This is a genomic window from Streptococcus sp. 1621, assembly GCF_013276615.1.
GTDB lineage: Bacteria > Bacillota > Bacilli > Lactobacillales > Streptococcaceae > Streptococcus.
The window spans coordinates 27,339-85,009 of the sequence record NZ_VMLJ01000011.1; the positions used below are offsets into that span (position 1 = coordinate 27,339).

Annotated in this window: 60 protein-coding genes and 1 tRNA gene (1 of these 61 only partly in view); 16 read left to right on the forward strand and 45 right to left on the reverse strand. The window is 41.4% G+C overall.

Going from position 1 to position 57,671, the window contains the following annotated elements; translation table 11 throughout:
- Positions 1-90: 90 nt before the first annotated feature.
- From HT697_RS02305 to HT697_RS02450, 30 genes are all read right to left on the reverse strand, one after another.
- Complete coding sequence (locus HT697_RS02305) at positions 91-1,365, reverse strand: hydroxymethylglutaryl-CoA reductase, degradative (RefSeq protein WP_173219894.1); 1,275 nt, start codon at positions 1,363-1,365, stop codon at positions 91-93.
- The gene (locus HT697_RS02310; RefSeq protein ID WP_166732301.1) at positions 1,365-2,537 is read right to left on the reverse strand and encodes a hydroxymethylglutaryl-CoA synthase; all 1,173 of its coding nucleotides are present in this window, start codon (positions 2,535-2,537) and stop codon (positions 1,365-1,367) included. The genes HT697_RS02305 and HT697_RS02310 overlap by 1 nt, the downstream gene beginning before the upstream one ends.
- Before the next feature lie 130 nt (positions 2,538-2,667).
- The gene (locus tag HT697_RS02315; protein WP_166732304.1) at positions 2,668-2,916 is read right to left on the reverse strand and encodes a hypothetical protein; all 249 of its coding nucleotides are present in this window, start codon (positions 2,914-2,916) and stop codon (positions 2,668-2,670) included.
- A 160-nt stretch (positions 2,917-3,076) separates the two neighbouring features.
- The gene (locus tag HT697_RS02320; RefSeq protein ID WP_057487161.1) at positions 3,077-3,526 is read right to left on the reverse strand and encodes a threonine/serine exporter family protein; all 450 of its coding nucleotides are present in this window, start codon (positions 3,524-3,526) and stop codon (positions 3,077-3,079) included.
- A 1-nt stretch (position 3,527) separates the two neighbouring features.
- Positions 3,528-4,286 (reverse strand): threonine/serine exporter family protein, encoded by a 759-nt coding sequence (locus HT697_RS02325; RefSeq protein WP_023943605.1) that lies wholly within the window; start codon positions 4,284-4,286, stop codon positions 3,528-3,530.
- Between the two features lie 114 nt (positions 4,287-4,400).
- Entirely contained in the window at positions 4,401-6,380 is a 1,980-nt protein-coding gene (stkP, locus tag HT697_RS02330) for a serine/threonine-protein kinase StkP (RefSeq protein WP_173219897.1), read from the reverse strand.
- Positions 6,377-7,117, reverse strand: coding sequence for a Stp1/IreP family PP2C-type Ser/Thr phosphatase (locus tag HT697_RS02335; protein WP_000406237.1), 741 nt, complete (start codon positions 7,115-7,117; stop codon positions 6,377-6,379). Before HT697_RS02335 ends, stkP begins: the two co-directional genes overlap by 4 nt.
- A gap of 14 nt (positions 7,118-7,131) precedes the next feature.
- Entirely contained in the window at positions 7,132-8,445 is a 1,314-nt protein-coding gene (gene rsmB / locus HT697_RS02340) for a 16S rRNA (cytosine(967)-C(5))-methyltransferase RsmB (protein ID WP_173219900.1), read from the reverse strand.
- Complete coding sequence (gene fmt / locus HT697_RS02345; protein ID WP_173219903.1) at positions 8,438-9,373, reverse strand: methionyl-tRNA formyltransferase; 936 nt, start codon at positions 9,371-9,373, stop codon at positions 8,438-8,440. The genes rsmB and fmt overlap by 8 nt, the downstream gene beginning before the upstream one ends.
- A 12-nt stretch (positions 9,374-9,385) precedes the next feature.
- Positions 9,386-11,782: a primosomal protein N' gene (locus HT697_RS02350; protein WP_173219906.1), complete on the reverse strand. Its 2,397-nt coding sequence runs from the start codon at positions 11,780-11,782 to the stop codon at positions 9,386-9,388.
- A 65-nt stretch (positions 11,783-11,847) separates the two neighbouring features.
- Positions 11,848-12,162: a DNA-directed RNA polymerase subunit omega gene (gene rpoZ, locus HT697_RS02355; protein WP_000979235.1), complete on the reverse strand. Its 315-nt coding sequence runs from the start codon at positions 12,160-12,162 to the stop codon at positions 11,848-11,850.
- A 24-nt stretch (positions 12,163-12,186) separates the two neighbouring features.
- Entirely contained in the window at positions 12,187-12,813 is a 627-nt protein-coding gene (gene gmk / locus HT697_RS02360; RefSeq protein ID WP_000775041.1) for a guanylate kinase, read from the reverse strand.
- A gap of 138 nt (positions 12,814-12,951) precedes the next feature.
- The gene (locus tag HT697_RS02365) at positions 12,952-14,565 is read right to left on the reverse strand and encodes a ribonuclease Y (RefSeq protein WP_173249593.1); all 1,614 of its coding nucleotides are present in this window, start codon (positions 14,563-14,565) and stop codon (positions 12,952-12,954) included.
- Between the two features lie 123 nt (positions 14,566-14,688).
- Positions 14,689-17,661, reverse strand: a complete 2,973-nt coding sequence (locus HT697_RS02370) for a DEAD/DEAH box helicase family protein (RefSeq protein WP_173219912.1) — start codon at positions 17,659-17,661, stop codon at positions 14,689-14,691.
- A gap of 60 nt (positions 17,662-17,721) precedes the next feature.
- Positions 17,722-18,627: a hypothetical protein gene (locus tag HT697_RS02375; RefSeq protein WP_173219914.1), complete on the reverse strand. Its 906-nt coding sequence runs from the start codon at positions 18,625-18,627 to the stop codon at positions 17,722-17,724.
- Positions 18,627-19,877: a restriction endonuclease subunit S gene (locus tag HT697_RS02380; RefSeq protein WP_173219917.1), complete on the reverse strand. Its 1,251-nt coding sequence runs from the start codon at positions 19,875-19,877 to the stop codon at positions 18,627-18,629. Before HT697_RS02380 ends, HT697_RS02375 begins: the two co-directional genes overlap by 1 nt.
- Positions 19,870-21,978: a class I SAM-dependent DNA methyltransferase gene (locus tag HT697_RS02385; RefSeq protein ID WP_173219920.1), complete on the reverse strand. Its 2,109-nt coding sequence runs from the start codon at positions 21,976-21,978 to the stop codon at positions 19,870-19,872. Before HT697_RS02385 ends, HT697_RS02380 begins: the two co-directional genes overlap by 8 nt.
- A gap of 215 nt (positions 21,979-22,193) precedes the next feature.
- Positions 22,194-22,448, reverse strand: a complete 255-nt coding sequence (locus HT697_RS02390; RefSeq protein ID WP_173219923.1) for a Txe/YoeB family addiction module toxin — start codon at positions 22,446-22,448, stop codon at positions 22,194-22,196.
- 3 nt (positions 22,449-22,451) lie between these two features.
- Positions 22,452-22,706, reverse strand: a complete 255-nt coding sequence (locus HT697_RS02395) for a type II toxin-antitoxin system Phd/YefM family antitoxin (protein ID WP_000388572.1) — start codon at positions 22,704-22,706, stop codon at positions 22,452-22,454.
- Between the two features lie 131 nt (positions 22,707-22,837).
- Positions 22,838-23,935: a nucleotidyltransferase gene (locus HT697_RS02400; protein ID WP_173219926.1), complete on the reverse strand. Its 1,098-nt coding sequence runs from the start codon at positions 23,933-23,935 to the stop codon at positions 22,838-22,840.
- 9 nt (positions 23,936-23,944) lie between these two features.
- On the reverse strand, positions 23,945-24,685 hold the full coding sequence (locus HT697_RS02405) for a class I SAM-dependent methyltransferase (protein WP_319946281.1): 741 nt from the start codon (positions 24,683-24,685) through the stop codon (positions 23,945-23,947).
- A 109-nt stretch (positions 24,686-24,794) separates the two neighbouring features.
- The gene (gene rsfS / locus HT697_RS02410; RefSeq protein WP_050230861.1) at positions 24,795-25,148 is read right to left on the reverse strand and encodes a ribosome silencing factor; all 354 of its coding nucleotides are present in this window, start codon (positions 25,146-25,148) and stop codon (positions 24,795-24,797) included.
- A gap of 12 nt (positions 25,149-25,160) precedes the next feature.
- Positions 25,161-25,661 carry a cysteine hydrolase family protein gene (locus HT697_RS02415; RefSeq protein WP_173219932.1) on the reverse strand — a complete coding sequence of 167 codons (501 nt, stop codon included), beginning with the start codon at positions 25,659-25,661 and terminating at the stop codon, positions 25,161-25,163.
- Positions 25,662-26,255 (reverse strand): bis(5'-nucleosyl)-tetraphosphatase (symmetrical) YqeK, encoded by a 594-nt coding sequence (gene yqeK, locus HT697_RS02420; protein ID WP_173219935.1) that lies wholly within the window; start codon positions 26,253-26,255, stop codon positions 25,662-25,664.
- Positions 26,255-26,884: a nicotinate-nucleotide adenylyltransferase gene (locus HT697_RS02425; RefSeq protein WP_173219938.1), complete on the reverse strand. Its 630-nt coding sequence runs from the start codon at positions 26,882-26,884 to the stop codon at positions 26,255-26,257. The genes yqeK and HT697_RS02425 overlap by 1 nt, the downstream gene beginning before the upstream one ends.
- A 50-nt stretch (positions 26,885-26,934) precedes the next feature.
- A complete protein-coding gene (gene yhbY, locus HT697_RS02430; RefSeq protein WP_000060169.1) occupies positions 26,935-27,246 on the reverse strand; it encodes a ribosome assembly RNA-binding protein YhbY in 312 nt (103 codons plus the stop codon).
- Positions 27,247-27,459: 213 nt separating this feature from the next.
- The gene (yqeH, locus tag HT697_RS02435) at positions 27,460-28,566 is read right to left on the reverse strand and encodes a ribosome biogenesis GTPase YqeH (protein WP_173219941.1); all 1,107 of its coding nucleotides are present in this window, start codon (positions 28,564-28,566) and stop codon (positions 27,460-27,462) included.
- Between the two features lie 2 nt (positions 28,567-28,568).
- Entirely contained in the window at positions 28,569-29,096 is a 528-nt protein-coding gene (locus HT697_RS02440; RefSeq protein ID WP_173262013.1) for a YqeG family HAD IIIA-type phosphatase, read from the reverse strand.
- Between the two features lie 17 nt (positions 29,097-29,113).
- Entirely contained in the window at positions 29,114-30,019 is a 906-nt protein-coding gene (locus HT697_RS02445; protein ID WP_173226867.1) for a magnesium transporter CorA family protein, read from the reverse strand.
- Between the two features lie 60 nt (positions 30,020-30,079).
- A complete protein-coding gene (locus tag HT697_RS02450) occupies positions 30,080-30,640 on the reverse strand; it encodes a mechanosensitive ion channel domain-containing protein (protein WP_172922536.1) in 561 nt (186 codons plus the stop codon).
- 138 nt (positions 30,641-30,778) lie between these two features.
- On the opposite strand from HT697_RS02450, the gene sstT reads away from it, so the two are divergent.
- From sstT to queF, 9 genes are all read left to right on the forward strand, one after another.
- The gene (gene sstT / locus HT697_RS02455) at positions 30,779-31,984 is read left to right on the forward strand and encodes a serine/threonine transporter SstT (RefSeq protein ID WP_173262016.1); all 1,206 of its coding nucleotides are present in this window, start codon (positions 30,779-30,781) and stop codon (positions 31,982-31,984) included.
- A gap of 173 nt (positions 31,985-32,157) precedes the next feature.
- Positions 32,158-33,111, forward strand: a complete 954-nt coding sequence (locus HT697_RS02460; protein ID WP_173262019.1) for an aromatic acid exporter family protein — start codon at positions 32,158-32,160, stop codon at positions 33,109-33,111.
- A gap of 142 nt (positions 33,112-33,253) precedes the next feature.
- A complete protein-coding gene (locus HT697_RS02465; RefSeq protein WP_173262022.1) occupies positions 33,254-33,634 on the forward strand; it encodes a MarR family transcriptional regulator in 381 nt (126 codons plus the stop codon).
- A 98-nt stretch (positions 33,635-33,732) separates the two neighbouring features.
- Positions 33,733-33,954: a DUF4649 family protein gene (locus HT697_RS02470; RefSeq protein WP_000570255.1), complete on the forward strand. Its 222-nt coding sequence runs from the start codon at positions 33,733-33,735 to the stop codon at positions 33,952-33,954.
- Positions 33,955-33,970: 16 nt separating this feature from the next.
- Positions 33,971-34,285: a thioredoxin gene (gene trxA / locus HT697_RS02475; RefSeq protein ID WP_001029579.1), complete on the forward strand. Its 315-nt coding sequence runs from the start codon at positions 33,971-33,973 to the stop codon at positions 34,283-34,285.
- Between the two features lie 201 nt (positions 34,286-34,486).
- Complete coding sequence (gene queC / locus HT697_RS02480) at positions 34,487-35,140, forward strand: 7-cyano-7-deazaguanine synthase QueC (RefSeq protein ID WP_173219548.1); 654 nt, start codon at positions 34,487-34,489, stop codon at positions 35,138-35,140.
- Positions 35,140-35,583, forward strand: coding sequence for a 6-carboxytetrahydropterin synthase QueD (gene queD / locus HT697_RS02485; RefSeq protein ID WP_000464575.1), 444 nt, complete (start codon positions 35,140-35,142; stop codon positions 35,581-35,583). The genes queC and queD overlap by 1 nt, the downstream gene beginning before the upstream one ends.
- Positions 35,576-36,292, forward strand: coding sequence for a 7-carboxy-7-deazaguanine synthase QueE (gene queE / locus HT697_RS02490; protein WP_173219551.1), 717 nt, complete (start codon positions 35,576-35,578; stop codon positions 36,290-36,292). Before queD ends, queE begins: the two co-directional genes overlap by 8 nt.
- 18 nt (positions 36,293-36,310) lie before the next feature.
- On the forward strand, positions 36,311-36,802 hold the full coding sequence (gene queF / locus HT697_RS02495; protein ID WP_173219554.1) for a preQ(1) synthase: 492 nt from the start codon (positions 36,311-36,313) through the stop codon (positions 36,800-36,802).
- A gap of 193 nt (positions 36,803-36,995) precedes the next feature.
- On the opposite strand, the gene HT697_RS02500 is transcribed toward queF, so the two are convergent.
- Positions 36,996-37,664: an MIP/aquaporin family protein gene (locus tag HT697_RS02500; protein ID WP_173219557.1), complete on the reverse strand. Its 669-nt coding sequence runs from the start codon at positions 37,662-37,664 to the stop codon at positions 36,996-36,998.
- A gap of 255 nt (positions 37,665-37,919) precedes the next feature.
- Between HT697_RS02500 and HT697_RS02505 the strand changes: the two genes are divergently transcribed.
- Complete coding sequence (locus HT697_RS02505; RefSeq protein ID WP_000048147.1) at positions 37,920-38,684, forward strand: (S)-acetoin forming diacetyl reductase; 765 nt, start codon at positions 37,920-37,922, stop codon at positions 38,682-38,684.
- Positions 38,685-38,791: 107 nt separating this feature from the next.
- On the opposite strand, the gene HT697_RS02510 is transcribed toward HT697_RS02505, so the two are convergent.
- The 9 genes from HT697_RS02510 to HT697_RS02550 all read right to left on the reverse strand — a co-directional run bounded on the left by HT697_RS02510 (position 38,792) and on the right by HT697_RS02550 (position 46,846).
- Positions 38,792-39,583 carry a DUF2785 domain-containing protein gene (locus tag HT697_RS02510; protein ID WP_173219705.1) on the reverse strand — a complete coding sequence of 264 codons (792 nt, stop codon included), beginning with the start codon at positions 39,581-39,583 and terminating at the stop codon, positions 38,792-38,794.
- Between the two features lie 61 nt (positions 39,584-39,644).
- Positions 39,645-40,427, reverse strand: coding sequence for a deoxyribonuclease (locus HT697_RS02515; protein WP_173219559.1), 783 nt, complete (start codon positions 40,425-40,427; stop codon positions 39,645-39,647).
- A gap of 19 nt (positions 40,428-40,446) precedes the next feature.
- Positions 40,447-42,243 (reverse strand): oligoendopeptidase F, encoded by a 1,797-nt coding sequence (pepF, locus tag HT697_RS02520; RefSeq protein WP_173219562.1) that lies wholly within the window; start codon positions 42,241-42,243, stop codon positions 40,447-40,449.
- Positions 42,244-42,253: 10 nt separating this feature from the next.
- On the reverse strand, positions 42,254-42,997 hold the full coding sequence (locus tag HT697_RS02525) for a 16S rRNA (uracil(1498)-N(3))-methyltransferase (protein WP_173219565.1): 744 nt from the start codon (positions 42,995-42,997) through the stop codon (positions 42,254-42,256).
- Position 42,998: 1 nt separating this feature from the next.
- The gene (gene prmA, locus HT697_RS02530; RefSeq protein ID WP_173219568.1) at positions 42,999-43,949 is read right to left on the reverse strand and encodes a 50S ribosomal protein L11 methyltransferase; all 951 of its coding nucleotides are present in this window, start codon (positions 43,947-43,949) and stop codon (positions 42,999-43,001) included.
- Between the two features lie 13 nt (positions 43,950-43,962).
- Complete coding sequence (locus HT697_RS02535) at positions 43,963-44,859, reverse strand: GIY-YIG nuclease family protein (protein WP_173219571.1); 897 nt, start codon at positions 44,857-44,859, stop codon at positions 43,963-43,965.
- Entirely contained in the window at positions 44,860-45,288 is a 429-nt protein-coding gene (locus HT697_RS02540) for an NUDIX hydrolase (protein ID WP_173219574.1), read from the reverse strand.
- Position 45,289: 1 nt separating this feature from the next.
- The gene (locus HT697_RS02545) at positions 45,290-46,357 is read right to left on the reverse strand and encodes a M50 family metallopeptidase (RefSeq protein ID WP_173219577.1); all 1,068 of its coding nucleotides are present in this window, start codon (positions 46,355-46,357) and stop codon (positions 45,290-45,292) included.
- Between the two features lie 18 nt (positions 46,358-46,375).
- On the reverse strand, positions 46,376-46,846 hold the full coding sequence (locus tag HT697_RS02550) for a DUF3013 family protein (RefSeq protein WP_173253176.1): 471 nt from the start codon (positions 46,844-46,846) through the stop codon (positions 46,376-46,378).
- Between the two features lie 114 nt (positions 46,847-46,960).
- Between HT697_RS02550 and HT697_RS02555 the strand changes: the two genes are divergently transcribed.
- The 6 genes from HT697_RS02555 (at position 46,961) to HT697_RS02580 (ending at position 52,045) form a co-directional block, all read left to right on the forward strand.
- Complete coding sequence (locus tag HT697_RS02555; RefSeq protein WP_173253177.1) at positions 46,961-48,232, forward strand: replication-associated recombination protein A; 1,272 nt, start codon at positions 46,961-46,963, stop codon at positions 48,230-48,232.
- 264 nt (positions 48,233-48,496) lie between these two features.
- Positions 48,497-48,569: transfer RNA gene (locus tag HT697_RS02560), tRNA-Lys, on the forward strand.
- A gap of 224 nt (positions 48,570-48,793) precedes the next feature.
- Positions 48,794-49,225 carry an Rrf2 family transcriptional regulator gene (locus tag HT697_RS02565; protein WP_173219586.1) on the forward strand — a complete coding sequence of 144 codons (432 nt, stop codon included), beginning with the start codon at positions 48,794-48,796 and terminating at the stop codon, positions 49,223-49,225.
- A gap of 85 nt (positions 49,226-49,310) precedes the next feature.
- Positions 49,311-50,315: an NADP-dependent oxidoreductase gene (locus HT697_RS02570; RefSeq protein WP_173219589.1), complete on the forward strand. Its 1,005-nt coding sequence runs from the start codon at positions 49,311-49,313 to the stop codon at positions 50,313-50,315.
- A 13-nt stretch (positions 50,316-50,328) separates the two neighbouring features.
- Positions 50,329-51,165 (forward strand): alpha/beta hydrolase, encoded by an 837-nt coding sequence (locus HT697_RS02575; RefSeq protein ID WP_173219592.1) that lies wholly within the window; start codon positions 50,329-50,331, stop codon positions 51,163-51,165.
- A gap of 1 nt (position 51,166) precedes the next feature.
- Entirely contained in the window at positions 51,167-52,045 is an 879-nt protein-coding gene (locus HT697_RS02580; RefSeq protein ID WP_173262025.1) for an SDR family NAD(P)-dependent oxidoreductase, read from the forward strand.
- 62 nt (positions 52,046-52,107) lie between these two features.
- On the opposite strand, the gene HT697_RS02585 is transcribed toward HT697_RS02580, so the two are convergent.
- From HT697_RS02585 to HT697_RS02605, 5 genes are all read right to left on the reverse strand, one after another.
- Positions 52,108-53,427: a glycoside hydrolase family 32 protein gene (locus HT697_RS02585; protein WP_173219595.1), complete on the reverse strand. Its 1,320-nt coding sequence runs from the start codon at positions 53,425-53,427 to the stop codon at positions 52,108-52,110.
- Between the two features lie 9 nt (positions 53,428-53,436).
- Positions 53,437-55,053, reverse strand: coding sequence for an ABC transporter substrate-binding protein (locus HT697_RS02590; RefSeq protein WP_173253178.1), 1,617 nt, complete (start codon positions 55,051-55,053; stop codon positions 53,437-53,439).
- 28 nt (positions 55,054-55,081) lie between these two features.
- Positions 55,082-55,972: a carbohydrate ABC transporter permease gene (locus tag HT697_RS02595; protein WP_000797956.1), complete on the reverse strand. Its 891-nt coding sequence runs from the start codon at positions 55,970-55,972 to the stop codon at positions 55,082-55,084.
- A gap of 10 nt (positions 55,973-55,982) precedes the next feature.
- Positions 55,983-56,900 carry a sugar ABC transporter permease gene (locus HT697_RS02600; protein WP_001084979.1) on the reverse strand — a complete coding sequence of 306 codons (918 nt, stop codon included), beginning with the start codon at positions 56,898-56,900 and terminating at the stop codon, positions 55,983-55,985.
- Positions 56,901-57,054: 154 nt separating this feature from the next.
- Positions 57,055-57,671, reverse strand: the 3' portion of a protein-coding gene (locus HT697_RS02605; RefSeq protein ID WP_173253179.1) for a LacI family DNA-binding transcriptional regulator. The gene runs 385 nt beyond the window's last position; the window shows 617 of its 1,002 coding nt (coding positions 386-1,002); its start codon lies off the right edge, out of view; it ends in the stop codon at positions 57,055-57,057.

A 57,671-nucleotide genomic window follows, 5' to 3' on the forward strand; every position in this document is an offset into this window, starting at 1 on the left:
ATATCTACGGCAAGGCGAAGCTGACGTGGTTTGAAGAGATTTTCGAAGAGTATAAGCACAAGAAAACTCAGACCGATCTGTCTGAGTTTTTTATGATCTTAAATTTTCTAAATAACGCTGGGCTGTCTCTAAGTTAAAGGTTTTCTCTGCTATAAGGCGCTCGACTAGGGGAGCTACCTCAGATTCACTAGCACCTGCGAGAAGTGCCAAGGATTTAGCCTGCAATTTCATGTGGCCTTGCTGAATCCCTGTACTCACCAAGGCTTTCAGGGCCGCAAAATTTTGGGCAAGCCCAATAGACACGATAAGCTGGGCTAATTCTTTGGCAGAAGAATTTCCCAGTAGTTCATGACTGAGGGCTACACGAGGGTTGAGACCGATAGAGCCACCCTTGGTCGCCACAGGCATGGGCAGGGTCATCTCACCGACCAATTCTTCTCTTTCAAGGTCCAGCGTCCATTGACTAAGACCTTGGTAATGTCCATCTCGACTGGCAAAGGCATGAGCCCCGGCTTCGATGGCACGCCAGTCATTACCAGTAGCAATTAAAATGGCATCAATACCGTTAAAAATTCCTTTATTGTGGGTAGCAGCTCGGTAAGGATCAGCTTGCGCAAACTGACTAGCCAAAGCAATTTTCTCCGCAATGTCTCGTCCTTGATCTTTTTGGCGGCTCAAGTAACGAAAGGCGATGCGACAGCTTGCTGTCACCAGAGAATCGGTCGCGTAATTAGACAGGATTCCCATAAGACTCTGTCCCTGGCTGAGTTCTTCTAAGACTGGTTTCAAGGCTTCCAGCATGGTGTTGAGCATATTGGCTCCCATGGCTTCTTGGGTATCAACATGGAGATAAACAACAAGGAAGTCTGTTTCGCCTTTTATCTGTTCTACATGTAAATCACGCGCCCCACCCCCACGTTTGACGATAGAAGGATAGGCTTGATTGGCAAGCTCCAAGAGTTCAGCCTTCTTTCTGGCAATTTTCTCTTGGGCTTGTTCAGGATCAGCAACTTGATAAAGGGCTACCTGCCCAATCATCTGGCGCTGATGGACTTGTGCAGTAAAACCACCTGCTCGCTTGATGATTTTACTGGCATAGCTGGCCGCAGCAACCACGGACGGTTCTTCTGTCACATAGGGAACTGTGTATTCCTGACCATTGACGAGGATCTCTGGAACCATCGAATAAGGTAAAGAAAAAGTTCCCACCACATTCTCACTCAGCTGGTCTGCCACAGTCACACTCATCTGTTCATCCTGCTCCAAACTCGCTTGTCTCTCAGGACTAAGGAGCGCCTGAGCTTTTAACAGCTCGAGGCGCTCTTGGTATGATTTTTTAGAAAATCCATTCCAACTTATCTTCATTATTTTTCAACCTTGCTATAACGGCGTTGGTGGTCAACAATTTCAATCAAGGCAAAATCTTGATTTTCATAGCCAGCAAACTGGGCAGAATTTGTCTCATCTAAGTCTACTTCCTCAAAGAAGACTTTTTCATAGTCAACAACAGACAGGGCAGTTCGTTGGTTGAGCTTATTCAAACGGTCTTTATCCAGATAAGCTTCGTATCCTTCAACCAATTCACCACTAAAGAACTCAGCTACAGCCCCGCTTCCATAACTATAAAGGGCGATTTTATCCCCAGCCTTCAAGCTATCTGTATTTTCCAAGAGAGACAAAAGTCCAAGGAAAAGTGAACCTGTGTAGATATTCCCCACTTTTTGACTGTAGAGAATAGACTGGTCAAAGTGCTTTTGCAAGAGGTCCTTTTTCTCTTGAGGCAGGCTCTTATCCATGATTTTTTTTAAGCCTTTGAGTGCTAATTTAGGGTAAGGCAAGTGGAAGCAAACAGCTGCAAAATCATCCAAAGTAAGCTGGTAGCGTTTTTGGTATTCAAGCCAAGTCGTTTTCAAACTATCCAAATATTGTTGGGTAGAATAAACACCATTTACATAAGGAGTTGTCGAGTAATTTGGACGCCAGAAATCCATGATGTCACGAGTCTGAGCCACATTGTCATTATTAAAAGCCATCATGCGTGGATTTTGTGTAATCAACATGGCCACACTGCCAGCACCCTGAGTGGGTTCTCCTGGAGTTTCAATACCATACTTGGCAATATCACTGGCAATGACCAAGACCTTGGACTGTGGAGAATTTTCCACATGCAATTTGGCATAATGAAGGGCAGCTGTCGCTCCATAGCAGGCTTCTTTAATCTCGAAACTACGAGCAAAGGGCTGAATGCCCAGCAAGCCATGTACAAAGACGGCCGCAGCCTTACTCTGGTCAATTCCTGACTCGGTAGCCACAATGACCATATCAATTTCTTGTCTTTCTTGCTCAGTTAAAATAGAGTCACTTGCACTGGCCGCCAAGGTCACGATATCCTCAGTTAAGGGCGCAATACTCAATTCCTCGAGTAAGAGTCCTTTACTTAATTTTTCAGGGTCAATGCCCCTCGCTTCTGCTAAGTCTTGTAATTTCAAGACATATTGACTGGTCGCAAAACCAATCTTATCAATACCGATTGTCATATTTACCTCTGTTTTATCATTCATGTAAAAAATCGTTCAGTACTATTTTATCACAAATGGCAATAAAAGAGAGAAAAAAGACTTGATTCACCAAATCAAGCCTCTTATTGGTCATAATTTTAAAGAATGATTAGTTGCTATAGAGTTCACCAACATAAGTAGCTTTATAAGCCCCATTCTCAGTTATCAGTTCCTGGAGGATTAAATTTCCTGAGTAAGTTCTTCCCATCTCATCTACAAATTCTTGATAAAACTGACTGGTCGGAATTTCTCTGACATCCTTATCAAATGCCTTATCAAGTGTTTTACTAACCTTCTCAGCAATCAACTGATTCTCTTGCCATCCACTTTGAAACTCTGAACCCGAACTAGAAGCCATGACTGGGATAACCAGCAAGGTCAGTAGACTTACAGATAATAAGGAAAATAGTGATTTTTTCATGATTTTTCCTCCTTTCTATATAGAGAATAGCACATATAGAAAGCCTTGTCACTATATTTATCTTATTTTTCAGAAAATTCTTTTATTTCTGTAAAATCTACGATACTCGATGTGTTTTTATATAATGATACAGTCTGAGAATCACTGTTCCGCTAGCCATTCCAATGGAAATGACCAGAGCCAGCATAACAACTAATGTTGCACTTGCCAGCGCTTTATTATAGTCCCCTGTCACAAAAAAGGCAGTTGTCCGATAGGAGAGATAACCCGGAACCAGAGGAGCCAAGATGGCCAAGATAAAGACCACTGCAGGTGTCTTATAAAGAATACTCAAAATCTGGCTGACACATGAACCGATAATGGCCGCAATGAAGGTAGCCACAATAACATTGGTCGGTTCCTTGAGCAAGAGATAGATTAGCCAGACAGCCATGCCCAAAATCCCTCCAGGTAAGAGCATAGAGCGTTGCACATTGAGTACGATTAAAAAAGTGATAATAGCAAGAAGACTTGCCACTGCTTGTAATAAAAAGGTTGTTAGTGTCATATTAGTTCATCAATACCAAGGCGACAGAAGTTCCCGCCCCTAAAGCAAGGGTAATGAGCAGGGATTCAAACATCTTGCTCATACCAGAGTTTATGTGGTTGGTCATAATATCACGGACCGCATTGGTCAAGGCAATTCCTGGAACAAACGGCATGACCGCACCAGCTATAATCAAGTCTGCCGTTGAAGGAAAGCCTGTGTAGCGAGCCCAAAACTGGGCAATCATTCCAAAGACGAAGGCCCCAGCAAAGGCTGTTACAAAAGGAATTCGGATAAACTTCTCCACATAGAGGGAAAAGGCAAAACCAAATAAGGTCGCCACTCCTGCCCCAAGTGCGTCGTAGATATTTCCACTAAACATAACCGAAAAGAAAGGAGCACTTAAGGTCGCAGCTAAAGTTACCTGCAACTTGGTATAGGGAAGGGGTTGGGCTTGCAAGGCCGTCAATTGCTTAAAGGCTGTTTCTAAATCAATCTGCCCCCCAACCAGCTGACGAGAAATCTGGTTGACATCGCAGACTTTTTCGATGTTATAAGAAGAGGAGGTCACGCGCTTCATGCGCGAAATATTGGTATTTTCAATAGAGAAAAAGATAGCAGCAGGCATGGCAAGGACATTGCAATCCACAATCCCCTGCGAATGCGCAATCCGAATCATGGTGTCTTCTACGCGATGAATCTCTGAACCACTTTTAAGGAGAATAGTCCCCGCTAGCATAATCACATCAATAACGGCATTTAATTCTTTTGATTCTTCCATGCTTGCCTCCTTTTATCAACTCCCTCTATTCTATCACAAATCCGGACTCAAAAAAAATCTTTGCCACGAAATCATGACAAAGATTGATTACTTATTTTGATTATCCATCTGATTTTAAGGAGTAGCTGAACTTGTTTTAGGTTTGTAGATTGAAATCTTGACCCTTGTCTTATTGAGGTCTACCTTTTCACCTGCTCTAGGACTTTGTTCAACAACCATGCCTTCTGCACTACCTGCAGGCGCTGTCGTCACTTCTACCACTTCTATATTGGCTTCCTTAATCCCAACAATTTGAATCAAATTATTCTTAGTAAACTCCAAGCTGGAACCAATGTAACTCGGCATGGCAACACTTGTAACTTTTTTAGCTACTGTCAAGACGATTTGAGTAGGTTTACTCAAATCATAAGGAACACCTGCACCTGGACTTTGTTTCATAATCGTTCCTGGTTCGCTTTCGCTGGACTCTTCTTCCTCTATCTTAATCAAATTCTCAGGAACCTTCTTCTGCTTGAGTTCTGAGATTACTTCTGTAGAGTTCCGTCCAATATAGTTCCCTAATTGAATCGTCGTAGCTTTTTTAGCTACTGTCAAGACGATTTGAGTTGCCTTGCTCAAGTCATAGGTCGTACCTTCTGGTAGACTTTGCTTCATGACCGTTCCAGCCTCACTCTCCTTGGACTCTTCTTCCTCAATTTTAATCAAATTATCTGGAACTTTTTTCTCTTTTAATTCCGCGATAACATCAGAAGATTTCCGACCGACATAATTACTAATTTGGAAGGATTGTTTGCCTGATGAGACAACCAAATTGATTTTCGTTCCTTCTTTTCGACCAGTTCCAGCGCCAGGATCTGTACGGATAATCCGCCCTTCTTCCACCTTTTCACTAGCCTCTGACTTCTCCTCGCCGATCTCAAAATTGGCTTTCTTGAGCGTTTCCTTGGCTTCCGCAACTGTCTGACCTGCCACATTTGGAATGGCAATGGTTGCAGGAGTTCTGGATAGTATCCAAATAAGAGAAGCTGCCACCAATACAAGGCTGGTCAAAAAAATCAGGTAACGCATCTTAAATCTACGTTTTTTCGGTGCTTGTGGTTGGTAAGCTTCCTCTGTCACAGCCTGACTTGTTTTTTTGATTGGTTTGTGTTCTGTCTGCGCTTGAACCTTAGGAATAGATGTCAAGGTACTCTGGGATACTTTTGGTAGAGTCTTGGTGTCCGCCTTAGTCGCATCGTCAAAGACCAGCTTTGGTTCATTACGACGATTATAAGACAAACTACTAGACAAGTCCACATACATTTCAGCTACTGATTTGTAGCGATCTGTCAATTTCTTAGCAGTTGCCTTGATAACAACATTCTCCAAAGCCTGAGGCACAGATGGATTTTCAGCTATAACCGATGGCAGTGGTTTCTGGAAATGCTGGAGGGCGATGGTCACTGCACTATCCCCATCGTAAGGAATATGACCTGTCAGCATCTCATAGAAAATAATCCCCATGGCATAGATATCACTTTGTACAGTCGCCTTTGAACCACGCGCCTGCTCTGGGGACAAGTAATGCACCGAACCCAGCATCGAGTTAGTCTGAGTCAGACTCGTCTCAGCAAAGGCTACTGCAATCCCAAAGTCTGTAACCTTGACAGTCCCATCTGGTGTCAAGAGGATGTTTTGAGGTTTCAAGTCCCTGTGAACAATTCCTCTGGTATGGGCCAAGCGCATGGCGAGAAGAATTTGTCCCATGATACGGACGGCTTCTTCATTAGAAAGAGGATAGTGTTCCTTGATATAGCGTTTAAGGTCAAGTCCAGCAACATACTCCATTGCAAGATACTGTTGACCGTCTTCCTCACCAATATCTGTTATCCGAACGATATGAGGATGGTCTAAATCTGCCATAGCTCTCGCTTCACGCTGAAAACGAGCTACAGCTATCGGGTCTGTCTGGTAGTTGGTTCTCAGAACCTTCACTGCCACTTCTTCCCCATCTAAGATTAAGTCTTTGGCTAGGTAGACATCCGCCATACCTCCTCGACCAATCTGTTTGACAATCCGATAGCGTCCGGCAAAAATCTTGCCGATTTGGATCATTCTGCATCCTCCTCGTTCATAGAAACAAGGGCAACCGTAATGTTGTCTAAACCTCCTGCATTGTTAGCAAAACGAACAAGTGTCTCCGTTTTATCTGCTAAAGGAATATCACTGGTTACAATATCACGAATCTCACTGCCTGAAATCATGTTGGTCAAGCCGTCACTATTGAGCAAGAGATAGTCACCTGACTCAAGGATAACTGTCCCAAAATCAGGCTGAATTTCATCTTTTTGCCCAATAGACTGGGTGATAATATTTTTTTGCGGATGAGCTTCTGCCTCTTCTGGTGTCAATTGACCAGCCTTGAGCAATTCATTAACCAAAGAATGGTCGCTCGTCAACTGATGGTATTCTTCTCCACGAATCAAGCCGATACGCGAATCACCAATATGAGCATAGATAGCCTGATTATCAATAATAGCAAGGACTTCCAAAGTAGTTCCCATGCCTCTGTAAGCTTCATCCTGACCAAGCTGGTGAATCTTTTGATTTTCAATTTCTAGGTAATGGGCGAACCATTCACGCACTTCATTGACTGTATCGATTTGGGTATCGACCCAAGCTATACCTAGGTCTGTTACCGCCATTTCACTAGCGATATTCCCTGCGCGATGACCTCCCATCCCATCAGCTAAAATAATCATGGTACGTCCAGCTCTATTGACATAGTGGTTGACATAGTCTTGGTTATTTGTCCGTTTCTGACCAACATCTGTTAATAATGAAATTTCCATGTGTCAGTTCCTTCCTAATCCGATATCTTGCGAAATTGACTGATGAAGAATCCATCACTTCCATACAATTCAGGTGTAATGAGGATACAGCCGTCTTTCATGATATCCTTACATTCATGTTCTAGCTTTACCTGCTCGAACTCAGGATGACTTTCTAAAAACGCTTCAACGACTTGAAAATTCTCCTCTGAGACAATAGTACAGGTACTATAAGTTATTATACCACCTTTGCCTAGTGTTTGACAAACACTACCTAATATTTCTAGCTGAATTTCCTGTAATGACGCGAAATCTGCCGTTTCTTTATTGTATTTGATGTCTGGTTTTCGGCGCAAAAGACCGATTCCTGAACAAGGAGCATCCACCAAAATCTTATCAAAGGAATTCTGACCAAAAAACTCATGCACCTTTCTGGCATCTAATTTTTGCCTTTGAACCCGATCTGCAACTCCTAAACGTTGGGCATTTTCTTGGATTAAATCCAACTTGTGGTCGTACAAGTCCAGAGCAGTGACCTGACCTATCGTGAGATAAGAGGCTATATGGGCTGTTTTTCCACCCGGAGCCGCACAGGCATCAAGCACTCGTTCATCACCTTTTAAATCAAGCGTCGGAGCAACCAATTGACTGGATTCGTCTTGGATGGTTATAGCCCCTTCTGAAAACAAATCATGGCCTGCAAAATGCCCCTGCTCCTTAACCAGACCAGAAGAAGACAAGGACGAATCACTAGCCTCCAACAAGGCTTGGATTTCCTCTTTTCGACTTAGGTCTGTTACACGAATACTGGCCTTGTTTCGCACCAAAAGGCTTTCAAAAATAGCTTGTGCTCGCTCTTCTCCGTATTCTTCCTTGAGCTTGGCAACTAGCCAAACCGGGAGAGAATAGGCAATGGAATCACGCTTGTTTTTTCGCTTGATGCTAGCAATATCTGGCCAGCCTTCACGCAAGATACGACGAAGGAGGGCATTGACCAATTTTTCACTGCCTTTTTTACGGACTTTGGCCAATTCTACTGCTTCATTGACCACAGCATGGTCTGGAATCTTATCCAAATAGCGAAGCTGGTAGGCACTCATGAGAAGCAGGACATAAAGCCAGCTGTCTAACTGGTCTCTGTCTTCGATAAAGTGGGATAGGTACCATTCCAGAGTCAGTTTACGGGTTATCGTTCCATAGACCAACTCGGTTACCAAGCCCTTGTCTGCTGCAGAGAGCTGACTCCCCTTGAGGTGTTTATTTAAGGCGATATTTGAGTATGCTTGATTGATAAAAACATCCTCTAATACTGCTAGGGCTAAACTTCTAGCCGTTTCTACTTTAGTCACCAAATCGTTCTCCTACAGTCAATGTCCGTCCAACTCCGTTGAGGAAGGAAGCGATGTCCATCTTAGGTTTACCAGCAGGCTGAACTTGTTTGAGGGATAGAGCCCCTTCTGCCGTTGCGACAATCAATTCTTTCTTGCCGATAGAGAGAATCTCTCCTGGATTTCCCTGACCTTCTACTGGTAGGGCTTCATAAATCTTAAAGCGGTCACCCTTAAGGAAAGTATGGGCAACAGGCCAGGGGTTCATGCCTCGGATTTGGTTAAAGAGTTGACGATTGGTTTTGTTCCAGTCCAGTTTTTCTTCCTCTGGCTTGATATTTGGAGAGAAGGTAACCTGACTCGGATCCTGCGGTTCCGGTTTGATTTCCCCAGCAATGTAGGCAGGCAAAGTATCCAAAAGCAAGTCACGACCAACAAGAGCTAATTTCTCAAACAAGGTTCCAACATTGTCCTCATCTGTGATAGGAATACTGCGACGAGAAATCATATCCCCTGCATCCATTTCCTTAACCATTTCCATAATGGTCACGCCAGCTTCCTCATCCCCTTGAATCAAGGCGTAATGGATAGGCGCACCACCTCGGTGTTTTGGAAGAAGGGAGGCGTGAACATTGACCGCAAAGTGCATGCTATCAAGGAGTTTACTTGGGAGAAACTGCCCAAAAGCAGCAGTCACAATTCCATCTGCTCCTAGCTGCATAATAGTTTCCATCTCTGGACTTCCAGATAGTTTTTCAGGTTGGTAGATAGGAAGTCCTGCCTCTTTGGCAGCTTGTTTAACTGGGGTTTCCTTAATCACTTTTTTACGTCCGACAGCACGGTCTGGCTGGGTCACAACGGCTAGAATTTCGTAACGGTCATCTGTCAAAAGCCCTTTTAAAACTGTTGCTGAAAAGTCGGGTGTCCCCATAAAGATTAATTTTGTCATATCTTCTCCTTCTTATAAAAATTGCTGTGGCTCATGGTCAATGCTGAGACGGAGCTCACTATTTTCCCGTTCTTGAGTCAAGGCCAGAACCTGATTTAGAGTCGGCCCCAGCTCATCTTCTAAACGGTATTTAATTAAAATCTGGTAATGATAGAGGTTGTGGGTACGAGCAATGGGTTTTGGCGTCGGCCCGAGAATCTTACTGGTTTCAGACAAACCTGACCGCAAAATGTTCATCACTTCATAAGCACGTTTGACCACCTCTTCTTCTTTCTTGTGAGAAAGGGTAATGCCAATGGTAAAATAGTAAGGTGGATAACCAAGTTGTCGTCTGATACCCATTTCATAGGCATAAAAACCTTCGTAGTCCTGATCCTTGGCAAATCGAATAGCATAGTGCTGAGGATTATAAGACTGGATTAAGACCTGACCAGCTTTTTCAGCTCGACCTGCACGGCCTGCCACCTGAGTCAGGAGCTGGAAGGTTCTTTCAGAAGAACGGAAATCAGGCAAATTCAAGGCTGTATCTGCATTAAGAACTCCTACTAGTGTCACATTGGGAAAATCCAATCCCTTGGCAATCATCTGAGTACCTAGTAAAATATCTGCTTCTCCTCGACCAAACTGATCAAGCAGAGCTTGATGACTCCCTTTCTTGCGAGTCGTATCCACATCCATGCGCAGAATGCGTGCCTGTGGAAAGAGTTCTGCCAGCTCGTCATAAGCCTTCTGAGTTCCTGTTCCATAGTAACGAATACTGCGACTCTTACAGTTAGGACAGACCTGAGGAATGTCCTTTGAAAAGCCACAATAATGGCAGTTCATGGTCTTGGTATCCATGTGCAGGGTGAGGGAAATGTCACAGTTGGGACACGTATCCACCGTCCCACACTCTCGACACATGACAAAACTAGAATAACCACGGCGATTGAGCATGAGAACCACCTGTTCTTTTTTAGCCAGACGGTCTTGAATAGCTTCTAGCAAAGGGGGCGTAAAATTTGACGTCTCGTTTTGTCCGATATAGTCTCGAAAATCAATCACTTGAACCTCAGGAATGGTAGCTAAAGGATTGGCTCGCTGGGTCAGACGTAAGTGTTGATAGACACCTTTCCCAGCTCGCGCACGGCTTTCCAGACTAGGAGTTGCAGACCCAAGCACCAGAGCCGCTTGATTATACTGGGCCCGTAAAATAGCCACCTCTCTGGCATGGTAACGGGGATTGCTGTCCTGCTTATAAGTCGCTTCATGCTCCTCATCGATAATCATAACACCTAGATTTTTCAGCGGAGCAAAGATGGCCGATCTGGCACCAACTACAACTTGGGCATCGCCGCGTTCCACCTTGCGCCATTCGTCATACTTTTCACCATTGGATAGGCCTGAGTGAAGAATGGCTACCTTGCCTCCAAAACGTGCAATAAAACGCTCTGTCATTTGCGGAGTCAAGGAAATCTCAGGCACCAGCAAAATAGCTGTTTTGCCCTTGTCCAAGGCTCCTTGGATTATTTGTAAGTAAACCTCGGTCTTCCCACTTCCTGTAATCCCTTGAAGGAGGAAGGGAGGCTGATGACTGCCAATCGCACTGACAACTGCATCACGCGCCTGTCTTTGCTCTGGATTCAACTCCAAAGGCTGACTTGCCTCAATGCCTTCAAAATAAGCAGCCGAACGTTGAACTTCCTTTTGAACTATGGTCACAGCACCTTGTTCCACAAAGAAGTTAACTTGGTCCCTCGAATAGAACTCTAGCAAACTAGCCAAGGAAGCACTCTCAGGATGAGAAAGCAAGTAATCTCTCAATTCTAACTTTTTCTTGGCACGTGCAGAAATCTCGACATCTTCTAATTGAGCAAGATTCACCTCATACCAAGACTGGGTCTTGACCTTCTTTTGATCAATTGCCTGATATTCTAGCCCAAGCAGTCCTTTTCTAGTCAAACGCATCATTTCAGCTTGCTTAGCTAAATCCAGAGAAGAAAAGGCAAGCGAATCTTCTGAACCAAACAAGCGCTCTCGGTCTTCCTGACTCAGACCTGCCATAGGATAGAGAATCTTGTCATAGCTAGAGTTCAGAAATCCCGGTAACATAGCCTTGAGGATGGAGATCTTGTAAGAGAAGACGGACTTGCGTAACTCCTCAGCCAGCCAGAGTTGTTCTTGCGTGAGAACAGGAGAAAAATCCAGCACCTCGGCAATATCTTTTAAATCTTGCTCTATCTCTTCTCCTTCTGATTGAGACTTCAAACCAAGAACAATTCCTTGAATCAGGCGATTCCCCTTACCAAAAGGCACATGTACCCGCATTCCAACTTCCAACATTCCCTCAAATTCCTCAGGAATTCTGTAACTATAGGGCTGGTCCGTCTGCATCAAGGGCACATCTACGATAATCTTAGCTAGGGTCATCTTCTCACCTCCTCCTTGTCAGTACATTCTTGCAATAGAAAAAATAAGATTGAGTCCCCCCAACCTTAAATCTTTTCACCATCTTCTTTTTCTTTAGCGATTTGCTCTTTGATTTTCTTTTCTTCTTCTTCTTTGCGGCGTTTTTCTTCTTCGATACGGCGACGCACTGCTTCACGTTTTCCTTCTGGATCTGGGTGAATTGTAACGTTTCCTGATTCGATTTCTTCTAAAGCGCGAAGAGTTGATTTTTCAGACTTGAAACCTTGAGTTGCTGGCGCACCTGCTTCCAATTCGTGGGCACGTTTTGCTTCCAAGATTACGAGTGAATATTTTGAAGGAACCTTGTCGAGCAAGGTATCAATAGAGGGTTTTAACATCATTTACTTGTACCTATTTTCTAAATTTTATCGAGTAGTTGGAGATTTTGGTAACATCTCCTGATAGTGACCAATGACACGATCCACACGGAAGTGTTCTGCTTCGATCACACGTTTGACACGCTCAGCAGCTAGGGGCACCTGATCGTTGACGATCGCATAATCATACTCACGCATGAGGGCAATTTCTTCCTTGGCTTTTTCGATTCGCTGAGCAATTACTTCTGCACTGTCTGTTCCACGTCCTACCAAACGATCTTGCAATTCATCCAAATCTGGTGGTGTCAGGAAGATAAAGACAGCATCTGGAACCTTTTTCTTGACCTGAAGAGCGCCCTGAACCTCAATTTCAAGGAAAACATCGATTCCCTTGTCCAAGGTTTCATTGACATAGGTCAGAGGAGTTCCATAGTAGTTGCCGACATATTCTGCGTATTCCAACATCTGTCCTTGACGAATCAGCTCTTCAAACTCTTCACGAGTACGGAAGAAATAGTCAACACCGTCCACTTCTCCAGGACGTTGTGCGCGTGTCGTCATCGATACAGAGTATTGAAATTGGTTTTCAGAACTCTCAAAAATCTCTCTTCTAACCGTTCCTTTTCCAACCCCTGAAGGACCAGAAAAAACGATTAGTAAGCCTCGGTCTGCCATTGTGTCTCCTTTTAGTCAGTCTGTAAAAATAAAATAAAATTTTCCTTCAGATAGTAGCATTTTACACAAACTATCCTTCTACAGTCTTTCTATCTAGTGTAACAAAAAAGCAGTAATTTTTCAACTGCTCTTTCTTATTTATTTAGCATAATCTACTGCACGAAGCTCGCGAATCACGGTTACCTTGATATTTCCTGGGTAATCGAGATTGTTTTCAATTTTCTCACGAACTTTGTGAGCCAAGATTGTGACTTTGTCGTCCTTGATTTGTCCTGGATTGACCATGATACGAATTTCACGTCCTGCTTGAAGGGCAAAGCTAGTTTGTACTCCTTCAAAGCCGTTAGCAATTTCTTCCAAATCATGAAGACGTTTGATGTAGCTTTCAAGAGACTCACTACGAGCACCTGGACGGGCTGCGCTCAAGGCATCTGCTGCAGCGACGATCACTGCAATCACGCTCTCAGCTTCAACATCGCCATGGTGGCTAGCAATCGTATTGACCACAACTGGGTGTTCCTTATACTTACGAGCCAACTCCATACCGATTTCAACGTGGCTACCTTCAACCTCACGGTCAATGGCTTTCCCGATATCGTGAAGGAAGCCAGCACGACGGGCAAGAGCCGCATTTTCACCAAGCTCACTGGCCATAATACCAGCCAACTTAGCAACCTCAATCGAATGACGCAAAACATTTTGTCCATAAGAAGTGCGGAATTGCAAACGACCCATAATCTTCATCAAGTCTGGATGAAGGTTTGGCGCACCAATCTCATAGGCAGCGGCCTCACCGTATTCACGGATTTTATTGTCGATCTCTTGACGGTTTCTCTCAACCAACTCTTCGATACGAGCTGGGTGGATACGACCATCTTTGAGCAACATTTCCATAGTCATACGGGCAATCTCACGACGAATCGGGTCAAATCCTGACAAGGTCACCACTTCTGGTGTATCGTCGATAATCACATCGACCCCTGTCAAACTTTCAAAGGTACGAATGTTACGACCTTCACGACCAATAATGCGTCCCTTCATAGTATCGTCTGGTAGATGAACTGTTGAGTTTGTTGACTCCGCTACATATTCACCAGCAATACGTTGCATAGCTTGAACCAGGATGTCCTTGGCCATTTTGTCAGAACGTTCCTTGACCTCTTGCTCAGCTTCACGAATACGGCTGGCAATCTCCTTGGTCAAGTTCTCCTCTGTCTGAGCCAAGATAATATCTCGTGCTTCTGCCTGAGACAGGGCACCAATACGCTCTAGTTCTGCTTCTTTTTGTCTTTCGACTTCCTCTAATTGCTCTTCACGCGCATCAAGGTTTTTCGCTCTATCAGAAATACTTTGTTCTTTTTGTTCAAGTGTTTGTTCTTTACTCGTCAAATTGTCGTCCTTACGGTCAAGGCTAGTAGCTCTCTCTGTCAAACGACTTTCGATTTGTTTGAGTTCTTGACGTTCTGATTTGAATTCAGCGTCCACTTCTTCACGGTATTTTCTGGCTTCTTCTTTGGCCTCCAATAGTGCTTCTTTTTTAAGAGACTTGCTTTCACGCTTAGCTTCATTAACAAGTAAATCCGCTTCACGCTCAGCTTGTCCACGTAAATTAGTTGCTTCTTGTTCAGCATTTAAAAGCATCAACTCCGCAGCTTCCTGAGATGATTTCATCTTAGCTGAGATGCTGACATATCCAATGACTAAACCAATGATGACGGCAAAAACAGCAATCGCAAGCGACATGATTTCCATGTTTTTACCTCATTTTATTGTTATTCCGAATGACATACATTCTTTTACATTCTACCATAAAAAAGTGATTTTCACAAACCTAAAATAGAATATGTTTTGGGGAAATTAGTCTGAATTTTAGGATTACACTTCTTCGGATCCCTTCAAACTTTTGAACACATCATCAATAAATATATCTGCTAATCTCTTCTTGAAAGAATCATTATTTAATAGAGCACCAAATAAATCTTGACTCTGAGAGTATCCTTCTATGAGAGCATTGTCAATCTCTTCTTCAAAAGCAAAAACGAAGTCTTCTCTGGAGTTGACACGAGCAGATTGCTTTAGTCTCGGATTCTTTTTCATCAATTCACGAATGGATACCGCTCCACTTAGACCGACTTGGTGATCAATATCCAAATCCAACTGTTCGTTAATTTCATCTAAGATTTCAGATAAACGCTTCTCCTGGTCAGTCGTAACACCTCCAGTACTTGGCTTGGTAAGTATTAACTCTGGATGATATTCCAATTCAGAAACTGACCTGAAAGAACCTGTTTGCTTATGTTTCATATAGTCCACTACGATCTTATCTGCTATTGTAAAATCATTTCCTCCAATGCGAACATCAATCATCTTGACAAGGCTTTGCAGATAATTATAACGTTCGTGCAGAACTTCATTTTGATAAGCAGTTGCCTGAATCAAGAAAGTATACATTCTAAGAAAACCTCGAATAACCTTTCGAATAGAAAGTTGTTCTTTCTCATCAAACCGTCTAACTCTATCATAACCTTGATTTAACAGAGAAACCATCTTTTGTTTTTCTCTGCTGTTTCTCTTTTCTTGGTATAAGAATTGATTAAACTCATGAACAACATCACTGTCCAAAATACCATACTCATCAATTTTCCGATCCAAGGTCAAGACATCGCTAGGTGTGACTGTATCTGCTAAAATAGTCTCACGGTAGTAGGGAGAAAAAGCTGAGCGAATATCGTCATAAGTATTTTTAAAATCAAGGATAAAGGTCTTCTTGTTGTAGCCTCTATAGATACGATTCAAACGAGACAATGTTTGCACCGCAGCAACACTTCGCAACTTTTTATCCACATACATAGCAACCAGTTTTGGTTGATCAAACCCTGTCTGATACTTATTTGCCACAATCAGGATTTGGTAGTCCTCCGTATCAAAATGATCTTTCAAATAATCTTCCTTGACCTGATTCATTTGCGACTCAGTATATTCACTACCTTGGTAATCAACCTTGCCAGAAAAGGCAATCAGGGTTCCAATACTGGTGATACTGTGGTCTTTGAAGTACTTTTGAAAGGCCAATTGATACTTAACTGCTGCCTCACGACCCGAAGTCACAATCATAGCCTTACCTTGACCACCCAATTCAGCCATAATATCATGACTGATAAAGTGATCCATGATAATTTCAACCTTTTGATTGATATTTTCATCAGATAATTCTACAAACTTTGCAATCTTACGCTTGGCAAGAGTCGTTTTTAGCTCAGGATCTTCTTCGACTGCTTTATTGAGCTTGTAATAGGTCTTATAAGTCGTATAGTTATCTAAAACATCTAGAATAAAACCTTCCTCAATAGCTTGCTTCATACTATAAACATCAAAAGGAGCTTTAGAACCATCTGCTTGTGTTGTACCAAATAGCTGTAGAGTTGTCGCCTTGGGAGTTGCAGTGAAGGCAATGATTGAGACATTGTCCTGCTTACCTGTCCGAGCAATCTCCTTCTCGATAGCGTCCGCAACACTTACTTCTTGAATCTCATCGATAGTTCCATCTTCTGTATCTGTTTCTGTCAAGACTTGACTAACCGAACTCATATAGGATCCTGTCGTTGAACTGTGAGCTTCATCAATCAGGATGGCAAATTTCTTTTTCGCAGTATTCCCTACAGACATCCAGTTAGATTGGTTGATTTGGGCAAACTTATGAATAGTCGTAGCTATGATTTTTGTATTTCCTGCAATCGCATCCGCTAAGTCACTGGAGGTTTCTTTGTCGCCCATTACCTTGACCACTCCAGGCTTGTGGGAGATTTCCTTGACCGCTTCTTGTAATTGACGGTCAACTACGATACGGTCTGTAACGATTAATACAGTATCCACAATATTTTGATTTTGTTCATCATGGAGCGATACCAAACTATGAGCCAACCATGCTATGGTATTGGTTTTACCAGAACCAGCCGAATGCTGAATCAGATAATTACTGTCAGTATGGTTGACTTTCATGTCCTCTAGGAGACGGCTAACTGCTCTTCGCTGATGGTATCTCGGGAAAATCAGGGTCTTCTTTTTATGCTTATCCATCTCAAAAAAGATAAAACTCTCTATTAACTGGAGAATACTATCCTTGGTCAAGACATCAAGCCACAAGTAGTCTGTATCGACACCATCAGGGTTGTGAGGGTTGCCACTTCCCATCTCAATACCTTCCCCTTTCCCCACATTAAAAGGTAGAAAATAGGTTTCTTGTCCTTTCAATTGCGTCGTCATATAGACTTCTAGGGTATCCACTGCAAAGGAAGCCAAGACTCCCTGTTCAAAACGGAAAAGACGATTCTTAGGATTGCGTCCCTTGAGCTGCCTGATAGCATCCTGTACAGACTGACCACTGGGATTAAACTTAAGTTCGATAGCAAATAGTGCTAATCCATTGATAAAGATAACAAGGTCAATGCGGTCGCTCTCCTCATAAACCACTTCTTCCATAACAGATAGACAATTGGCTTGGTATTGTTGAACAGTCTTTTCATTAAAACTAGTCGCAGGTTTACGATAAAGAAGACGAAGTTGTTTATTTTCAATAAAGATTCCCTCTTTTAAGGCGAATAAAAAGCCACCCTTGACGATTTCTTTATTAATCAGATTGACGATTGTCTCCTTACTCAGTTTTTTAAGGAGATAGTCCATGGTCTCCTCCTGGGTCTCCATCAGAAAATCCCACAGGAGTTCCACATCCATGGCTAATCTAGGATCGTAGCAAGTAGCGTCCCGCTGGATATAGCCATTTTTTTCTTTCAAGTCTTTGATAATCCACTGCTGGAAATCATAGCGCTCCTTTAAGCCCAAATTTGCCATAGTTTCTCACTTTCTTGATTTTAAAATTATATTATTCGATACATTCCAATCAAATTTCTATCAGTCAAATAAGGTCATTTGACCAGAAATTTCTTTATTCTTAGATTTTATACGGTGTTCAAATTCGACGACATGTTCATCATCTACAGCATAATGAGTAACTTCCAGAACTTCCCATGCACACTGCTCCTTACCAGCAATACTTTTATCAATCTTTCGTAATTTACATCTTATGAAAAAACCTGTGTTGAACGAAATAACTTTGTTTTGTGATTTTTCTAAAAAGTCCTTGTCTTTGACACTAAAACGTATTTTATCCCCTTCATACTCACCTGTCCACTTTTCTGTTACACCAGCTACTAACACAGGAGATATAATATAAACTTTAGCATCGTAAATAACTGTCTCACTAGTCTGATTATTAGAAATGTAATTATCAAATTCGCCACTACCTATATTACTGGTTACTTTTCCTTCTTGTGTTATCTCGATTTCTGAAATCTCTTTATCAATTTTATTTGCTTTAAAAAAAGCATTTTTGTACTTAGCAAGGCTAGAAAATTCTTCAATGTATATCTTTGCCTGCTCTAGTGTCAGATCTCCCTTATTTATTTTTTCTTGTAAATCAAGTACTAATTTTTCACGATCTAACGTTGTACTTTTAGGTTCTTGAACTTGTTGAAAAAAAGCAGTAAGACTTATTGAAATAATAGACGTAATACCAGCTATAAAAATTTTGTCTAGATTCTTTTTCCATAAAATTTTAAACTCCGATTTAAAACTGCCTTTATCTCTCGCCAATGCTCTAATTTCAATTGAGAGACCAAATTGATTGGTTATTTCATATAAAAAATCAGCTAAATTTTGTTCAGATTTTAATAGTGTCTTAGCATCTAACTCATGTTTTTTAGAATCCTCAAAAATCCATCGAATAGAATAACTATATTCTCCTATTTCTGTATCCATTACACCCTCCTCTTCCCTGTCACATAATCATAAATAAGAGTTTGTCGTTGTTTATCAATATTTTCAATTTGATTTTGTTTGATTTCAATCATTGCCTGAATTCGCTTAATTTCACAATCTAAATAATTAGAAATATTATGTTGTTCGGTAGATGAAGGTATTGATACCATAAAATTCGATAACATAGGCATTCGTATAGAATCTACAGTTGATTTTGCTTCCCCTAATGATACTTCATTTTTTAAATTAATTGATACATAGTAAAATAAAAATTTACTTTCAATATTTTTAAAATTTGATAAAATATACACTCTTTGATGAGCAGTAAATTTCCCCTTATAATAATGGAAAACTTTCCCTACTCCTACCCCATCACCAGCTGTTAAAATAGCCTCTGTATCATGAGTATATGTCGGAAGTTTTTCAACATTTTGAGATCTAACAAAGAAAGGATATCCTTCGCTCTCTACAGTCCTATCTTGAGTGTTACTTGTTCCAGTTGAAATTTCTACCAAATATTTTAATCGTTTCACTCCCCACCCTTCAGGCACCTCTCCAATCCAGTCGATACTCGAATCTTTCATTGGGACTGTTTTATCCAGTCCTTTTGTGACAGTCTCATAAATCAAGCTAGAGCGGTAATCTTTGAGCTTTTGAATCTGCTCCTCCAGTAATGCTTTAGCTTTATCTAACTGGGCGGTTTTCTTATCTAGAAAATCAGCAATTTTTTGTTGTTCATTTTTTTGAGGAAATGTAAAAGTGAATTCATCAAATACATTTTGATACAAATGTAAAATGGTGCTAGCCCCTGAATTTGTATAGTTAAACCACATCCAAAATTCATCTGATAATAAAACATAGTATAAAAATTTTCTATCAATCTCATCAATTGTTTGGATTCTTAACACACCACTATTTAACGAAGCTTTATCATCAAGCCCTGAAATAATAGCTACTTTACCTACCGTACCATCTTTCGTAATTAGTAAGTCACCATTTTCAACTTGAATCTGTGAAGCTTCTGACCAACGTTTTTCATCAATATGTACAGCTGTTTCAAAATTAATTGTTCCATTGTGAAAGTCAGTTCCAGTAATTAAATATGGTCCTTCTTCTTTATATTCAGCTGATGTTAATCCTTGCCAACCAATTCTACCATTAAGCTGTGTTGTGAATTTTATTTTAGAAATCTCCCACTCTTCTGGTATCTGTCCGATCCAGTCAATGCCACTCTCTTTCATCCTAGTCATGTTTTAGTTCCTCCAAGAGAGTCTGTAGTTCTGCTTCCAAGTCATAGAACTCTGCCAATAACTTCTCAGCACTCTCTGGTGCTTGGTAGTGATAGAAATAGCGGGTAAAAGGAATCTCGGCTCCATAGCCCTTTTCCTCATCAAACCAGTAGTGGGCGTCAGGTACATGGGGATAGACCTCACGCGCAAAGTAGGTTTCCACATCCTCTGTCAGCTTAACGATTTCACTGTCCTTGGTGGTCTTATCATAGACAATCCCATCGGCAATCTCATTTGCCTTGTCTTTCCTCTTGGTTCGGATAACTTCTGCTGTTTTGTCCATTTCACTCATAGCTAAGGCTAGCGCATTGACATTGGCAGGCGTAAGCTTAAACTCTCCCAGCAAGTCCTTGATGACTTGGGCAAAGTTCTCAAAGTTAGGATAGGTCTTATCAGAGCTTCCCTTAGCAAGAGCTGTCAGGATAGCTTCTTGCTTGATCTTACCAGCTACAAGATCCTGTAATTTTTTCTCATCCTTGGCTGAACGTGGTTCCATCTCTAGCAATTCTTGATACTTGTATTCATCAAATAGTTTAGCTAGGAAAGGAACACTTTTCGCTTTCTCAATTGTTTCTTCACTTATATGGCCACGACGTTGCAGAGGTTGCATAACTGTAAACTCTCGATAGAGAAACTCTTGATTGTCAAAGATTTTTACATGGTCATTTTCTTGAAAATCATCGTACCAGTGAAGGATCTGACGGATATTATCTTGGGACAACTCACGGCGTTTTTGACCTAGAGATTTACGTAGAGGAATAAACTCCTCCGTCGCATCGATAAACTGAACCTTGTTCTGGCGCTCAGGAGACTTGTTTTTATTATAAATCCAGATATAAATCCCAATTCCTGTGTTATAGAAAAATTGACCTGGAAGGGCGACTATAGCTTCTAGCAAATCATTCTCAAGGATATAACGGCGAATCTGACTTTCTCCCGATGACGTCCCACCTGAAAAGAGGGGAGACCCATTTGAAATGATGGCTGCACGGCCATTTTCTTCTAATTTTGCAAGAGCATGAAGATGGAAGAGTAGTTGAGCATCTCCAGTTCCTGGAGTCGCAACAAAACGACCTTGACGACCTTCTGTTTTATCAAAGAGTTGATGATCTTTCTTAACTGCATCCTCAACCCCATCATCCGCATCCTTACCACCCCAAGCTTGACCAAAGGGAGGGTTAGCGATGACAAAGCTCATCTTAGTATCTGGGAAAGGATCTGGATCTTTTAAGGTATCCACCTTCACAAAATAATCAGAGTCTTCCTGACGAATTAGCATATCTGCACGACCAATCCCAAAGGTTTCAGGCAAAACTTCCTGACCAAAGAGACGGACAGTGGCTCCCGTATTCAACTGACGGATATAGCTTTTAGCTGTAGCCAGCATTCCCCCAGTTCCAGCGGCCATGTCTAGTATTTTCAACTCTTTTTTATCAACAAAAAGTTCTTCGTCTGCCTCAATCAAGAGTAGGTTGACCATCAGAGCGATAACTTCACGAGGGGTATAGTGAGACCCCGCTTCCTCATTTTCAGAAAATCGGCGGATGATATCCTCAAACATGTATCCCATACGCATAGAATCAACTGAACTTGGAGACAAATCAATTTGAGAGAACTTTTTAATAACCGTGAAAAGACGACCACTCTGGGCTAGGGTACGGACTTGCTCTTTAAATTTTAGGTTTTCAATGATGTCCTTGACACGATAGGAATAGCCATCCAGATAGGCTAGAAAATTCTCCTCGATTGCATTTGGATCGTTTTGAAGATTTGCCAACGTAAAAGGACTAACATTGTAGTAACGATAGCCTGAAAGTTTCTCCAACACTTTCTCAGGTGTATTGGGATTTGCTTTGTATTGTGCTACCACCTGATCCTTGGTTGGCAGCAAGGCAGCTTCTAAACGAGTCAGGACAAACATTGGAATGATGACATCGCGATACTTATCTGCTCGATAAGCTCCTCTAAGGGTGTTAGCGATAGACCAAACCGTATTGACATCATTAGAAATTTGGATGTCATTTGCTTGGAATAGTGGTAATTTTTCTTTGAAATTAGACATTTACTTCCCCTGTTTTTATTATTAACAATTCTCTTCATTATACCACAAAATACGAGTTATAAAGCGTATTCAAGGGTAAAGATAGAAGTTCATATACTAAATTTCTTTACTGAGTTTTTGTCTTTTGTACTAGGGCTTCTGTCATTTTCCAAAAAACTTTATCTTAAACTTACTAATAAAAATTTAAAAAATAAAAAGCCTACTTCGCAGTAGACTTAGTAATGATCTTTAAAGGACAAGAAAGCCACGCTATCTCCATCCATCATATAAATCAAGCGATTTTCTGCGTCGATACGACGTGACCAGGCTCCTTGGTAGTCATACTTGAGTGGTTCTGGCTTACCTATTCCTGTAAAGGGATCACGTTGAATATCCTTGACTAGTTTGTTTATTCGTTTTAGGGTTTTCTTATCCTGATTTTGCCAGTAGCAATAATCAACCCAGGCATCTTCTGTAAACTTGAGCAGCATTCCTCACTCCTCAATAACATGGACTTGAGTGCTTCCAGCACGGACTTGAGCCATTCCTCGCAAAACCTTGTCTGATAACTCCTTATTTTGAGCGATTCTCAGGGTTTCCTGAATACTGTCCCATTCGCTCTTTGAAAGAACTACAATGTCCTCATCTGGATTTTTGTTAACCACCGTTAAAGGCTCAAATTCATCATTGACCTTCTTCATGTAGTCTTTTAAATGATTTCGGAATGTTGAGTAAAGAACTGCTTCCATAACCATACCTCGTTTTACCTCTTTTCCACTATTATACACAAAAAGAAAGAAATTGTCAGGAACTTGTACAAGATTTTCTTTTCTATCTATTTATTCGTAAAAAATCTCAAAAAGTCCACCTTTCAGTAGACTTAGTTTGTTTCTATTCTTATCGGCACTCTTCCAAAATTCTGGTCTGCTATACTTGGATTTCCTAGTTGGTAAATCTGGTCTGACTTTTGAGTCATGACATCCCAAGGTTCTTTGCCAATTCGGCTGACTAGACTGACCTGACCTTTCAAAGACTTGAGATGTTGCCTGCCTTTTTCAGTAAATCCAAGGACATGAATGGCTTCTGGCAAGTCACCTTCTCTAGCTTGCACCAAGATATAGGTCAAGAGGCGTCTGACACGCGCCTTGGTGTAACGCTTGGTCGCAACCGCTTCAACCAAGTCTTCCACAGATTGGGCTATCTTGATAGCATCCTTGATGCGCACTGCCATTTCTTGATTGACCTGATAGATGGTGGTTAGGTCGAGATTTGATAAGATTTGATAGCGGAGCAAGGGAAAATAGTCTTCCCAGCTCACCTTATTAGCCTGCTCAAATAGAGCAACAGAAGGCATAAAGCGTTCTAAGAAATCTGTATCTCTCTGGTGCTGACGGAGGGCTGTAGCCGAGGCAAAGTCCACATCTTTATCCACAGAATGGTAACCCGCCCCCTGACGTTGAATTGGATGCATCTTGATATTTCGTCCCGCAACCGCCTTGGCATAAGCGAGAGCAAGAACATGATTGGGGGTATTACCTGAAAAATCAAGACCAGCAAATTCCTTCCACATGGCTTGGGTTTTCTGGGGATAGGAAAGGGAATCAGGCAGATTTTCCACAAATTTCTCCATCTCAGCACCTTGCTCTGTGTATAAGTCAGCGATTTCCTGGTAATCCAGAACTTCCTCTGTCCCAAAAGCTAGATTATCAATGCCCAAGCGAGCCAAGATATCCACAGCTCCTTGACCGAAGAAATCAGCTGCCTGAACACTGACTAAAAAGGGCAATTCCACTACCAGATCTGCTCCGTTTTCCAGCGCCATCTGGGTCCGTGTCCACTTATCTACAATAGCAGGCTCGCCTCTCTGCATGAAATTTCCAGACATAGCCACGACTTTCAGTCCTTCAGCCTGTTCCAGCAGGTATTTGTGTCCATTATGAAAAGGATTAAACTCCGCGATAATACCCGTGATGGTCATAGTGATCTCCTACTTCTGCGCCACAAAAAACCAACGGGTGCTAGTTTCTGTTGGCTCCTTGTCCTCAAAGTCCGCATAGAGTTTGAAGGACTTGAATCCAGCCTGTTCCAACAAAATATCATAGGTCAAGACCTCATAGGTCCGCTCCTCATGCACTTCATCGTGACGACTAAAGGAACCGTCATCCTCCTTGATAAAGAAGGTCAGCTCATGTACGATAGAATGTGGTGCTGAATCCTCATAGGTGTCCCAAAGCATAGCGAAATCTTCCGCATTTTCATGGTAGGAATAGCCTGGAAAAACTTCATCTGTCTGGTAAGTCGAATGCACGTCAAAGATGAAAACTCCGTCTTCATTAAGAGCATTATAGACTTCCTTAAAAACGTCCCCTACTTCCACTTCATCCTGCATGTAGCAGATTGAGTCCGAATAACAAGTGACAAAATCATATTGACCTGCCTTGGACAAATCCAGCATATTTCCTTCAATGAAATCAATCTTTTGCTTGGCTGAAGCAGCTCTCTTTTCGGCAATTTTCAACATATCAGCACTCAAGTCCAGTCCAGTCACATCAAAACCAGCCTGAGAGAAGCGCACCGATTGAATTCCTGTTCCACAAGCCAGTTCCAAGAGTTTCTTTCTCTCCTTGGTCTTAGGCAAATGACGCAGCGAAAAATCCGTCCATTTATCGTATAAACTATCATCCATCACAACATCGTAAACAGCCGCAAAGGTTTCATAAGTTGCCATAATCATGATACCAAGAGCCTCAATGGCAAACACCACTAGCTCTTTACCTTTCTATCAATTTTTCTAAAATAAGCAAAGAAACCCAGTTGACTACAACTGAGTTCATCTTCTAAGCAAGAGCTTCTGAAATATCTACTGAATTCGCCTCATGCCATAGTTTTTCTAAGTTATAGTGGGCACGCATTTCTTCTGAGAAGATATGCACAACGACACCACCAAGGTCTAGCAAGACCCAGCCTCCTGCCGCATCGCCTTCGACATGGCTGCCTTTAACACCAGCTTCGGCTACTTTTTCACGAATGTTATCAGCAATAGCGTCCAACTGACGGCTATTCATCGAGCTCGTGATGACAAAGTAGTCCGTCACGCTGGTCAAATCTTGTACGTCGAGTGCAAGGATATCCTCCGCACGTTTCTCATCAGCCGCTTTCACGACTAGTTCTAGTAATTCTTTTTCGTTCATTTAGTCCTCTTTCTAGAAAATATGTTTGTAATCTAGGACATCTGCAAAGCGCCCCTCCCAAATACCCTCATAGAATTCATTTATCGTTTCTGCTGGAATGTCTTTCCCATCAAACGTTGTGCAAGTTCCTTCTGGAATAATAAGCTGATAGCCATATTCAAAAGCAACCTTGACAGAGGTATCCACACAATATTCTGTCTGCATACCACATAAAACTAATTTTTCAATCCCCTGTTTATCCAAATATTCTTTTAAACCAGTTTCTTTGAAAATACTGTTATACTTCTTCTGAAAGACCTTTTCATCAGGTTTTCGGTTTAAAAGCTCAGATAACTGCCAATCTTCTGATGTTTGAGCTTCAGCGTTCTCAATATGTTGAACATAAATAATTTCGATATTCTTACTTCTAGCCTGGTTTTGTAAATAAGAAATTTTTTCCAATAGACTATTTGTCTGAAAACCGGTTTCCACTAAAATATTCTGAACATCAATGATTATAAAAGCCGTCTTCATTTAGTCCTCTTTCAAATAGTGCACAAAGGCGTTATAGGTTTCAAGGGTTTGGGGATAGATGGGAAATCCCTGATGAGCTAGATGCTCCACGGTACGAGCTGTTTCATAGGCCACCGCCTTATTGAGCGATTGACTTGCAATCTCACGCGCCTGGTCTACTCCAGGAAAGGCTCGATTGTGCTCGATATAGTCTGCGACATAGATGACCTTATCTAAATCTGTCATCTGACCAGCACCGACTGTATGGATTTCAATGGCTCGCAGGATTTCTGTATCATGCAAATCCAAATCTTCTTGAATCTTGTAGATACCAACCAGCCCATGCCAGACATTATTGCCCCAGTTTTTGAGGTCAGGGTCTAGCTGATAACGGTCAATCAAGTCTAAAAATTCCTGATCTGACAGCTTTTTAGCATAGTCATGAAGGAGCCCTGCTAAGCCTGCTTTCTCGGCATCGACTCCAAATCTCTCCGCCAGTTCTATGGCTGCACGCTCCACACCTAGACAATGGGTTAAGCGTTTTTCAGGTAGAAGCTCTGCCATTTTTTCTAACAAAGCCTCACGGGAGCAGTTGATATAGTCTTGATAGGCCATCAGTAGAGCCCCTCCTTCTCGATGAAATCTAGCACAGGCTGAGGTAGGAGAAAGTTGGGTTTCCGACCTTGGGCCAGGAAGTCACGCACCATGCTAGATGAGATATCCATGAGAGGCACATCCACCCAGATAACTGGATAGGAAGTGCCAGCCTTATAGCGTGGGCGCTGAACTCCCACAAACTGAACCATATCAACCAGTTCATCAATTCGATACCACTTAGGCAAATAGTCCACCATGTCGGCACCGATGATAAAGTAATAATCCGTATCTGGATGTTGCTCTGTCAAGATTTTCATGGTGTCGTAGGTATAGGAAATGCCCTTGCGCTCCAACTCAATGGTTTCAATGTCCAGACCTTCAATCCCCTCAATCGCCAACTCAAGCATCTTGAGACGATGGTGTTCAGGGATTGTTTCCTTTTTATCTACATGAGGAGGTTGGTATTCAGGCATAAGCAGAACTTGATCTAGTCCCAACTGCTGGCGCACTTGATCCGCAACAATGAGATGGGCATTGTGAACGGGGTTAAAATTGCCCCCTAAAATCCCGACTTGTTTGCGTTTTTTCTCCTTGATTTCTGGCTCCAACTCTACCTTGGTAAAGGGAGTTAATAGTTCAATTGCCATAGGCTAGTCTCCTTTATTTCTCTGTAAAAACAGTTATTTGGAGTAGGTTTTTAGATTTCTTTGACTTTTTTAGAAATCTTGCGATTTTCTTTCTTGCTAGATTGTTTAAATAAAATCAAGATGCGTCCAATTTTTTGGACTGTATCCACACCGATTTCTTCTTCCAAGATTTCAGCGACTTCGTGGATATTTTCATCTGTATTTTGCAAGAGAGTTACCTTAATCAATTCGCGGGCGTCAAGAGCTTGACGAACGCTGGTTTTGATTTGGTCGTTGAGACCATTTTTCCCGATTTGGATGATGGGTTTGAGAGTGTGTGCCTGGCTGTTGAGGAAGGCACGTTGTTTTGATGTTAATGACATAATTTCTTCCTTGTTTTTTTGATAGTTATTTTAGGTGGTGAGGGACGGTCGGAACTAATTTCCCAAAGATCCCATCTTTGAAAAATGGATTTCCTGACCTCACAATTGAGCCTTGGTCTCAATTGTGCCCCTTGCCAATCTACAGATTGGCAATCACACCACGGCAATAACTATCGCTATATGAGCTCACTTTGTTCGCTCAGCGATTTTGGTTTAAATAATGGCTTTTCGTGTGACGACGGCAACGCCTTCTGGTCCCCAGACGGCGACTTTGGCGGTGCCTGTTACGCGGATCCAGCCTAGGCCTGAGATGACTAGGTCTGTCTTTTCCTTGATATTAAAGACATGTTGAACTAATTTTGGAAAATCTTCTTTTTCCTTGCTATTTGGTGGTGTCAGAAGGGTTCCGACGTGCTTGTCATAGAAAGCACTAGCGCCTTCTAGTTTGGTACGGTGTAGTTTGAGTTCATTATCAAAGAAGGCTGTGAATCCTTGCTTTTCACCCGCAATGAAGTCAAAGCGTCCTAGACCGCCTAAAAACAGGGTTTGTTCAGGATTGAGCTGATAGGTTTTAGGCTTGATTTCCTTTTTGGGGCTGACATACTTGAGGTTTTTAGCCGTCAAGTAATGAGCCATTTGGTGACGGTGGATGATTCCCGGTGTATCGTAGATATAAGAACCATCATCAAGCGGAATCTCGATTTTGTCCAAAGTTGTCCCCGGGAAGCGTGAAGTCGTAATGACATTCTGGTCACCCGTGATTTCTTGGATAATAGCATTGATAAGAGTTGATTTTCCAACATTTGTTACCCCAACAACATAAACATCGCGGCCCTTACGGTAATGCTCGATTTTGTCAATGACTTCCTTAATGGCATGTTTGTTTTGTGCTGAAGTTAGGACAACATCGACTGGACGAAGTCCTTCTTCGTGGGCACGCTCCATGAGCCACTGGCTAATCTTGCCCGGTTTAACTGACTTAGGTAGGATATCTTTTTTATTTCCGACCAAGAGGACATCATTGCCTGATACAAAACGTGGCAAGCCTGGGATGACAGAGCCATTAAAATCAAAGATATCAATGACATTAACCACTAAGGCATCACTGTCTCCCACCTCGTGTAAGAGCTTGAGGAAATCATCGTCTGTCAACTGGACATCCGTGATTTCATTGTAGTGGCGGAGACGGAAACAACGTTGGCAATAGACTTCACCTGTCTCCAAACCTTTTTCAAGTGCCGACTGGGGGGTAAATCCAAGACCAACCTTATCTGTCGTCTGAATGGTTGCTCCACAACCAATACAGAGAATTTCTTCCATAGTTAAATTCCTTTTTTATATGTAATCGGTCCGTACTTTTCCGTTATTTGCTTCATAACACGGCGCTCACGAGCTCGGTTAATCTGCGTTTTGATTGAGTCATGTTGGACCAAGGGTTTGACTAAAATCGAGCGAATACCAGCACGGTGGGCTGCTCGAATATCGGTCATAAGCTGGTCGCCGACCATGACCACTTCACTTTTCTCATAGTGGAATTCCTTCATAGCACGATCAATCCCAAATGTGAAGGGCTTCAAGGCCCAATAAATGTAATCAATCCCAAACTTCTCAACTGCTCTTTGGACGCGTTTCTTAGTGTTATTTGAGACTACGATAATGCGAATGCCCGCGTCCCGAAGATCATGTAGCCATTGTTTCATCTCTGGCGTCCCATCAGGGTTGTTCCAAGCAATGAGGGTATTGTCCAAATCGACCAAAACAGCCTTGATTCCCTGCGCCTGCAGGCTTGGAACTGTCAGATCATAAACTGCTTCCACAGCAAAATCTGGCATGTAGTTTTCAATCGCCATTCTGGCTCCTTTTCTTTTTAATTTCTAGTAATTTTCTTCATCCATTGAGATAAGGCTGCCCATAAAATCAAGCTAGCCATTAAGATATAAATCCAAGCATTTGGCTCTTCTGTAAATGGTAGAGGAACATTCATTCCGAAGAAACCTGTAATAACCGCAAGTACTGCTAGTAAGACGGAGATAATAGTCAAAATTGACAAACTATCATTCAAGTTATTGTTTAGGATGTTGTTGTAAGAAGCTGAGAGTTGTTGCAAGACTTGAGAAATCAAGTCTGTCATAGACACCAACTGATGGGCTTCAATCATGGCATCATCAAACTGCTCTCGTTCGACATCATTAAATCTCCGATAAAGAGCATGGCCCTGGATATGTTCCAAGAGGAGTCGATTTTGTTTTGCTGCTGCTGTCAAGTAAACCATACCAGTCTCCAAGTCAGAGAGAGCGAAGAGATTTTTCTTTGTTGTAGTTTGACGTAGCAAGGCACTAATTTCGTCCTTACTTTTATCCATCTCTTCAATGACAGGATAATAAGCGTTACTGATAATCTCTAAACCAGCAAAGAGAAACTTGTAAATAGAAAGCGACTCATGGCTATCCAGATAAGCTGACATCTGATCAATGACATAAGCATTCTTATGGTTGCTGATGGTAATCATTCGTTGTCTTTCGACGATAAAGGTCATGGGAATCGCTTCATAATATTCTTTGTCTTTTTCTAAATCAAGAACATTATAAATAAAGGTTACCGTCTCCGTTTCACGGTTATAATCCATATGAGCTCGTTCATTTCTATCCAGAGCATACTCAATGGTTTCCTTGTCCAATCCATAGATGTCAGAAAGATCTTCCATATTTTTAATCTTATCCACATCAAGGTCTATCCAAATACAACCATTGCCCAACTGCTTTTCTAAAACCATCTTTTTTTCTCCTTTATTAAACTCTTTCTATTGTACCACAAATTACTTAAAATAACAGGTCTAGTCTGTGCGTGAGAAATTGCTAACAACCGTGATATTTCGGTTAGGGACAAAGTGAAGGGCTTGCTCCTCACTACGAAGCTGGGTCGTACGAATTCCCACGCTGACGACCTTGCCCGATACAGTAATGGGGCCATTTGTCAGAACGACCTCATCTCCCACATCCAGTTGACGTTCAAAGAGGATGAAAAAGCCATTGATGACATCAGATAGAAAGCCTTGGGCTCCCATCCCAATCGCCACCCCAGCGATTCCAGCCCCAGCCAACAAACTAGATACAGGTAAGCCTAAAATCGATAAAATACAGTAGAGTAAAAAGAAATATAGCGTATAATTAAACACATTTTCTAGTAAACGCGCAATAGTCTTTTGGCGTCCGACATCATGATGAGACATTTTTAGAGAAGGTTTGACAATTCTCTGCACCATAGTATGAAGCATTTTTTTAGCAATATAAAATACAATCAAAAGCAGTAAAAGAGAAATGACCTTGGTTAGAATATTCTCGATAATGGTTGTCACATCTAGCTTTTCAATATAAGCTTGAATAAATTTTTGCATATAAAACTCCTTTATTTCATTATACCATATTTTCATCAGTCTCATTCTCCATAAATATTCAAAAAATAGACAGAAAATTCTTGATTTTGTCTATTATTTATACTATAATCATAATCACTACACAAAAAGGAGATTATTATGAAAAGAATCATTCATGCTTGGAACAAGGCAAGCCTTGTCAAGCGTATCTTGATTGGTATGCTTTGTGGGGGAATCCTAGGACTGACCCTTCCTAATCTCTCAGGAATTGGTCTACTCGGGGATTTATTCGTCGGAGGTCTAAAAGCTGTTGCTCCTATCCTAGTCTTTGCCCTCGTTGCCAATGCCCTTTCCCAACATCAAAAGGGGCAAGATAGCAATATGAAAACTGTTGTTTTCTTGTATATCCTAGGAACTTTTGCTGCTGCTCTTGTAGCTGTTGTAGCTAGTTTCATCGTCCCTATTGAAATTACCCTAAATAGTGCCAATACTGAAATTGCACCACCAGATGGGATTGGGCAGGTCCTCAGCAACCTCTTGCTCAAACTGGTTGACAACCCAGTCAACGCCCTGCTTACTGCCAACTACATCGGTATACTATCTTGGGCAGTCATTTTTGGAATTGCTATGAGAGAGGCCAGCAAAAATAGTAAAGAATTACTAAAAACTATCGCTGACGTGACTTCTAAAATTGTCGAATGGATCATCAATCTGGCTCCATTTGGAATCCTTGGTCTTGTTTTTAAAACCATTTCTGACAAGGGAATCGGAAGCCTTGCCAACTACGGTATTTTATTGGTTCTATTAGTAACGACTATGCTTTTTGTCGCCCTTGTGGTCAACCCTTTGATTGCCTTCTTCTTTATGAGACGCAATCCTTACCCTCTAGTTTGGAACTGCCTCCGTGTCAGCGGTGTGACAGCCTTTTTCACTCGTAGTTCTGCGGCTAACATTCCTGTCAATATGAAACTCTGCCATGACCTTGGACTCAACCCAGATACCTATTCTGTTTCTATCCCACTTGGTTCTACTATCAACATGGCAGGGGCAGCGATTACCATTAACGTTTTGACCCTTGCTGCAGTTAATACTCTTGGAATTCCTGTTGACTTTGCCACAGCCTTTGTCCTCAGTGTGGTAGCAGCTATCTCAGCCTGTGGTGCTTCTGGTATTGCTGGAGGTTCCCTCCTTCTTATCCCAGTTGCTTGTAGCCTTTTCGGTATTTCTAACGATATTGCCATGCAAGTTGTTGGGGTTGGATTTGTGATTGGGGTCATCCAAGACTCATGTGAAACAGCCCTTAACTCTTCTACAGATGTTCTCTTTACCGCCGTTGCCGAATACGCAGCAGCCCGTAAAAAATAACTCATAAAGGCAAGCCTGCTCAGGTTTTGTCTTTTGCTCTTTTATTCTAACTTATACTCTTCGAAAATCAAATTCAAACCACGTCAGCTTCGCCTTGCCGTACTCAAGTACTGCCTACGGCTAGCTTCCTAGTTTGCTCTTTGATTTTCATTGAGTATTATCAGGAAATTCTTATGTCTATTAGCCAACGTACGACCAAGCTCATCTTAGCTACCTGCCTTGCCTGCCTGCTTGCTTATTTTCTCAATCTTTCCTCAGCAGTTTCGGCCGGAATTATCGCTCTCTTGAGCCTATCTGATACGCGTAGAAGTACTTTAAAACTGGCTCGCAATCGACTCTTTTCCATGCTCCTAGCTCTGGCTATCGGTGTTCTAGCTTTTCACTTGAGCGGATTTCATATCTGGAGCCTTGGCCTCTATCTTGCCTTCTATGTGCCTCTAGCCTACAAGATGGGCTGGGAAATTGGCATCACACCAAGTAGCGTTTTGGTTAGCCATCTCTTGGTGCAAAAATCAACCTCTCCAGACCTTCTAGTCAATGAACTCCTTCTCTTTGCAATCGGTACAGGATTTGCCTTACTGGTCAATCTCTACATGCCTTCACGAGAAGAGGAAATTCATCACTACCACACGCTGGTGGAAGAAAAGTTAAAAGATATCCTCCAGCGTTTCAAATATTATTTATCCAGAGGGGATGGACGCAACCGAGCACAGTTGGTAGAGGAATTAGACACACTTTTAGAAGAAGCCCTCAGACTGGTCTATTTGGATCACTCTGACCACCTCTTTCACCAAACCGACTACCATATCCACTACTTTGAGATGAGACAGCGACAAAGTCGTATCCTGCGAAATATGGCCCACCAAATCAACACCTGTCACCTAGCTGCCAGTGAAAGCCTGATTTTGGCCCAACTCTTTTCAAAAATTGCTAGTCAACTAAGCCAGACCAATCCTGCTTCTGATTTGCTAGATGAAATTGAACGCTATCTGGAAGTCTTCCGGAACCGCAGTCTGCCCAAGACAAGAGACGAATTTGAAACCCGTGCCACCCTTCTTCAACTCCTACGTGAAGCCAAAACCTTCATCCAAGTAAAAGTTGATTTTTACCAAAAATATGGACAGTAAAAAAGAAAACCACTAAAAAACAGAACTTGCTAGCTCTTTTGAAAAGTAGTATAATTATTGCATGCACAATCATCTTGTGATGCAGAGACTGTCCGTGAATGGACTTTCTTCTATTTACAACTCTAAAAAGAAAGGATATACTATGACCTATTTGGAAAAATGGTTTGACTTCAATCGTCGTCAGAAAGAAATTGAAACTCTCTTGGAAGAGACAATTGCCCAGCAGAGCGAGCAAAGCCTGACCTTGAAAGAGTTCTACCTGCTCTACTATCTGGACTTGGCTCAAGAAAAATCTCTACGCCAGATTGACCTGCCAGATAAGCTTCATCTGAGCCCAAGCGCTGTTTCTCGGATGGTGGCTCGCTTGGAAGCCAAAAATTGCGGTCTACTCAGTCGCATGTGTTGCCATCAAGATCGACGCTCTAGTTTTATCTGCCTGACAAGTGATGGGCAAAAGACACTGACCTCTCTACAAAAGGCTGTCGAAGCAAGCTTGGAAACTGGTTTGGATTTCTTGATTTAAGATGATTTTAGAAAAAGTTGCGTGCGCAATCATTTTTCTTGACATTCTCTTTTACAAGGAGTAAAATAAAGTCATCATCAAACAAAGGAGTTTTAAACATGATTGAAATCACCTATTTAGATGCCAGCAAGAACGAAAGAACTGTGACTTTCGAGTCTTATGAAGACTTTGATCGTTCGCAACAAGCTTGCCTTATCGGCGTCGCAGACTACTACCCTGTCCAAAAATTAACCTATAACGGTCATGATTTGGACTACCATGGGACTTATGGAGATATCTTCTTCTATCTCAAGAAACAAGATTTAAGCCAATATAACTAAAAAAAGGAGAAATACAATGGCAAAAGCAATTACAGATGCAACATTCGAACAAGAAACAAAAGACGGTTTGGTCTTGGTAGACTTCTGGGCAACTTGGTGTGGTCCATGTCGTATGCAAGGGCCAATCTTGGACAAATTGTCTGAAGAACTTTCAGAAGATGTTTTGAAAATCGTTAAAATGGACGTTGATGAAAATCCAAACACAGCTCGTGCTTTTGGAATCATGTCTATCCCAACTCTTCTCTTCAAAAAAGACGGCCAAGTTGTCAAACAAGTTGCTGGTGTTCACACAGCAGACCAAATCAAGGCCATCGTTGCTGAATTGAGCTAATCGCACTAGAGACCAAGTACTTTCTTTGGTCTCTTTTTTCTTGCCCTTTGCCATTTTTCAAAAAATATGCTAGACTGTAGATAGAATATTACGATGTTTGGGACACGCCATCGCTAAAAAAAACCTTGACTTGGTATTTTTTAGCTCCCTCATGGGAGCTTTTTGCGTGCTCTGAACATTTCCCATTTTGGAAGGAGTACTATGAAACGTCAATCAGCCTTGGTCGTCTTTAGTGGCGGTCAAGATTCTACAACCTGCCTCTTTTGGGCTAAAGAACACTATGAAACGGTCGAAACCGTTACCTTTGCCTACGGTCAACGTCACCATTTCGAAATTCAAGTTGCCCAAGAAATCGCTAAGGAACAGGGGATCCGTCATCATATCCTAGATATGTCTCTGCTGGGACAAATCACTGAAAATGCCTTGACTTCTGATCTGGAAATTGAGCAAAAAGAGGGAGAGGTTCCCAATACCTTTGTTGACGGTCGCAACCACCTCTTTCTATCTTTTGCGGCAGTTCTTGCCAAGCAACGGGGCATTAAAGACATCGTGACAGGTGTCTGCGAGACAGACTTCTCAGGCTACCCTGACTGTCGGGATGCCTTTGTCAAATCCCTCAATGTCACCCTCAACCTTGCCATGGATTACGACTTTGTTATCCAAACACCTCTCATGTGGCTGGACAAGGCTGAAACTTGGGAATTAGCTGACAAACTCGGTGCCTTTGACTATGTTCGTGAAAAGACCTTAACCTGCTACAACGGAATTATAGGGAGTGGCTGTGGAGATTGCCCAGCCTGCCACCTACGTCAACATGGTCTAGATGTTTATCTCTCACAGAAAGGAAAGGACTAATGTTTTTTGCACCCAAAGAAATCAAACAGGAAACTGGGGAGTCTCTGGTCTACAATCCTCACAGAACCTTGGTATCAAAAGAGTTTACCTTCGATGCTGCCCACCACCTCTTTCACTATGAGGGAAAATGTAAGTCCCTGCACGGCCACACCTATCATTTGCAGATTGCTGTCAGTGGATTTTTAGATGAACGTGGCATGACCTACGATTTCGGAGACATCAAAGCGATCTACAAGAACTACTTAGAGCCCCACCTGGACCATCGCTATCTCAATGAAACTCTTCCCTATATGAACACGACTGCTGAAAATATGGTTTACTGGATTTTCCAAACCATGAGTCAAGAGTTGCCAGACGAGCGCGGTCTCCGTTTGGAATACGTTCGCCTCTATGAGACTCCGACTGCCTTTGCGGAGTTTAGACGGGAGTGGTTAGATGACTAGGGAACGTGTCCTCAAACTACCAGTTCTGGAAATTTTTGGCCCAACTTTTCAAGGTGAAGGTCGTGCTATCGGGCAGAAAACCATGTTTGTCCGCACTGCTGGTTGCGACTACCACTGCGACTGGTGCGATTCTGCCTTTACATGGGATGGCTCTGAAAAACCGACTCGTATGACAGCTGACGAGGTCATTGCTGAGTTGGATAAATTGGGGAGCTACGACTATGTAACCCTATCTGGGGGAAATCCTGCTATCCTAGCAGCCAACATGGCTGAACTCGTCACCAAGCTCAAGGAACGCGGTGTCACCCTTGCTGTCGAGACTCAAGGCTCTCGCTGGCAAAATTGGTTAAAAGATATTGACCAAGTCACCCTGAGTCCCAAACCTCCTTCATCCAAGATGGAAGTCAACTTTGAGACCTTGGACTTTATCGTTTCCCAACTGGATCCAGCCAAGGTCACCTTTAAAATTCCTGTCTTTGACGATGCAGATTTGGCCTTTGCCAGAGGCATACAAGAACGCTACCAACCAGATGTTCTCTTTTTATCGGCTGGAAATCCTGAGCCCAAGGCCACAGGCAATATTATCCAAGACCAACTGGACCGCCTCAAAGAACTCTGGGAACGCATCGCTGCTGACGACAGCTGGGGCAATGTCCGCGTCCTTCCTCAACTGCATACCCTCCTCTACGATAATCAACGTGGTGTTTAAGATTAGAAAGAAAAAATCATGTCACAACAAGAAGAAATGAAAAACCTAAGCCTACTGGGCAACAAAGAAACCAACTATATCTTTGACTATCAACCAGATGTCCTCGAATCTTTTGACAATCGTCATGTGGAGAATGACTATTTTATTAAATTCAACTGTCCTGAATTTACCTCACTTTGCCCTATTACCGCTCAGCCAGACTTTGCAACTATTTATATTTCCTACATCCCTGATAAGCTCTGTGTCGAGTCAAAATCCCTCAAACTCTACCTCTTTAGCTACCGAAACCACGGAGATTTCCACGAAAACTGTATCAACACCATCGGGAAAGACTTGGTCAACTTGCTAGACCCTCGCTATTTGGAGGTTTGGGGAAAATTCACTCCACGCGGCGGCATTTCAATAGACCCCTACTACAACTACGGTAAGCTAGGAACTAAGTATGAAGGCTTGGCAGAACAACGCCTCTTCCAACACGACCTTTATCCAGAGAAAATTGACAATCGTTAAACTCATACTCAATGAAAATCAAAAATCAAACTAGGAAGCTAGCCGCAAGTTGCTCAAATCACTGCTTTGAGGTTGNNAAACATGGTTTTGAGGTTGCAGATGGAAGCTGACGTGGTTTGAAGAGATTTTCGAAGAGTATCATACGAAAAAGCCCTGTTCCTCTAGATGAGGAGCAAGGCTTTTTGTTTTTCAATTATTCTTCTGTTCCAAGGAAGTTTTTTGCAACGAGGGCTGCAAGAACTCCACCAGCGATTGGTGCAAGGATGAAAATCCATACTTGTTGAAGGGCTGCACCACCTACCAAGACAGCTGGTGCCAAGCTACGAGCTGGGTTTACTGAAAGTCCAGTAATGTTCAACCCCACAAGAATCATCGCCATCAAGGACAAACCAATTACCAAACCAGCAATCGCGCCATTTCCCTTGCTTTCTGAAGTAACAGTCATGATAACCAAAACAAACAAGAAGGTTGCAATGACTTCAAACAAGAACCCACCAAAGACAGTGACACCGTTTGCCAAGGCATTTTCACCAAGACTAGCAGTTGACATACCTGAGTTAGCCAAGAGGAAGAAGACAGCGCCAGAAGCAATAAAAGCTCCAACAACCTGACCAAGGATGTAGTTGACAAGGTCTTTTGATGACAAACGTTTGTTAACAAACATAGCAATCGAAACAGCCGGGTTCAAGTGAGCACCTGAAACAGTTCCGATTGAGTAGGCTGCCACCACGATTGCCAAACCAAAGGCAAAGGCGATTCCAAGGTGACCAAGGCCATCAAGACCATTTCCAAAAACAACAGCCCCTGTCCCAACGAACACAAGCATGAACGTACCGATTAACTCAGCGACAAATTTTTTCATTCTCTTTCTCCTTTTTTCAAAAACTAGATACTAGTCTATCAAAAGAGGGAAAAGGTTTCAAGAAAATTGATTGGAAATTTTCAGGATAGAATTCTATAAAAACGGTAGCATTTATTTGAAACATTTTTTCTAAAGTTATATAATGTCAATATAGTTCTAATTAGTTATTCAGTCCCTAATTTGAACTAATTTTTACAACTTTGCTGTTCTTTTATGAACGTTTAAATGGTATCGTGGATACCAAGGAGGAATCATATGTCTAAAGTTGCTATTGTCACAGGTGCAGGTCAAGGAATCGGTTTTGCAATCGCAAAACGATTGGTTCAAGATGGCTTTAAGGTAGGAGTCTTAGACTACAATCCCGAAACAGCTGAAAAAGCTGTTGCCGAATTATCAGCTGAAAATGCCTTTGCTGTCGTGGCCGATGTTTCGAAACAGGCAGAAGTTGCACAAGCATTTCAAAAGGTTGTTGACCATTTTGGCGATTTGAATGTTGTCGTAAATAACGCTGGTGTTGCTCCCACTACTCCTCTTGATACAATTACTGAGGAACAATTTACACGCACTTTCGGTATCAACGTTGGTGGTGTCATTTGGGGTTCACAAGCTGCACAAGCACAATTTAAAGCACTTGGCCACGGAGGTAAAATTATCAACGCAACCTCTCAAGCTGGTGTAGTCGGTAATCCAAATCTAACTGTTTATGGTGGAACCAAATTTGCTGTTCGCGGAATTACGCAAACATTAGCACGTGATTTAGCAGACTCAGGCATCACTGTTAACGCCTACGCACCAGGTATTGTGAAAACACCAATGATGTACGACATCGCTCATGAAGTTGGTAAAAATGCAGGAAAAGATGACGAATGGGGTATGCAGACATTTGCAAAAGATATTACTCTAAAACGTCTATCTGAACCAGAAGATGTGGCTGCTGCCGTCAGCTTCCTTGCAGGACCAGATTCAAACTACATTACAGGACAAACCATTATCGTTGATGGTGGTATGCAATTCCATTAAGATACACAAAAAGAGGTTGGAAAATGATTCAACCTCTTTTGTTAGTTTTCATTATTAGTTAGGAGGATACAATAGAAACTCTTTCAATAAGTACTATTAGCTTATCCCTAGCATTGAAAAGACTGGATAGCTTCTTTCAAGTCATCTTGTAAACTATTTCTCTGGTCAAGTTGGACATAGACTTCCAACAGACAGGATCTGAAGTTGGAAAATTTGTAAAAATCCTCCCTTTCTTCTATCGGAAAATCAACAGTTTTTATCCAAGAAGCTACTTTCTCTTGCTCCAACTTCCCTTGTAAAATAGGTTCATAGATCACTCTTGCTAAACGCCAATCTTCATCATCTGTAAAACGAATGGGAATTCTTTTAAATAATGGACCAAGTATGTCAAATACTTCATGAACTCTGTTTTTAGGAAAGTCTGGATGACAAACCACCTCTGTCAGTAAATCGGCTCCATGTGCAAAAGTGTGAACCCAACCATACTGACTTGAAAAACCTGTTGTATCCTTTTCTTTTGAAAGATAATACAAACCTTGATTTAAAAGGACATTACGAATTTCTGATTTTAATCTCTGATAGAAAATCGATTGCTGGTTGGCATCTGCAGACAAGAGATTTGCATAAATAAGCGCCCTAAAAGAACGTTCAAGGGTTGACAAGCCTACCTTATCAATCTCTTTGTCTAGTCCTCCATCAGCTGAGACCACATCAGCAATGAAGTGAAATTGTTCCTGTGTAAATAGTTCTTCCTGAATCCCTCTAGCAAAGCTTGTAAAAACAAGGTCATCACGAATTTCTGGAGAAGAATCTCCCAAGTGATCAAGCAACCATTGGATTTCTTCATCATGATAACTTAGTTTTTCTTCTGCTATTTTTCTAAGTAACTCTTGATACATGGTCAATACCTCTACATTTCTAGCAACTGTTCAAAAGGCCAGCCCAAGATAACTTTCTATCTTATTCTTTTTTAGATAGAGTTTTTCCTGCAGCAATTGCATCGGCCTCTGTCATCTCGACAACATTAGATTTAATAGTTTTTGAAGGCATTCTATCCTTACTATACCAATAAACTTTTGATTTTCCATGGTTTGCAACATAGACAATTCTATCTTGCTGTTGGGCTTTAGTTTCAGCTTCACGTGCATTTCTTTTCTCTTCTTCTTTTTGAGAAATTAATGACTCAACTGCACCTATCCTGTCGAGCAATTCTGCCTTTTTATCGTTATTTTCAATCTGATTAACTGTTTCTTTGGCAGACTTCACTTGACTCGGATCTTGACTTTCTTCCAATTGTTTGACTAAGTCTTCACCTTTTTCTTGCAACTCATTTGCGGCCTTTTCTTTGGCAATTCTCTCTTCTTCTGCTTTTTCTTTAGCTTTTTTCTCATCTTCAATTCGTTTCGCCTCCTCTATGCTAGATGAAGTATCCGCCGTTGAAGATGTAGAAGCAGTAGATGTCATAGTCTGCTTAGTTTCTGACTGAGAAGATGAAGTTTTCTTTGTGACTGTTGGGGTTTGAAGAACAACTGCAACAAAACTAACAATGAAAAGCCCTATCATTAAATTTCTTTTTCGAATATCTGGTGCTTTCTTTACAAAATACCAAATACCAACTCCACTCAAAACTAGATAGAGAGTAGGCAAAGCAATCAATAAAATGATTCCCAATAAAACTAGACCAATTTTGATAAAACGTATTCTTTGTGAATCCTGCTCCAGCCATTTTTTAATTCTGTTCATATCGTTATCCTAAATTCCTTTACTCTCCCAACTGGGCACTGTAGGCGATAATCTGGTCAACCGTGTCTGACAAGAATTGAATGGTATCACGGAGTGGTTTGTCTGTTGAAATATCGGCTCCGATAATCATGGCTGACTCAAGCGGTGTCTTGCTACCACCTGATTTGAGGAGATTGAGCCAGTCCTCAGCTCCAGTTTCTGAGTTTTTAAGATGGAGGTAACCTGCAGTCGAGATGACTAGTCCTGCTGAGTAAGTGTAACTATACAAGCCCATGTAATAATGAGCTTGGCGCATCCAAATCAAAGCTGCATCATCGTCGATTTCAATGGCATCTCCCCAGAAATCCGTCAAAACTTCCTTCATAATGCTGTTGAGCTTACTTGCTCCAAAGGTCTTCCCTTCTTCAATCAATGTATACACCTTACGCTGGAAGGCTGCTTCCAAGAGGTGGGTAATAAAATTATGGAAGTAGGTGTCTGTCAAGCGGTGAGCAAGGGCAAAACGTTTTTGACGAGAGTCGTCAGACTGGTGCTCCAAGTAGTCACTGAGGAGCAATTCATTGAAGGTTGACGGCGCTTCAACATAGTAGGTCGACATGTGGGCATTAAAGTAGCTTTGATGATTATCTGAAAAGATGAATTGACCAGAATGCCCGATTTCATGAATCAAGGTATAGACATCGCTCAAACGGCCTGTCCAGCTCATGAGGACATATGGATGAACGCGATATGGGTCCGCTGCATAGCCACCAGAATCCTTGCCACTATTGGCAGCAAAGTCCACCCAGCGCTCTTCTTGATAACGAGCAACTTCCTGACAATATTCTTGCCCCAAAGGTTCTACCGACTTCATGACCAAATCATAGGCATCGTCAATAGTCACTTGAGGATTCAGGACGCTGTCCAAGTCCAATTTCCAGTCTGCAAAGGTCATCTTTTCAAGACCATTTACCTTGGCAACATGCTTGAGGTATCTCTGAGCAACGGGTGCAAAATCCTTCATGATGAGGTCAATCTGACGGTCAAACATGGCACGGTCCACTTCTTGCTCAGCCAGAAGATAATCAAAGACAGAGTCGTATCCCTTCATATCTGCCAAGAGTTTTTCAGACTTGACTTGGGCTAAATAGGCTGCTGCAGCCGTATTTTGGTGCTTACGCAGTCCTTCTGAAAAGGAACGAAAGGATTTCTCACGAACCTCAGCGTTCTCATGGTTTTGGTAGAAGTTCTCATAGGTAACAAAGCTATTTTTGTAGGTCTTGCCATGGGCTTCAAAGTCAGCCATTTCGAAATCCCCAGCTCGCATCTTAGTATAAATGTCCTGTGGACTATAGAAAACTTCACCCAGATTGGTCAAGGCCTTCTCCACATCAGCTCCTAGATAGTGGGCTTTTTTGATTTTGGCCTGACGAATGGCAGCCGTTAAATGTGGCAATTTACCCAAACGGTCCAAGACTTCCTCATCAGCTTCCACCAAGGCATCGTCAAAAAAGGTCAAGGCTACGCTGGCATCTGTTTCAAATTCCATCCCAGCTTGAGCAATGTTGGCAAATTCGTCATTGCTATAATCTGTCGTCTGAGGCATAAATCCATAGTTGCCAATATGGCTCATCTGAATGTAGATTTGCTCCAATTCCGCAAAGGCCTTTTCAAAATCCTCAAAAGTATGAAGATTCCCCTTATAGTCACGGCTAAATTGGTTGATGTCTTCACGAGCTTTCTCGATTGCACGCAAGAAATCCTCGCGGTCTTGGTATAGGGCTGTTAAGTCCCAGAGTTCCTTCTCTGGAAATTCTGAACGGTGTTTTTGTTCCATTTTCTTCCTCTTATTTCTCTAATTCTAATAAAACACTAAGGGCTGATAAGGCGTAAAGCGGTGCTGTTTCTGCTCTTAGAATGCGAGGACCAAGTCCTGCCAAGACTGCTCCCTTAGCTTCAAAACTCTCAATTTCTGTAGGTGACAGACCACCTTCTGGACCAAAGATAAAGAGCAATTTGGCTCCTTTTTCAAGACCAGAGACCGCTTGTAAGAGCGCAGCGGCTTCTCCTTCTTTAGCCGACTCTTCATAAGCCACTACGACGCGGTCAAACTGGTCAAGTTGGGCTAGAAAATCTGCTTTCTTCTCAAAAAGCTGAATACTTGGAACCATATTACGCTTGCTTTGTTCTGCTGCTCCAAGGGCGATTTTTTCTAGTTTTTCAACCTTTTTACCCAATTTCTTGCCATCCCACTTAGCAACGGACCAATCTGCAGGAAAGGCCCAGATTTTGCTGGCTCCGAGCTCGGTTACTTTTTGAGTGATAAACTCTAGCTTGTCCCCCTTGGGAAATCCAGATGCAATGGTCACTTGAACGGGCAGTTCCACATTGTCAGCTAGTTCTTCTACCAATTCAAACTGACAAGCTTCCACATCCAGCACACGCGCCAAATGCTTGATACCATCATCAAAGACTAAGGTCACCTCATCATCTTCTTTCAAGCGCATAACCTGAAACATATGCTTGCCGGTTTCCTTGTCCTCGATGGTGACAGGAGAGATCGCACTGCCCCTGACAAAATACTGCTGCATGCTAGCCTCCAATCACACCGGAAATATCCTTGGTTTTCTTAAAGACACAGGCATTCCATTCCCCTTGAACCATGTGAGTTTCGAGGAAAAATCCAGCTGACTCAGCCGACTCGCGCACCATGTCCCACTTGTCCTTGATAATCCCACTCATGATGAGGTAGCCTTCATCCTTGATCAAACGATAAGCATCATCCGTCAGATGAATGAGGATATCCGCCAAGATATTAGCTACAATCACATCTGCCTCAATCTCAACTCCCTTAAGCAAGTCTCCTGCTGCTACATGGATGTTTTCCATACCAGGGTTGAGTTCAATATTTTCCTGAGCAACACGAACTGCCACATCATCTAGGTCATAGGCGAAAATTTCCTTAGCACCAAGTAGCGAGCTAGCAATAGAGAGGACGCCTGATCCAGTCCCCACATCTAGCACTGTTTCCCCACCACGAAGAACCTGTTCCAAAGCAAAAAGGCTCATCTTGGTAGTTGGGTGGGTTCCTGTTCCAAAGGCCATACCAGGATCCAGCTTGATAATCTTTTCTCCAGCAGTCGCCTCATAGTCTGTCCAAGACGGCACAATGGTCAAATCATAAGTAATACGAGCTGGTTCATAATATTTCTTCCAGTTGTCTGCCCAGTCTTCCTCAGCCAAGGCAGTCGTCCCCATCTTGATCTCACCCAAATCCATAAAATCTGTTAATTCTGCTAGGCGAGCCTGCAAGTCTGTCTCAACCACTGCCACATCAACTGTATCAGGATAGTAGGCTGTCACTACGATTTCTTCTTGCTGCTCAACCTCTGGGAAAATCTCGCCAAAACGATCCACATTCCCCACATAGTCCATGCTGTCTTCAATCGCAACTCCTTGCGCCCCCAGCTCAATCAAGAGATTGGAAACCAATTCCTCTCCCTCACGCTTAACTGTAACTTTTAACTCTTGCCATGTTTCCATAAATTTTTCCTTATCAATCTATTAATTCTTCTAATTCTTTTAAAGTTCTTCCATCCTGATCTTTCCAATCAGTTCGACCGTTCGTTTGCATACCCAGCAAAAAAGCCGCTGCATAAGAAGGGCTAGAAAAAAGTTGTTTTTCTTTTAACACTCCATCTTGAATGACCCGAGAAGCTATTAAATTCTGACGCATTTCTTTTAAACTTGCTGGAAGGTATGGAGAATCCTTTATTTCTACTTGACTTCCTTCTAAAACAACAAAACCTTCAGTTGTCCGTTCACAAGTTGCTTCTATTACTTTGTTAGATTTCTTAGTTTTACGCTTTAAATAAAGATAAGTTGAATGATTATCAGTCAAATCTTGACTAACTTCCTTTGTCATTGGAACAAAAACACGATAACCTAGAGTTCCAATAATCATTAGCGTATTTTCAACAATTTCATCCAGTTCAGATTCCTTTTCCTCAGTCACATTATCAGGATTTGGATCATTACCATTTTTCACAATATAGCGACCAGCTTCTTTAGCAAGTTGAGTAAATTTATTTTCCAAATAGCTAATTTCTGTTGGACCAAAAGAATTATTTTGAGTTGTTAGAATGATGACATCATTAAAATAATCTGCATGAGTATCGCGGGTATGCTCTTGAATTCGCAACAATACCCCTTCACCATTTTTTCGAGTTGTCGCCTGACCAATATAGGTCACATCTTTCTGTTTATCTTCATCTCGACCAAATAAGAAATAAATACCACTTTGTTTCATTTCATCACGCGACTTTAAATCTCCCAATTGAATACGAGGTATTTTGTAAATCACTCCCGTCCAATTTGACAAAGTACATTTGATTTTTCCAGTTACTTCACCATCCATGAGAAACATATTAATATTTTTGCTAAGCTTTGCCATTTATCGAACTTCTTCCAAATAATCCCTCACCCTATTCTGCAACTGAGGCACAACTTGACTGGAATTAAGAAATTCCTCAGTAGTCATCAGCTGATAGCCCTGCCCTTCATCTCCAAATACGATACTGTCAAACTGGGCCTGTGTCAACAGACCGACTAGAAATACAGATTGTTTATCCGCAAAAAGCATACTTGGATAAACCTTACTCCAAAGCAGACAATCCTCAGTCAGATGAATTCCCAGTTCTTCATAAACTTCACGCGCCACGCACTCAAAAGGACTTTCATCCCCCTCTCGTCCACCACCGGGTAGTTCCCATATATTAGCCCAGGGAATGTTTGCCCTATCATCTCGTAAGATAGTCAGAAGCTTATCTCCGCAAAACAAAGCAATCTTACAGCCTGTGAAATCAGAAATTTCTATTTCCATATTAGACTCCTTCGGTTAATTCCTTTTCCAGCTCAGCTAACCAGTTTTGATAATAGCTTTTCTCATCCCGTAACATCCGACTGCTATTCATTTTCTGTCTAGCAATCTTCATAGCCTTGTGAGTTTGAACTACATCTTTCTTTACCTTAAATTGATACCAAGCTTGAATGACCTGCATATCTGCTGTTTTTAGAGATAAAAAGGATTTGACTCCTCGAATACTTGCATATTCTTCCGCTTTCTTATTATCTCCTTCCATCAGAGCAATTTGAAGAAGGTATAATTGAGAAATAGTTTTAGACATTGGATTATCTGTTTTCTCTAGCACAGACTGCAACTGTTGCTTTGCAAGCTCTATATTATCATCCAATATGAATACCAAGCCCTGAAGAGTCTGAACACTTTCTGCAAAACTCCCTCTCGCCTCCTCATCAACAGGCATGATAAAGTCTTTTAAATCATATTCTTGAGGAGCTAGCAAGGTCTGGGCAGAATGCCTCAACATCAAGTAGGCGTATTTCGTATTTGCAGGGTGTTGTAGCAATTCCCAAATTTTTGCGCCATCGGTGATGCCGACTGGCAAAATGTTATTTAGGAAGAAAGACAAATTAAGAAAAATCCAAGTCCCTGCAAAATACCAGCTTCTTGTCAAAAACCCAAACACTATCGCCAATAATATCAAGCTGAGATGAACCATCAAGCCTCCTGAAAGCATCAGGATGATTCTTTGATCACTTTCATCCTCTTTTAAACCAATGTATTGAGCACCAACATTTTTCAGAATGGCTGTTCTACTAAGATGAAACCTGCCTGACTTTTTGGTCAAAATAAAATGTCCTAACCCAAAAGCCACCAGCCGATAGCCTGTCAAGTAGCCACAAAAAGCATGTCCCAGCTCATGAAGAATAAAGATTAAATATATACTTAGAAGAGCGAAGGCATAACCAAAAGTAAAGACTAAAACTGTGGAATACCCCAACTCTGCAAATGCGATTGTTCCACAAGCACAAGCCAGCATAATAAAGACAACAGCTAGCACATAAACCAAATAAATCCCAATTTTCTTCATAAAATCTCCATCCAACTCCTAGTATCTCGGATAAGGATAAAATTCTCCTTCTTCCAAGCCAACTTTTCCTTCTTCAAAGACTTCTTGGTTCCATTCCATGACAAATTCTTCTGCTTCTGGGTCTTCCAAAAAGTCCATAAGGGCATCTAGTCCAACCTCGGCAGTATCTTTAAGGAATAGCGCAAAATAAGCTAAAAATTCACGAGAAAATCCTTTTTTAGGCAAGTAAGGGATGACAGTCAAATAGTCTTCCTCATTGACTGTTGATTTGGCAGGATTGTAAAAAAGCACTGCTTCTTCAAAGAGAATATCATCCGATGAAACCTCTCCATCTTCATCCACCATCTCCACACCTGCAGCATTTTGCGCTTCCAATAGAAAACTCACTTCTACCGCGTAGTTGCGCTTGTCCCAACTAATCTCAAAGTCAAAGGGAAAATTCTTCTCCAACTCTTCCTCTAAAACATCTAAAAATCCGTATGTTGCCATTTTGTCCTCTTTCTATGCGACTCTTAATCGCCCCGATTGCTCGGAAATATGCTAAAATAGATACTACCATCTTACCACATATACATCAGAAAATCCACGTTAGAAAGGACTGCTATGCCAGACAATCTCGCGCTTCGTATGCGCCCTAAAACCATCGACCAAGTCATCGGTCAGGAACATCTGGTCGGACAAGGAAAAATCATCCGCCGTATGGTGGAAGCCAACCGCCTGTCCTCCATGATTCTCTATGGACCTCCGGGAATCGGCAAGACCAGTATAGCCTCTGCCATCGCTGGGACTACTAAGTATGCCTTTCGAACTTTCAATGCGACAGTAGATAGTAAAAAAAGACTCCAAGAAATCGCGGAAGAGGCTAAATTTTCAGGTGGCCTCGTCCTATTACTAGACGAAATCCATCGACTTGATAAGACCAAACAAGACTTCCTCTTGCCTCTCTTGGAAAGTGGACTGGTCATCATGATTGGCGCTACGACTGAAAATCCTTTCTTTTCTGTCACTCCTGCCATTCGTAGCCGTGTTCAAATTTTTGAGTTGGAACCTCTGTCTAACCAAGACGTCAAAGAGGCTCTTCAGATAGCTCTAAATAACCCTGAACGTGGTTTTGATTTTCCAGTAGAACTAGATGAGGATGCGCTGGATTTCATCGCAACCTCTACAAACGGAGACCTGCGTTCTGCCTTTAACTCGCTGGACTTGGCTGTTCTCTCTACCCCTGAAAATGACGAGGGCATCCGCCATATCACCCTCGACATCATGGAAAATAGCCTACAGCGAAGCTACATCACTATGGATAAGGATGGAGATAGTCACTATGATGTTCTCTCAGCCCTGCAAAAGTCTATCCGTGGCTCCGATGTGGATGCCAGTCTCCACTATGCTGCCCGCTTGATTGAGGCTGGTGATTTGCCTAGTCTCTCTCGTCGCTTGACTGTTATCGCCTATGAAGATATCGGCTTAGCCAATCCTGAGGCCCAGATTCATACCGTCACTGCTCTGGATGCTGCACAAAGGATTGGTTTCCCAGAAGCCCGCATTCTCATTGCCAATGTCGTGATTGATTTGGCCCTTTCTCCAAAATCCAACTCAGCCTATGTAGCTATGGATAAGGCACTTGCTGACCTCAAAACATCAGGGCACTTGCCTATTCCGCGACACCTGCGTGATGGGCACTACAGCGGAAGCAAGGAACTGGGGAATGCCCAAGACTATCTCTATCCACACAACTATCCTGGAAATTGGATTAAACAAGACTATCTGCCAGAAAAAATCCGCAATCATCACTATTTCCAAGCAGAAGATACTGGTAAATATGAACGGGCTTTGGCTCAAAGAAAGGAAGCTATCGACCGTTTGCGAAAAATCTGAAATCCTTTTCAAAAAATTGCACTTTCCTCTTGATTTTTTTTGAAAAAGTGGTATCATATAAACATAGAAACGCTGTGGTGTACGACTTCACACTTAAGTGTTGACCGACTATTTTTTGTATTATTAGGGAAACAAAAGTCTTCTAACAGCATGTAGGCCGTCTCACACGGAAACAGCTTCAGTTAGAGCGAGTTGCCCACCTGCTTAATTGCGCGGGTTCAATACAAACCGTGAAGTTTCGGCACCAATACAGCTTTTTTATTTGCCTCCTTAGCTCAGCTGGCAGAGCAGCGGACTCTTAATCCGTGGGTCACAGGTTCGATCCCTGTAGGGGGCATCTACATACAACAGGAAAAGCCTTGAGTAAAGGCTTTTTTTGTGTATCTGTTCTACTAATGGATATTAAAGATATAATTTTGTAAACACCCTTTCCAGACATCTTTAATCTTAAGACACTCTTCAAAAAATTTTTTAAAATTTAAAACAAAAGTCTTGCTTTTCTTTTTATTTATGTTATACTTGTTCTTGTATCTGATACATGTTTATTAAAAAGGAGTTCAGATGGATACAAAATTCTCAGTTGCTTTGCATATCTTAACAATGATTAGTGAAAGCAAGGAAACCTTAAGTTCTCAAGCACTAGCTATTAGTGTTGGGACTAACGCTAGTTACATTCGAAAGGTGATTGCCTTATTGAAAAATGCAGGTTTGATTCATTCCCAGCAAGGAAAAACGGGCTATCAGCTCAGTAAGCCTCCAAAGAAAATGACTTTACTAGAGATCTACTATGCTACTCAAGAAATCAATCACATTAGTTTATTCCCTGTTCATCAAAATAGTAATCCCGATTGTCCCGTTGGAAAACATATCCAAGGAGCAGTCTCACCGCTTTTCGCTAGTGCCGAATCTCAATTAGAGAAGGAATTAGCAAATCAAACTTTAGAAGATGTCATTGACAATCTATATAAACAAGCCAAACAAGTCCGAAACTGATTTGATAGCAAGTCAGTTTTTACTGGAAACAGAATGTACTTGTATTAGATACAGGTATATAAAATAAAAAGAAAAGAGAAAACACATGAAAGTCGCACAACATACTACTTATAACAAAAAGAATATCACACTAAACATCACCGAAATCGCTAAACCAAGTATTACAGACAAACAAGTCTTGGTGAAAGTCACCGCAGCCGGTGTTAATCCTCTCGATAACATGATCTCTCGTGGTGAGGTTAAGATGATTGTTCCTTACAAACTTCCTCAAACTGCAGGTAACGAAGTGGTTGGAATCGTTGAAAGCATTGGCAAGCAAGTTGACAACTTTCAGCTAGGAGACCGTGTCTTTGGCCGTCTGCCACTTGATCATATCGGTGCCTTTGCAGAATACCTAGCTGTCGATAGTCAAGCCTTAGCCAAGGTTCCAGACTATCTATCAGACGAGGAAGCCGCTGCTATTCCTCTTACTGCCTTGACCATTATGCAGGCTCTTGACCTCATGGGCGCTCAAGCTGGGAAAACGATCTTTATCTCTGGTGGTACTGGAGGTGTCGGTGGAATGGCCATTCCTATTGCCAAGGCCAAAGGATTGAAAGTCATTACCAACGGTTCTGGAGATAGCGCTGAGCGTGTGTTGAAACTAGGAGCAGATAGATTTATCGATTACAAAACAGAGGATTATACAAAAACTGTTAGCCAGGTTGATTATGTCCTCGATACTCTCGGTGGAGCTGAAACTGAAAAACAAATGTCTATCATGAAAAAAGGTGCTCATCTTGTTTCACTTCGTGCCATGCCAAACGGTGCCTTTGCCAAACGCATGAATCTACCAAAATGGAAACAGATGATTCTTGGCTTAGCAGGTCGCAAATTTGATAAAATGGCGGAAAAATATGGTGTCCACTATCATTTTATCTTTGTGAAAAGCAATGGTGATCAATTACAAGAGGTAGCTGACCTCTTTAGCAAATTAGAAATCAAACCCTCTATCGATACAATTTATCCATTTGAAGAGGTAAATAGCGCCTTAGACAAGGTCGCTAATGGTCACTCACGTGGAAAAACAGTCCTCAGCTTTAAGAAATAAAAAGGAAAACACAATGTCATATCTTACTACAAAAAATCAATACATCACAGTCGACGGGAACAAAATCGCTTATCGCGAACTTAGTAAAGGCAAATCAAAACTACCTCTTCTAATGCTGGTCCATTTGGCAGCAACTCTCGATAACTGGGATCCTAAACTCTTAGACTTGATTGCTGAAAAGCACCATGTCATTGTAGTCGATCTTCCTGGAGTTGGAGCCAGTCAAGGAAAAGTTGCTTCGACGATTCCTGGAATGGCTAAGCAGACAATTGACTTTGTAAAAGCGCTTGATTACGATAATATCAATCTTCTTGGCCTTTCTATGGGAGGTATGATTGCCCAAGAAATCGTCCGAATAAATCCTACTCTAGTCAATCGTTTAATCTTGGCTGGAACAGGACCTCGAGGTGGAAAAGAGGTCGATAAGGTCACAGGGAAAACCTTTAACTATATGTTTAAAGCGGGACTCGAGCGCATCGATTCTAAACGCTATATCTTCTATAATCATGATGAACAAGGGAAAATTGAAGCTTTGAAAGTCCTAGGACGAATGGGTATGAGAACAAAGAAATTTGCGGATAAAGACATGAACCTATCAGGATTTCTAACTCAACTCAAAGCTATTAAACGTTGGGGGAAAGATTCGCAGGACGACCTTCAATTCATCACCCAACCAACCTTAATCGTCAACGGGGATAAGGATATGCAGGTTCCAACGGAAAATTCTTATGACATGCATGAGAAAATCGAAAATAGTAAGCTGATTATCTATCCAAATGCTGGACACGGTTCGATTTTTCAATATGCAGACGAATTTTCAAAAGAACTACTGACTTTCTTGGAGGACTAATATGGTCAAAACCATTCTGATTACAGGTGCTACTGACGGTATTGGTAAACATTTGGCAAAGAAATTGGCCAGTGAAGGCCATCATATCATCCTCCATGGTCGAAACCCTCAAAAACTTGAACTGGCGCTTCAAGAGGTTCGAGCAGTTTCCTTGAGAGGCAGAGTTTCTAGCTACCTTGCAGATTTTTCAAAATTAGATGATGTTTATCGATTTGTGGAGGAAATCAAGCGAGACTTTCAAAGTATCGATGTCTTATTTAACAATGCAGGCCTTTATGCAGGAAAAGAACGAAAAGCGAGTGCTGAAAATGTCGAGTTGACCTTTATGGTATCTGTTCTGGTTCCCTATATTTTAACAACTGAGTTAAGTCCCTTGTTAGAAAAAACGGCTGACGGCCGTGTCATTAATACTTCTTCCTATATGCATCATTTTGCCAAAGTCAAGGATTTGGACTTTGGATTTGTGAACAACTATAATCCCGGATTGGCCTATAATAACTCCAAACTCTACACTATTTGGATGACACGCTATCTAGCCAGAGAATTCTTTCTAAAAGGTTCAAGCATCACCATCAATTCTTACCATCCTGGCTTAATTTCAACTAACTTAGGGAGTGATTTCAGTGATGAAAAGACGAAAAAGTCTCTCTTCGGACGCTTGATGAAGTCATTTTCCAAAAATCTAGACGAGGGAATCGAAACAGGTTATTACCTCACCTTATCAGAAGAAGTCAGGGGCTTAACTGGCTACTATTTTGACGAGAAGAAAGTGAAATCTGTATCTGAAAAAGGATATAATTTTGAAAAAACTCAAGATTTAATCAATTACTGTAATGATAAAATTGAGTTGTTTAAACAGAAACATTCTCAGATAAATTAGAAAAAAGTTCTCTTTCCATTTTACTAGAAAGAGATTTTTCTTTAGGAGAAATAACTTAATTTTTAATCGATTCGTAATAGCTCAGCTGGCACTGTTAAGTAATAGGTTGCCGTCAAGCTTGCTTCACCTTGATTGACAAAAATCTCGATGGAATTTTTATCTAGAACAACTTCCAATTCTTTAGCTTCAATATCTACATACCGTCGACTAGTATCCTGTTCTTCTTCACCTAGAATTTTTTGAACAAGATGGCTACGATCAATGTAAACTTGCTGCGCATTACTGTCATAACCAAATTCAAGATAATCTGTATCATTTCCTAAGCGGTAATGACAATCTTTATCTATTTGGATTTGATATTGGCCTTTTTTAACAGGGAATTGTCTTAGTTTGCCATCTTCCAATCTTAGAATTCTAGGTAAAGTCATGGCACATGCCCACTTGTGTTCTTGATCATGGGTTGGAAGGGTACGCCCCCATGTCTGCATCCAAGCAATCAAGACACGACGATTTTGATCGTCCAACAATGTTTGTGGCGCATAGAAGTCTTGGCCATGATCAATTTCTTGAACTGATTCTGGGATAAAACGTTTTTCTCCCCAATCTACCTTACCCGTGAACAAAACCGATGAGTTAATGTTATGATAGGAGTCTCCCTCACGCTGATAACGCATGGGTGACATAATAAGGCAATCCTTCCCATCTAACTCAAAGTAATCTGGGCATTCCCACATAAAGCCTTGGTGTTCTCCCCCTTTTAAAAAGATGGATTCGAACTGCCATTCTACTAGGTTATCGGACCCTAGTAGAACGATACAGCCCACATTATCCTTATGTTTGGCAGCTACTACGGAGTAATAGCGTCCATCTTTTTCAAAGAGTTTTGGATCACGGAAATCAGCAGCAATCAACTCATCTGGCAAGTCTGCTCCAGTTGCAACTGGATTTTGTTCAATCTTTTCAAAGTGAATCCCGTCGTCTGAAAATGCCATATTTTGCACTTGACGAACACCTGTTTCTTCTTCAATATGACCAGTATACATGAGCCAGAGGCGATCATCCTTGACAATGGCAGAGCCTGAGAAACAACCATTGCGGTCATAATCATGGTCAGGAGCAAGTGCCACTGGCAAGTGCTCCCAAGTTACCAAGTCCTTACTTTTAGCATGCCCCCAGTGCATTGGTCCCCAGACACTATCATAAGGATAGAATTGATAAAAGAGATGGTATTCTCCACGAAAATAGACAAATCCATTTGGATCATTGATCCAACCAATCTCAGCTGAAAAATGTTCTTCAGGCTTATACTGAGTATTTACGAGATGTTTATTTTCTGCTATAAAACGATTGGCTTTTTCTATTGTGTATTTCTTATCTCCCATAATCAACCTCTAGTTTTTGTTTGCTTGGTATTGGTCGTAGTATTTTTGTTTAATAGCGAGGTAATCTGAAAGTCCGTATTTTTCAAGCTCTTTCTTGTAATCATCCCACTCAGCATCAATATTCCCATTTACAATCCATTCAGCGCGCTTGCGGTAGATATAGTCATTCATATCTGCCTCGATGTGGGCAATCTTATCCAGATCTTCCTGTGTCATAAAGACTCTTGGATAGTTATTGTCATTGCTCATGTAAGGAACATAATATTCTTTGATAAGATCCAAACGCCATTTGGCATCATCTGGCATAGTTGTCACTTTACCATAGTATGAATCTAAAATAGCTAGTGGTCCTCCTACTTCAGTCTTTTGACGAAGTTCTGCTGGTGCAGTTCCGTTTAGTGGTAAGTGTTTGAGGCTGTTAGTTGCTTGGTCAAATTCAAAGATATTTTGTTGCTTGTCATCTCCGTAAGTTCCCCAGTTATTTTGCACAGATTGGAGTGGAGCGTATTGTGCATCAATCCATTTAGCTGTCAATTCTAGGTTTTTGTTTACACTGGTAATAACCATCTTGTCACGCGCAAATCCCATACCGTTTGTACGAGCTACGTGTTTTTGACCACTTGGCCCAGCAAGTACTGGTAAAACATCATAACTTTCGTTACTTCCAGTAACATTACTCTTATCCCATGTAAAGTAAACACCAAATTTCTGATCATGACCTTTAGCAATGTAACTATTCCAATCATGTTCGAAAGCTTCCTTATCAATCAATCCTTTTTCTTGCAATTGACGGATAAATTTCACACCTTCTTTATAGTCGTCGTTATCTGCTGTGAAGTCAACTTTGCCATCATTTCCAACTACTAAATGATCATCGTTATCCCCTATACCAAATGCAGCAAATAGGAATTTAAAATCTTCGTTTCCGTTACCACTAATAAATGTAAATGGAATTTCATCAGCCTCTCCATTTCCATTTGGATCCCCGTTTTTGAAAGCTTCTAGGACTTTAATCAGATCATCAGTAGTTTTTGGCATTTCAAGACCAAGTTTCTTAAGCCAATCTTTGTTAATCCAAGCCATATCGTTGACACTGTGGATTGACTCTTTACCAGCTCCAAGTTCTTCAATCCATGGGAATGAGTAAATGTGCCCATCAGGTGCTGTCATCAAGGCCTTGTATTCTGGTTTTTCATTCAAAATTTTCTTAAGATTTGGCATGTATTTATCAATCAAATCTTCAACTGGAATAATAACACCTTTTTTAGCCCAGTTCATCAAGTCCACATCTGAAGCTCCGTCGTTGTGGATAGCATCTGGTAGATCACCACTAGAAATATCCAAGTTACGTTTTTCTGCAAAGTCGGATTGGTAGTTGGTCCAGTCAATATGAACGCCAGTTTCCTTCTCCAAACGTTGCAAAATTAACTTTTCATTTGGGTCTTTAGGAGCTAACGGTGAACTGGCTGTCATAAACTTCAATGTTTTCTTTTCTCGAAGCGGGAATGTTACACCTTCCAACTTATAATCTGGACTTGAAGCTGTATTTTTTGAGCCACAGGCTGCAAGTACTGCTAAACTAGCTGTCAACAAAACTGCTGATTTTGAAAATGTTTTGAATTTCATGAGAAAACTCCTTTTATTTTTTCTATTTTTATCCTTTAAGTGAACCAGCCATAATTCCTTTATCAAAGTATTTTTGGAAGAATGGATACATAACAATCAATGGCAAGCTGGAAATGACAATAGTTGCGTATTTAATCAATTCAGCTAAACGTTTCATTTCATTCATAGCCGCTTGTGCTCCAATCATGTCTTGACCTGGTTGGCTCTGAATGAGAATTTTACGAAGTACAAGTTGCAATGGTTCCAAGTTTGGATCCTTGATATAAATCATTGCATCAAAGTATGAGTTCCACTGTCCTACAAAAGCATAGAGGAAGAGAACAAACATAATTGGTTTTGCAAGAGGAAGCATGATTTTGAAGAAAATCTGTAAATCATTTGCACCATCAATGACAGCAGCTTCAACTAACTCTTCAGGCAATCCTTGGAAATAGGCCCTAGCAAGAATAATATTCCAAACATTGACAGCACCGGGAACGATGATAGCCCATGGAGTATTAAGCATGCCCAAATCTTTTACTAGTAAGTAAGTTGGAACTAAACCACCACCAAAGAACATGGTTACAATCAAGAAATAATTAATCCAACGACGTCCAACCAAGTCTTTCTTAGAAAGAGGATAAGCTGTAAACACAGATAGCAATACTGTTAAAGCCGCAAAGCCAAAAGAGTATAGTAGAGAATTGATAAAACCTCTTAGAATAGATTGGTCACTGAATACACGCTGGTAACCTTCTACCGTCCAATCGGCTGGATTAAAGCTAATCCCTCTACTAACCAGAACCTTAGGATCCATAAAGGATGCTACGACGATATAAAGTAAAGGAAGTAAGGTTATCAAAACGATAAAGACAATAATGATTTTATTTAAGAGTAAGATACGTCTATCAAATTTTGTATCCATAATCGAATTTTTCATACTTTCCTCCTTAAATTCCTTCACCATTATTCATGCGTTTAACGATTTGGTTAACCGCGACTAGCAATACTACGTTAATCACTGCATTAAACAAACCAACCGCTGTTGAGTAAGAATAGTCTCCTGATACAAGACCAACTTTATAGACATATGTAGAGATAATTTCAGAAGTTGGCAAGTTCAACGATGTCTGCATCAGGAATGCTTTTTCATATCCGACATTCATGATTCCACCTGCAGCTAAAACAAATTGGATAACCATAATAGGCTTAAGAGCTGGAATATCAATGTGCCAGATTCGTTGGAAGATATTGGCTCCATCCAGTCGGGCTGCTTCTACTAAGGCTGGATCTACATTTACCAATGTTGCCGTGTAGAGCGTTGAAGCCCATCCCATTCCTTGCCAGATACCACTAAAGATGTATAAGGGTCTAAAGAAGTCTGGATTTGTCAAGAAGTCAGCCTTCATTCCAAACATAGAGAGAAAATTGTTAATTGGTCCTCCCACTGAAAAGAAAAGGAAAATCATACCAACGATAACAACGACTGATATAAAGTTTGGTGCGTATAAAATGAGCTGAATTCGTTTTTTGACTTTTTCACTCAAGAGTTGATTGAGCATAATAGCAAGAATGATTGGTGGTAAAAAGCCAAGCAATAAACCATAGATACTTAATTTTAAAGTATTGGCTAACAAGATACCAAAGTTGGGAGAGGATATGAATTTTGTAAACTCAGAAAAACCAATCCAATCACTCCCTAAAATTCCTTTTAAGGGATTATAATCTTTAAATGCGATTAAAACCCCATACATAGGGATGTATTTAAAGATAAAGGTTAAAACTAAACCAGGGACAGTCATCAATAACAAGAGTTTTTGTTTCTTGATTCTTTCCCAAAGAGAAACTTGCTTCGCTTTGCTATTCATAGCAACCTCCTTTTTTTGAAACGTTTCATTTTTTGTTTTAAAAAGATAACGCTTGGCGCTGTCTATTTATTTTATTTTTGAAACGTTTCATTTTTGTTCTAAAAAAATAAATCTTTTTTATCTGAATTTATTCTATCATTGATAGCGCTTTCTGTCAAGACTTATTTTCATTTTTTGTTGTTTTTCCTTCAACAAATTTTACTGGTAGGATGGTCTGCAAATTAACAGCCTTTCCTTCGATGATATCAAATAGGATTCGTACAGCTTCTCTAGCCATTTCCTCCAGGGGTTGCTCAATTGTTGAAAGTAGATAATCTCTATCTCCAGCCATTTTAATTCCATCGTATCCAATAATTTGGACATCATGAGGAATACGTTTGCCATTCTTTTCTAGAATTTCAGTCACATCCAAAGCTGTAAAATCGTTGATTGTAAAAATTCCATCTATAGAAGGATTTTCTTCCAAGAAACTCTCTAGCTTTCCATGATAGTCAGTAACTGTCTCATCCAAATCAAAAATACTAAGAGGTATTTTATGCTCTTGGACATACTTTTCAAATGAAATTCTACGACGTTTAGTTTCATTAATGGTTGTATTATGTCCGCCCACAAAGGCTAAATGCCGACATCCTTTACTAATTAATTGTTTAGCTGCTTCTCTTCCACCTGCATCATTATCTGATGAAACACAAGGAATGGCAATATCTGAGTATGTACGGTCAATACTGACAAAGGGAATTCCTGACGACAGGTAATGTTCAATTGGACTAT

Coding starts and splice junctions, on each gene's coding strand:
- HT697_RS02445 (WP_173226867.1), bottom strand. CDS start 30,019: ATGGTTTTAGAAAAGCAGTTGGGCAATGGTTGTATTTGGATAGACCTT.
- HT697_RS02535 (WP_173219571.1), bottom strand. CDS start 44,859: ATGGCAAAGCTTAGCAAAAATATTAATATGTTTCTCATGGATGGTGAA.
- HT697_RS02315 (WP_166732304.1), bottom strand. CDS start 2,916: ATGGCTTCTAGTTCGGGTTCAGAGTTTCAAAGTGGATGGCAAGAGAAT.
- HT697_RS02375 (WP_173219914.1), bottom strand. CDS start 18,627: ATGGATACAGAAATAGGAGAATATAGTTATTCTATTCGATGGATTTTT.
- HT697_RS02405 (WP_319946281.1), bottom strand. CDS start 24,685: ATGGCAACTTATGAAACCTTTGCGGCTGTTTACGATGTTGTGATGGAT.
- rsfS (WP_050230861.1), bottom strand. CDS start 25,148: ATGAACGAAAAAGAATTACTAGAACTAGTCGTGAAAGCGGCTGATGAG.
- stkP (WP_173219897.1), bottom strand. CDS start 6,380: ATGATCCAAATCGGCAAGATTTTTGCCGGACGCTATCGGATTGTCAAA.
- prmA (WP_173219568.1), bottom strand. CDS start 43,949: ATGGAAACATGGCAAGAGTTAAAAGTTACAGTTAAGCGTGAGGGAGAG.
- HT697_RS02600 (WP_001084979.1), bottom strand. CDS start 56,900: ATGAATAGCAAAGCGAAGCAAGTTTCTCTTTGGGAAAGAATCAAGAAA.
- HT697_RS02365 (WP_173249593.1), bottom strand. CDS start 14,565: ATGGAAATCATGTCGCTTGCGATTGCTGTTTTTGCCGTCATCATTGGT.
- HT697_RS02545 (WP_173219577.1), bottom strand. CDS start 46,357: ATGAAGAAAATTGGGATTTATTTGGTTTATGTGCTAGCTGTTGTCTTT.
- HT697_RS02385 (WP_173219920.1), bottom strand. CDS start 21,978: ATGTCTAATTTCAAAGAAAAATTACCACTATTCCAAGCAAATGACATC.
- HT697_RS02470 (WP_000570255.1), top strand. CDS start 33,733: ATGATTGAAATCACCTATTTAGATGCCAGCAAGAACGAAAGAACTGTG.
- HT697_RS02450 (WP_172922536.1), bottom strand. CDS start 30,640: ATGCAAAAATTTATTCAAGCTTATATTGAAAAGCTAGATGTGACAACC.
- HT697_RS02400 (WP_173219926.1), bottom strand. CDS start 23,935: ATGACCATCACGGGTATTATCGCGGAGTTTAATCCTTTTCATAATGGA.
- HT697_RS02565 (WP_173219586.1), top strand. CDS start 48,794: ATGGATACAAAATTCTCAGTTGCTTTGCATATCTTAACAATGATTAGT.
- HT697_RS02570 (WP_173219589.1), top strand. CDS start 49,311: ATGAAAGTCGCACAACATACTACTTATAACAAAAAGAATATCACACTA.
- HT697_RS02310 (WP_166732301.1), bottom strand. CDS start 2,537: ATGACAATCGGTATTGATAAGATTGGTTTTGCGACCAGTCAATATGTC.
- rpoZ (WP_000979235.1), bottom strand. CDS start 12,162: ATGATGTTAAAACCCTCTATTGATACCTTGCTCGACAAGGTTCCTTCA.
- pepF (WP_173219562.1), bottom strand. CDS start 42,243: ATGGAACAAAAACACCGTTCAGAATTTCCAGAGAAGGAACTCTGGGAC.
- HT697_RS02515 (WP_173219559.1), bottom strand. CDS start 40,427: ATGAACAGAATTAAAAAATGGCTGGAGCAGGATTCACAAAGAATACGT.
- trxA (WP_001029579.1), top strand. CDS start 33,971: ATGGCAAAAGCAATTACAGATGCAACATTCGAACAAGAAACAAAAGAC.
- queC (WP_173219548.1), top strand. CDS start 34,487: ATGAAACGTCAATCAGCCTTGGTCGTCTTTAGTGGCGGTCAAGATTCT.
- HT697_RS02555 (WP_173253177.1), top strand. CDS start 46,961: ATGCCAGACAATCTCGCGCTTCGTATGCGCCCTAAAACCATCGACCAA.
- HT697_RS02390 (WP_173219923.1), bottom strand. CDS start 22,448: ATGCTGCTCAAGTTTACAGAAGATGCCTGGGTTGATTATTGCTACTGG.
- yhbY (WP_000060169.1), bottom strand. CDS start 27,246: ATGTCATTAACATCAAAACAACGTGCCTTCCTCAACAGCCAGGCACAC.
- yqeK (WP_173219935.1), bottom strand. CDS start 26,255: ATGGCCTATCAAGACTATATCAACTGCTCCCGTGAGGCTTTGTTAGAA.
- HT697_RS02595 (WP_000797956.1), bottom strand. CDS start 55,972: ATGAAAAATTCGATTATGGATACAAAATTTGATAGACGTATCTTACTC.
- HT697_RS02585 (WP_173219595.1), bottom strand. CDS start 53,427: ATGGGAGATAAGAAATACACAATAGAAAAAGCCAATCGTTTTATAGCA.
- queD (WP_000464575.1), top strand. CDS start 35,140: ATGTTTTTTGCACCCAAAGAAATCAAACAGGAAACTGGGGAGTCTCTG.
- sstT (WP_173262016.1), top strand. CDS start 30,779: ATGAAAAGAATCATTCATGCTTGGAACAAGGCAAGCCTTGTCAAGCGT.
- yqeH (WP_173219941.1), bottom strand. CDS start 28,566: ATGGAAGAAATTCTCTGTATTGGTTGTGGAGCAACCATTCAGACGACA.
- HT697_RS02500 (WP_173219557.1), bottom strand. CDS start 37,664: ATGAAAAAATTTGTCGCTGAGTTAATCGGTACGTTCATGCTTGTGTTC.
- fmt (WP_173219903.1), bottom strand. CDS start 9,373: ATGACAAAATTAATCTTTATGGGGACACCCGACTTTTCAGCAACAGTT.
- HT697_RS02305 (WP_173219894.1), bottom strand. CDS start 1,365: ATGAAGATAAGTTGGAATGGATTTTCTAAAAAATCATACCAAGAGCGC.
- HT697_RS02395 (WP_000388572.1), bottom strand. CDS start 22,706: ATGGAAGCAGTTCTTTACTCAACATTCCGAAATCATTTAAAAGACTAC.
- HT697_RS02550 (WP_173253176.1), bottom strand. CDS start 46,846: ATGGCAACATACGGATTTTTAGATGTTTTAGAGGAAGAGTTGGAGAAG.
- queE (WP_173219551.1), top strand. CDS start 35,576: ATGACTAGGGAACGTGTCCTCAAACTACCAGTTCTGGAAATTTTTGGC.
- HT697_RS02580 (WP_173262025.1), top strand. CDS start 51,167: ATGGTCAAAACCATTCTGATTACAGGTGCTACTGACGGTATTGGTAAA.
- HT697_RS02590 (WP_173253178.1), bottom strand. CDS start 55,053: ATGAAATTCAAAACATTTTCAAAATCAGCAGTTTTGTTGACAGCTAGT.
- HT697_RS02440 (WP_173262013.1), bottom strand. CDS start 29,096: ATGGCGATTGAAAACTACATGCCAGATTTTGCTGTGGAAGCAGTTTAT.
- HT697_RS02350 (WP_173219906.1), bottom strand. CDS start 11,782: ATGACCCTAGCTAAGATTATCGTAGATGTGCCCTTGATGCAGACGGAC.
- queF (WP_173219554.1), top strand. CDS start 36,311: ATGTCACAACAAGAAGAAATGAAAAACCTAAGCCTACTGGGCAACAAA.
- HT697_RS02335 (WP_000406237.1), bottom strand. CDS start 7,117: ATGGAAATTTCATTATTAACAGATGTTGGTCAGAAACGGACAAATAAC.
- HT697_RS02325 (WP_023943605.1), bottom strand. CDS start 4,286: ATGGAAGAATCAAAAGAATTAAATGCCGTTATTGATGTGATTATGCTA.
- HT697_RS02425 (WP_173219938.1), bottom strand. CDS start 26,884: ATGGCAATTGAACTATTAACTCCCTTTACCAAGGTAGAGTTGGAGCCA.
- HT697_RS02575 (WP_173219592.1), top strand. CDS start 50,329: ATGTCATATCTTACTACAAAAAATCAATACATCACAGTCGACGGGAAC.
- HT697_RS02320 (WP_057487161.1), bottom strand. CDS start 3,526: ATGACACTAACAACCTTTTTATTACAAGCAGTGGCAAGTCTTCTTGCT.
- HT697_RS02465 (WP_173262022.1), top strand. CDS start 33,254: ATGACCTATTTGGAAAAATGGTTTGACTTCAATCGTCGTCAGAAAGAA.
- HT697_RS02460 (WP_173262019.1), top strand. CDS start 32,158: ATGTCTATTAGCCAACGTACGACCAAGCTCATCTTAGCTACCTGCCTT.
- HT697_RS02540 (WP_173219574.1), bottom strand. CDS start 45,288: ATGGAAATAGAAATTTCTGATTTCACAGGCTGTAAGATTGCTTTGTTT.
- HT697_RS02505 (WP_000048147.1), top strand. CDS start 37,920: ATGTCTAAAGTTGCTATTGTCACAGGTGCAGGTCAAGGAATCGGTTTT.
- HT697_RS02510 (WP_173219705.1), bottom strand. CDS start 39,583: ATGTATCAAGAGTTACTTAGAAAAATAGCAGAAGAAAAACTAAGTTAT.
- HT697_RS02525 (WP_173219565.1), bottom strand. CDS start 42,997: ATGCAGCAGTATTTTGTCAGGGGCAGTGCGATCTCTCCTGTCACCATC.
- HT697_RS02380 (WP_173219917.1), bottom strand. CDS start 19,877: ATGACTAGGATGAAAGAGAGTGGCATTGACTGGATCGGACAGATACCA.
- HT697_RS02415 (WP_173219932.1), bottom strand. CDS start 25,661: ATGAAGACGGCTTTTATAATCATTGATGTTCAGAATATTTTAGTGGAA.
- gmk (WP_000775041.1), bottom strand. CDS start 12,813: ATGGCAGACCGAGGCTTACTAATCGTTTTTTCTGGTCCTTCAGGGGTT.
- HT697_RS02370 (WP_173219912.1), bottom strand. CDS start 17,661: ATGGCAAATTTGGGCTTAAAGGAGCGCTATGATTTCCAGCAGTGGATT.